A 57,671-nucleotide genomic window follows, 5' to 3' on the forward strand; every position below is an offset into this window, starting at 1 on the left:
ACTGATGCCACGATGCTGCCGAAGATGATGAGTGGTTTAGAGCAGGCTGTTTATCTAAATGATTATACTCAGGCGCAAAATAATTTTCTGGTACAGCCAAATGGAAACTACACAAATCCTACAACCAGTGTAACCACCAAAATAACATCTTACTATACTCCTGATGAACTTGATTATTTCAGTAAAAACAGTCAGGATTATCTTGCTCAGGCCTGGCAGTCATCGTATATTATGCGCCATGCTTTAAATATTACCGGAGGTACCGATAAGGCAACTTATTTTGCCGGAGGAAGTTACACCAGTCAAAATTCAAATTTTAAAGGGGTAAATACAGATCGGTTAACATTCAGAGCAAGCGCAGATGCGAAAGTTGCCAATGGCTTAAAGGTTGGTGTTTCGGTTAGTGGCAATATAAATTACAACAAAAGATATTATTTTAAACAAGGGTCTGAAAGTTTGGATAACGATTTTAAATCGTTACTGGCATCACCACAATTTGTTCCCTTTTATGTAGATGGTTTACCTGTGTTGCAGGCACCCAATACGGGCACGGTTGAAGGAGCAAACTTTTTCGAAGTTCAAAGATTAAACAATTATACGCTTCAAAATACAACAAGCATCAATCTACAGGCTACAGCAGAATATGAAATCCCTGTTGTAAAGGGATTAAAGGCCAGTTTAAATTTTAATAGAAATATCAACAACGATTTTAGCAAACAGTATGGTACCAGGTATAATTTATACCAGTTTGAAGGATTAGGTGATAATAAACATATTGTTGGAGGTAAAGTAACCAATATCATATCGGCAAAAAATGGAGATATCGTTCGCTTTACACCAGGGCGTTTAGATGTTTACCAATTTAATGGATTATTATCTTATGCACGTAAATTCGGAAAGCATGACATTTCTGCAATTGCCTTATTTGAGCAACAACACACGTCAGGAGAGAGCCTTGCCGTATCTCGTGAGGGAACTTTAGTTGGTGGTTTGGATAATATGAATTTTGCAACTGGCCTACAGGCTACAGATCAGGTAGGACGTTTAAACGAATTTGGCAGGCTTGCTTACGCAACTCGTATTAATTATTCTTACGCGGATAAATATTTACTTGAGGTATCCTTACGTACAGATGCGAATAATAATTTCGCACCCGGGCAGCAATATGGCTTTTTCCCTTCAGCCTCGCTAGGCTGGGTAATATCAGAAGAAGGCTTCTTTAAAAATAAGGTGAAGTTTGTTAACTTTTTAAAAATAAGAGGATCGGTTGGTTTATTGGGTAATGATAGCTCGAAACCATATTTATATCAGGAAAATTATAAACTGGAGACAGGCAAATCAGCTGTTTTTGGCGGCAATAATGATAGAGGCTTAAATTATGCGCCAAACATTATCATTGCCAATGCAAATACAACATGGGATAGTAATTTAAGTACAAACTTAGGTGTGGATGCGCAATTTCTTGATAATAGGTTGTCACTAACAGCAGATGGTTTTTTCGCACACCGTTACAACATGCTTTCAGCGCTTACTTCATCTGTGTCGGTACTTATTGGTGCAAACCCACCAACGGAGAATTTTGCAAAAGTTAATACTTTTGGATACGAAATATCAGCAGGATGGCGAGATAAAATTGGCAAAGATTTCAGCTACAATTTTAATCCTTTTTTTACCTGGAGCGATAATAAGTTATTAGTTGCCGATCAACCATTGGGTAATGTGGGTACTTATCTTGATATCCTGGGGCAATCAAGCGATAGAGGAGCATTTGGGTATCATTATTTAGGTATGTTCAGATCTCAGTCAGAAGCTGATGCCTTTGCTGCAGCTAACCCAAAATATACTGTGCTCGGACAAAAGCCAGTGGCAGGTATGTTATATTATGCAGATGTTAGAGGGCCAAAAGTTAACGGTGTATATACCGGACCAGATGGTATTGTTGATGAGAATGATCAGGACTATCTGACAGATAAATCGAGCAACCATTATGGGTTGGGTTTAAACTTTGGAGGTGCTTATAAAGGCATTTCACTTAATGTTACTATGGGTATGTCGTTCGGAGGACAAGATGCTATAGAAGGCGATGCAAGAAAACGTGCAACCAGTACTGTTAACCGTCCGGCTTTCTGGTCTGATCACTGGACTCCTGAAAATCCGAATGCCAAATACCCAAGCCCATACTATAGTGCTACATACGACTTAAATTCGTCATTCTGGTTTGTTAACAGTTACACTTTTAGGGTAAGCAACATCAATTTGGCCTATAGTTTTCCGGCTAAAATTACCCAGAAAATGGGCATAGGAAGTTTAAAAGCTTCAGTAATCGCCACAAATCCTTTTAATTTCTATAATCCTTACACCTATAGAGATAATGCATCATCATACAATGTTTATCCAAATCTTCAGTCTCTGTCTTTCGCACTAAATGTTGGATTTTAATTTTACGAAAATGAAAATACATAAATTATTAATATTCGCTTTACTTGTTGCATCGGGAGCAAGTAGCTGTAAAAAAGTTCTTGATAATGTTGATGAAAATTATGCGGTTGCAGGTCAGATTTTTAATGATTCGACATTAGCAGTTTTAAACCTGAATGTATTGTACGATTCTAATCTGCCATCCTGGGCAGGCGTAAATTCAGGAAGTGCGATTGCCAATCCGAGTGGTCTTTCAGATGAGGCCTATAATGACAATAAGTTTTTTAGGGGCACAATAAGTAACAATGATGTTGGCGATATTGGAACAGCAGTAAATGTTTCCAATAACTATGGCAAAATCCGTTTAATCAATACTTTTATCAGAGATGTTAATGCCGGCACCTTACCTGCAGGCACAAAAAACCGGTTAATAGCACAGGCATTGTTTTTCCGTTCATTTAGATACTTCGATCTTGTGAGGTTATATGGTGGCGTTCCGTTGGTATTAACACCACTTCAAGCTGTGGGCGATGAAGCCAAAGATGCGGCCTTGTTGCCAAGAAATAAGACCTCAGAGTGTATTGCACAAATTACCAGGGATTTAGATACCTGTATTAAATATCTCCCTAAAAAGTGGGCAGGTACTGCAGACTGGGGTAGGATTACCGCAGGAGCTGCCGCTGCATTTAAAGGAAAAGTCTTGTTAACCTATGCCAGTCCGCAATTTGTTACAAATGAAGCGAGCGACCCTAATAATCCGGCAACAATTGTAGAACGTTGGGAGAAAGCATACACTGCGAATCAGGAAGCTGTGTCTTTGCTAACCGCATACGGATGGAAGCTTGCTGCATCTTATGATAATATGTGGTTTACTGAAGTAAATAATCCCGAAGCTGTTTTGGTTACGGGTTACAATAACTTTAATACTGCCACAAGCAAAAATAACGGTTACGACAACAGCGCAAGGCCATCTTATTTAGGAACCGGAGGGGGGAGCTATCAACCAACATGGGAGTTAGTTAAATCTTATCCAATGCTTGATGGTAAGGCACCGGGCACATCAACCAGGTATGTTTACAGCGATCAGAATTTTTATAAAAACAGAGATCCCAGATTCGATAAAACTATTGCTTATAATGGCGCAAACTGGCCAATTGTCGGAAACCAGAATTACAGGTTATGGACATATTTTGTAAGCAATAGAACTGTTGAGCCTGGAACAGCCAGCTCCACTGGTTTTTACTGCCGTAAAGCCATTGATCCTACTGTTTTACAGAATAATGTAATCTATTCTGGTACGGACTGGATGGAGCTAAGATATGCAGAAGTGGTTTTAAATTTGGCAGAATCTGCGGCGGCGACAAATCGTTTGCAGGAAGCTTATGACAATTTAATTCTGATCAGAGCAAGGGCTGGAATTGAAAAAGGAACTGATAATCTCTATGGGCTTAAAGCAGGAATGAGCCAAACCGAGTTGATTAATGCCATAATGTATGAAAGACAAATTGAATTTGCCTTTGAAGGAAAACGTTTCTGGGATTTAAGGAGAAGAAAGCTGTTTTCAACAGTATTAAATGGTAAAATAAGAACAGGCAAACAATTTAACCTCATTACAAGCGGTGCTCCGGCAAGTCTTTCAACTTCACCATATGTAGGCCGTGATGCACTTTCTACAGATCAGGTTTATACTTACATGACTATTCTTCCTAAAACTTTAGATAATGGTTATACGATTAATTGGAAAGATGAATATTATTTCTTTGGTATTCCAACCTCATCGATTGCCAATAATCCGAAAATAGAACAAACAAGAGGCTGGGGAGGAAGTTTCGATCCACAGCTTTAGCAAGCAGCAAAATTTTTAGGGCGGTTTGCTCACCGCCCTGGTTTTTTATATTTGGTTTTTAGAAAAGGGAACATTAATTTGTTTCCTTTTTTCATTTAAGAATGTTACATTTATATATGAATATTATTTCTATCTTGTAACACGGTTGTAGAAATGAATTTTATTTGTTACAGCCATTTTAACCAAATGAAAAGATGGTACAATACCTGGCCAAAATTATACAGTAAACAGCCAATTTTTGCATGCAATTTTGAAATATAATATACTTTCTAACCAAAACTGATAACCAAAGAAATAAACAGAAATGAGCCGATTTTTATAAAATTCCCGATTGACAATTTCATCAATCAAAAAATATCAGCTAAATTTCTTTTACTTCTTTAACGGGCAAAACACAAATGAAAAAGAACTTTTTAAATCTGTTGTTCACAACAGCATTAATGCTCTCCGCAAACTACGCATCTGCGCAATACCCGAATATACCGCCTGAAGTCAAAAAATCTTCCGATTCAATGATGAAAGAAGCTTATCACCAGTCAGACATTGCCTGGGAAAAAGCCAAGCCGATTATAGCGAAGGAAGCTGCAGAGGGTAAGCCATATATTCCGTGGGCTGGCCGACCTACCGATCTTCCTCAATCTAAATTATTGGCCTTTCCTGGTGCAGAAGGGGGAGGTGCATATAGTTTTGGTGGCCACGGCGGCAGGGTAATTGTAGTTAAAAATTTAAACGATAGTGGTTCCGGTTCTTTACGTGATGCCTGTGAACAAGGTGGTGCGAGAATTGTGGTTTTCAATGTTGCAGGAATTATTAGGTTGAAAACACCATTGATTATTCGTGCCCCATATATTACCATTGCTGGCCAAACTGCACCTGGAGATGGTGTTTGTGTAGCTGGCGAATCAGTTTGGTTAAATACCCATGACGTTATTGTTCGCTTTATGCGTTTTAGAAGAGGTGAAACTTTTGTAGGCCGCAGAGATGATGCCATTGGCGGAAATCCGGTTGGCAATATTATGATCGATCACGTTTCTGCCAGTTGGGGATTGGACGAAAACATGTCCATGTACCGCCACATGTATAATGATAGCACAGGTAAAGCCGAAGAAAAATTAGGAACGGTTAACATTACGATCCAAAACTCTATTTTCTCTGAAGCTTTAGATTATTGGAATCACGCTTTTGGGAGTACCTTAGGTGGCGAAAATTGTGCCTTTGTACGTAATCTTTGGGCCGATAATGGTGCCCGTAATCCATCAATTGGTTGGAACGGCATTTTTAACTTCGCCAATAACGTAGTGTTTAACTGGAACAACCGCTCCACAGATGGTGGCGATTATACCGCACAGTACAATATCATCAATAACTTTTACAAACCTGGTCCGGTTACTGAGTTAAAAGACCCGATCAGCTACCGCATTTTGAAACCAGAATCTGGCCGTAGTAAATTACCTTATGTTGTTTTCGGACGTGCTTATGTAGCTGGAAATATTATTGAGGGCAATGAAAAAGTAACCAAAAACAACTGGGATGGAGGCGTTCAGCTGGAAGATAAAAAAGGAAATTTAATGTCTTATGAGCAGGCGAGTAAATATTTCGCAGCGATGAAAGCTAAAGATCCATTCCCGATGCCTAAAATTAGCATTATCCCAACGTTACAGGCAAAAGACTATGTATTGGCAAATGCAGGTGCTACTTTACCAAAGAGAGATCCGGTTGATACCCGCGTAGTTAAACAGGTAGCTACCGGAAAAATTGAAGTTCACCCTAACGCTAAACCATCTGCATTTCAATTCGAACACCGCAGATTACCTGGCGATTCTTACAAACAGGGTATCATTACAGAAGTTTCTCAGGTAGGCGGTTATCCGGAATATAAAGGAACGCCATATAAAGATAGCGACGATGATGGCATGCCAGATGCATACGAAATTAAAAATGGCTTGAATCCTAAAGATGCGAAGGATGCTATAAAGCTATCGAAATCAGGTTATTCGAATATTGAAGTATATTTGAATAGTTTGGTTGATATTGATAAAGTGAGACCGTAGAAAATTTCTAATTATACTGTCATTCTGAACACAGTGAAGAATCTGCAGGCGATGGAAACGTAACTTTAATATAGCATGAGCCATAATTACTTTGTCTACATCTTAACAAACAAGAACAAAACTGTTTTGTATACAGGCGTAACAAATGACTTAGAGGTTAGACTTAAACAACACGTTGGGAATAGAGAAAATAAATTTGCTTTTACTTTTAAATACAACTGTCACTATTTAATTTTTTTCGAAAGACATCAGTTCATTGAACATGCAATTGAGAGAGAAAAAGAAATTAAAGGCTGGACTAGGAAAAAGAAAAATGAATTGATTGAAATTGTTAATCCAAATTGGAGATTTTTGAATGAAGAGATAATTGAAAGATAAACCTCATCAAATAGCATTATGATTCTGAATGTAGTAAAGAATACGCATGCTATGAAAACAAAACATTAATAAATACTGCTAGCAATGGAAGAGAATAGGCAGAGACAGTAGGAAATAAGTTGCAGATGCTTCGTGCCTCAGCATGACAAATACAAAATAATCAATGCCAAAAACTAACCATATATTAAAAACCATACAACTAAAAACCTTAGCCATAATGGCAATCGTACTTTTAGTTGCAAATTTGTCTTTTGCGCAAAAAACAAAGTCTGTTGAGCCACCAAAACCCATTTATAAAGGAAAAGATGGCAAAATGGCTTATACTCCTGATGCCGAAGGAAACCGGATTCCTGATTTTTCTTATGCAGGTTACATGGCTGGCGAAAAAGCCATTCCTAATGCAACAATAAAAGTAGTCGTTCCTGTTTCAAAGGGTGATGCTACCTTAAGGATTCAATCTGCCCTAAATTATGTAGCTAAATTGCCAATCGGAAAAGATGGTTTACGTGGAGCGATTTTACTAGAAAAAGGAACTTACGAAGTCGCAGGAACATTGCGGTTATCAGCATCTGGAGTGGTACTCCGTGGTAGTGGAATAGGCAAAAATGGAACGAAAATTTTTGCAACTGGTTTAGATAGGATTGGTGTAATCAGAATTTTAGGCGAAAAAAACAAAATAGAAAAACAGGCAATCGCCATTACAGATGCTTATGTGCCTGTAAATTCAAATAAAATTACTTTAGCAAGTACCAACGAATTTAAAGTTGGCGATAAAATCATCATCAACCGTCCTTCAACTAAAGAATGGATTGAAACCTTAAAAACCGTAGAATTTGGTGGTGGCGAAAGTGCCTTAGGCTGGAAACCAGGAACCAGGGATATCCATTGGGACCGTAAAATTACGGCAATAAACGGATCAAGCATTACTTTTGATGCGCCAATTACTACTGCATTAGATGCTAAATATGGCGGAGGCACCGTTTCAAAATACCAGTGGGAGGGCAGAATTGCCCAATCGGGTGTAGAAAACCTAAAAATCGAATCCGATTATCATAAAGAAAATAGTAAAGACGAATACCATCGATGGACGGCCATCTGTTTGGAAAATGCACAGGATGCATGGGTTCGTCAGGTTGTTTTTGAGCATTTTGCAGGTTCTGCTGTTAATGTACTCGAAACCGCTAAAAGAATTACCGTTGAAGATTGTAAATCACTTGCCCCGGTTTCTGAAATTGGTGGTGAACGAAGGTTTACATTTTTAACTACCGGTCAGCAAACACTTTTTCAAAGGTTATACTCAGAATATGGTTACCACGATTTTGCTATTGGCTTTTGTGCTCCGGGGCCAAATGTTTTTGTACAATGCCAATCTTATTTACCTTTCAGTTTCAGTGGTGCTATTGATAGCTGGGCATCTGGTGTGTTATTCGATATTGTAAATATTGATGGACAGGCCTTAAGTTATTTAAACCGCGGACAAGACGGACAAGGGGCGGGCTGGAGTGCCGCAAACAGTGTGTTCTGGCAATGTAGCGCTGCAAGGGTAGATAATTTTCAGCCACCAACTGCTCAGAACTGGGCATTCGGAACATGGGCGCAATTTGCCGGAAACGGTTATTGGGACATGTCTAATGAACAGATTCAGCCACGAAGCTTATATTATGCGCAGTTAAAAGATAGATTGGGTAATGAAGCCGATAAACGGAACTTCGTTCTTCCTGTAGAAACTGAAGCATCCAGCAGTCCGCCGATAGATGTAGCTCAAAAACTCACTAAACTGGCTTATAAACCTGCTTTAACGGTTTCAGGATATATTGACGCCGCGCCAGATCGGAATAAAATCCCGACAGATGCTGGTCAGGTAAAAAGCATAGATAAAATTGGCTTGGATAAAGTCGTTAAACCTGTACTTTCAGATGCAATGACGATCAAAAATGGCTGGTTGGTGCGTGGCAACGAAATTGTGGTGGGTAATCGTCAGGATGTGCCCTGGTGGAATGGGAGTGCGCGTCCGTATGGATTAAAAAACACTAAATTTCATGTCACCCGGTTTGTTCCCGGCCGGTCCGGAAATGGCTTAACCGATGATCTTGAGGAGATTACCGATTCGATGAAAAATGGCACTGTTAAAGTGCTTGATCACAATTATGGACTTTGGTACGACAGGAGAAGAGACGATCACGAACGCATCCGCCGCATGGATGGCGAAGTATGGGCTCCTTTTTACGAATTGCCATTTGCCCGTAGCGGGCAGGATAAAGCCTGGGATGGTTTAAGTAAATACGACATCACCAAATATAACCTCTGGTATTGGGATAGGTTAAAGCAATTCGCTAACCTTGCCGATCAAAAAGGCCTGGTTTTAATCCATGAGAACTATTTCCAGCACAATATTATCGAGGCTGGTGCGCATTATGCTGATTTTCCCTGGCGTACCGCAAACAATATCAATAATACTGGTTTTCCGGAACCTGTGCCTTATGCCGGCGATAAGCGCATTTTTATGGCCGAGCAGTTTTACGACATCACCAACCAACACCGCAGGGCAATCCATAAAGCTTATATCAGAAAATGTTTAGAGAATTTTGACGGAAATTCCGGTGTCATTCAATTAATCGGTGCCGAATTTACGGGTCCATTGCATTTTGTTCAGTTCTGGATCGATACCATTAACGAATGGGAGAAAGAAACAGGCAAACACCCGATTATCGGTTTAAGTGTGACCAAAGATGTGCAGGATGCAATTTTAGCCGATCCAAAACGCGCCGGAGTGGTTGACCTGATCGACATACGTTATTGGCATTACCAGGCCGATGGAAGCGCTTATGCACCACAGGGTGGATTAAGTTTGGCACCCCGCCAACATGCCCGTTTGCTAAAACCGAAGAAAACGGCCTTCGAAGAAGTTTACCACGCGGTATCCGAATACAAAAATAAGTTTCCTGAAAAGGCAGTGATTTATTCGGCAGATAGTTTTGATAGCTTCGGATGGGCTATTTTAATGGCTGGAGGTTCGCTATCTAACGTAAGTAGTATAGATGCTTCTATTTTAAATCTTGCGTCCTCTATGAAGCCATTTCTTCCGGCAGGCAAATCAGCAAAGCAGTACGGATTGAAAAATGCGGGCAAAGCTTATATTTTATACAACGCCTCTACTGAAGCCATCAATCTCGATTTAAGTCAATTTTCTGGAAAATTTAATGTTAAAATATTGAATACTAAAACAGGAAAAGCCCTTAAAGAAGAGAAAATAAATGGTGGATCTATAGTGGAATTAAATAAAGCAGCAGCAGGTGACGAAGTGATCATTGTAAATAAAATATAAATTGAGTTTTGTCATTCTGAGCGCAGAGAAGAATCTTCAGGCGATGGAAACAAAACGTTAATAAACCATTATTAAAAATGGATTGAGCAAACATAAGCTGTGTACATAATAGGCAAGAGATGCTTCGTACCTCAGCATGACAACACGTTTTTTATTGGTGGGTATCTACACCCACCAACATAGTAAATATATTAAACTGAATATGAACCTTAAATTAAAAATATTTCTGCTTGCTGTGCTTTCTTGTTTCGCTTTTGGCTGCAAGAAAAAGCCTCATTTTGGCGATAAAAGTCTTTTAGTGTCAGAAAACGGACGGTATTTAACGACTGGTGATGGCAAGCCCTTCTTTTGGCTTGGCGATACAGGCTGGTTGCTGTTCGGTCGTTTAACCCGCGAAGAAGCAAATATTTATCTCGAAGACCGTAAACAAAAAGGTTTTAATGTAATTCAGGTGATGTTATTACATGATGTGCCTTCGAGAAATGTGTATTTAGATTCATCAGTTGTTCATGCCGATGTTTCAAAGCTGATGCTTACACCGGGCAATGATCCGAAAGATTCAATAGCTTACGATTATTGGGATCATGTGGATTATATCCTTGATCAGGCAGCAGAAAAAGGCCTTTATATGGCCCTGGTTCCGGTATGGGGTACCAGTGTGAAAAATAAAAAAGTGAATAAAACGCAGGCAAAGGCTTATTCTGAGTTCCTGGCAAAACGTTATAAAGATAAGTGGAACATCATTTGGCTCAATGGTGGCGATATTAAAGGTACTGATGGTGCAGATGTTTGGAATACCATTGGCGAAACTTTAAGGGCAAACGATCCGAATCATTTAATTACTTTCCATCCCCGGGGCAGAACTGCTTCCTCACAATGGTTTCAAAATGCAAAATGGTGTGATTTTGATATGGTTCAATCTGGTCACCGCCGATATGATCAGGACACCTCTAAAAACGAAAAACTGCATTATGGTGAAGATAACTGGAAATATATCGAAGCTGATTATAAATTAAAACCTACTAAACCTACTATTGATGGGGAGCCTTCATATGAAGATATTCCACAAGGATTGCACGATACGCTCCAACCACGCTGGACAGCTAGCGATGTGAGAAGATACGGTTACTGGTCGGTTTTTGCAGGTGCCTTTGGTTATACTTATGGTCACAATTCGGTGATGCAGATGTACAAGAAAACAGATTTAAAACCTGCTTATGGTCCGAAAGACCATTGGATCACTGCCATTAATGCTCCAGGCGCAAAACAGATGCAATACCTGAAAGATTTAATGCTTTCTCACTCTTATTTCGATCGTGTGCCCGATCAAACTTTAGTGGCTGGAAAGAATGGCGAAAAATACGAACGGGTTATTGCGACAAGAGGGGAAGAATTCGCGCTGCTTTATACTTACACAGGTAAAAATTTCAGTGTACAAATGGGCAAAATCGATGGTGATGAGGTTAAAGCTTCGTGGTTTGATCCAAGAACTGGTAAAATCATGGCAATAGGAGAATTTGAAAATAAAGGAATTAAGGAGTTTAATCCTCCTGGTGAGCCTGCAAATGGCAACGACTGGGTGTTGGTGTTGGAGGAGATATAACTAGTTAAATCGTCATTTCGACTGAAGCGCAGCGAAATGGAGAAATCTATTACAATAATCTAATAGGGATGTCACCCTGAGCGAAGTCGAAGGGTAATCCTTAACAAATTACAAAATAGGTCTTCGCCTGCGCGGGAATGACGATAATTAAAGAATGAAAATAACGAAAGAATAAAAAACAGTGTTTAAACCCAATTCCATAGCATTATTTCGCTTAGCCATTATAGGCCTGCTTCTTTGTGGCTTAACATCCTGCACAAGACAGACTTATTTATTTACCTCTTTCCACGAGCCGGCAAACGAAGGATTAAGGCTTTTATACAGTTATGATGCTTATCACTGGACAGATTTAAATAAAACTTTTTTGAAACCAGCGGTTGGGACCCAGAAAGTTTTGCGCGATCCATCAATTGTTCAAGGGCCGGATGGAACATTTCATTTGGTTTGGACCTGCAGCTGGAAAGGCGACAAAGGTTTTGGTTACGCCAGCTCAAAGGATCTGATCAATTGGAGTGAGCAGAAATTCCTTCCGGTAATGGAAAGCGAACCAAAAACCGTGAATGTTTGGGCACCTGAGATTTTCTATGACGATGAGAAAAAAGAATATATAATTATCTGGGCTTCAACTATTCCGTTTCGCTTTTCTAAAGGAATGGAGGAAGAAGAAAATAACCATCGGATATACAGCATTACCACAAAAGATTTTATAAGCTTCTCTAAACCTAAATTGTTTCTAGATCCTGGTTTTAGTGTAATCGATGCAGTGATTGTGAAAATGGCAAGAAAAGATTATGTATTGGTTTTAAAAGACAATACACGCCCGAATAGAAATTTAAAATTAGCTTTTGCAAAAGATTCACCAGGACCTTACGAAAATGTTTCGGACACTTTCAGTCCGAAATTAACAGAGGGGCCAACTGTGGTAAAAGTAAAAAATGACTGGCTGATTTATTTCGATGCTTATGGACAAAAAAAATATTCAGCCTATAAAACTGCCGATTTTAAGACTTTTAAAGATGTAACAGCAGAGGTTTCAATCCCTGAAGGGCATAAACACGGAACGATTATAAAAGTGAATAAGAAAGTGATTGAGGAATTGAAGAATAATAGGTAGGTTTTTAATACGGTCGTCATGCTGAATTTATTTCAGCATCTATTGGAAAGATCATAAAGACTCTGAAATAAATTCAGAGTGACGAACTAAAAGAAAGAACAGGATAACATGAAAATATTTAAAATACTTTGTTTAAGCTTACCATTTGTATTTGCGATACCAACTTCGCACGCGCAGGATACGGTGCGCTATACAGGTAAAACCCTGGTTAATGCAGATTACCATCACGGTCAGCTTTCGCCGGTAATGGGTGTGCATAATATCCAGACTTTCCGTGCCAACAGGGAACATCCTGAACTGGCCGAAAACTTTGGGTGGACCTATAACCATGCACCAATGCTGGCCTATTGGAACAATAAATTTTACATTGAATATTTAAGCGATAAAGTTGGCGAAAGCATCCCGCCAGGGCAAACCCTGATACAATCTTCGAAAGATGGTTACACCTGGACGAAACCAGAAGTGGTATTTCCGGTCTACCGGATTCCGGACGGTACAACAAAGGAGGGTAGAACTGATGTAGCAAAAGATTTAGATGCTGTGATGCATCAACGCATGGGTTTTTATGTTTCCACTAAAAATGTATTCCTGATTTTGGGTTTTTACGCCATCAGTTTTGACGCGAAAGACGATCCGAACGATGGCCATGGAATTGGCAGGGCAGTAAGAGAAATTCAGCCAGATGGAAAGTATGGCCCCATTTATTTCATTCATTACAATCCTGGTTACTCCGAGAAAAATACCAAATATCCGCTATACACCAAAAGCAAAAGTAAAACTTTCATTGAAGCCTGTAATGAATTGTTATCAAACAAGTTGATGACTCAACAATGGAATGAAGAGGCTGATCGGAAAGATCCTTTGATCACTTTACAGAAACAGTATAAAGCCTTCAGCTACTATCATTTACCCGATGGAAGAGTGGTGGGTTTATGGAAAAATGCCTTAACGGCCATTAGCGATGATAACGGAAAGAGCTGGCCAAAAAATGCGTTGCGTGCACCTGGTTTTGTGAACAGCAATGCGAAAATATGGGGACAAAAAACTTCAGATGGCAATTACGCAACAGTTTATAATCCATCTGAGTACCGGTGGCCTTTAGCCATTTCAACGAGTATAAATGGTTTAAATTATACCAACCTTTTATTGGTGCATGGTGAAATTACGCCAATGCGTTACGGCGGTAACTATAAATCCTACGGGCCGCAGTATGTTCGTGGAATTATCGAAGGTAATGGCAAACATGCGGATGGAAAATTGTGGGTAACGTACAGCATGAATAAAGAAGATATCTGGGTCTCTTCAGTTCCTGTACCGGTTAGCGATAAAGCAACACAACATGTTAACGATGATTTTGGTAAATTACCATCAGATAAAGCGCTCGAAATGTGGAACATGTACAGTCCGCTTTGGGCACCGGTAAAGGTAGAAAACGGCGTTTTAGAGTTAAGAGACAAAGATCCTTTTGATTATGCCAAAGCAGAAAGATTATTTCCTGCATCTAAGAAAATAATAGCTTCGTTTTCAGTTACGCCTAAGCAAAATGATTTCGGCTTGCTCGAAATCGAATTGCAGGATGCAAAAGGAATGGCAACTGTGCGCCTGACTTTTGATACCGCTGGAACTTTAAGCGCAAAGGCGGGAGCACGGTATAAAAATTTTATGAAATACGAGGCGGGTAAAAGTTACGACATCAAATTAAAATTAGATGCCTTTACGCGTTTTTACACCATTACTGTCAACGGAAAAGATGCATTAACAAGTTTGGCTTTTCAGCCTGTTGCTGATGTTTCCAGAATTGTTTTCCGCACCGGCGATGTTCGTCGTTTCCCTGATGTAGATACACCTGCCGATCAAACCTATGATTTGAGAAATGCCGGAGAACCAGATAAAAAAGAAGCTGTTTATTCAATTAAGTATTTAAAAACGGAGGGATTTTGAGACAGTTGGCAGTTTTCAGTTTTAAGTTTTCAGTTTTTCCCACTTTACGTTCTAAAGTGTTCGTCATTCCTCGCATCAGTTCGTCATTGCGAGGAGGCACGAAGTGGCAATCTTTCCTGTGTGTCATTCCGGCCTTAGTGGAGGAATCTTTGAACAAAGCGAAAAAGATTTCTCCGTTCCGCTGCGCTCCATCCGATAGCTATCGGATCGAAATGACGGAAAAGAATCTTAGCACCCGTTGCATTAAGATTCCCGCCTGCGCGGGAATGACGGCACTAATTATCCTTCTTTCTTTATTTTCCTTTTCCGCCAACGCTAAAATTCTTTTGCCTCAGATTCTCTCTAGCAATATGGTTTTGCAGCGCGAAAAACCCATCAACATCTGGGGTTTTGCTTCACCAGGCGAAAAAGTAGAAGTAACGTTTGCAGGCCAGAAAAAAGAAGCCCTTGCCGATAAAAACGGGAACTGGCTTGTGGTTTTGGCGCCATTAAAAACAGCTTCAAAACCTCAAACCATGACCATCAGTGGCTCAAATAAGATCGAACTCACCAATATTCTGGTAGGCGAGGTTTGGGTATGTTCAGGTCAATCGAACATGGAATACGCCATGCGCAAACTGGCCAAAATCCCAAAGCCAAAGAATGAAAAACTAGGTTTCCCATCTGATGAAGTGGCAAAAGCAAAGAATAATCAGATCAGGATTTTCCTGGTTAACCGCAAAACTTTGATCAAACCTGATTCTATCCATAAAAGCTGGAGTGTAGCCCAAGATTCCGCTTTACGTGCTTTTTCTGCTGTGGGTTATTTCTTCGCGAAGGAAGTTCAGGGGAAATTAGGTATTCCTGTCGGGATGATCTCTTCGGCCATTCCGGGTAGTGCCATTGAACCGTGGATCTCAGAAAATGCATTTGCACAAGAGGATTATTTCAGAAATCAAAAAGTGGGTAACGATCCGGGTAAATTTTATTCAACGATGATTGAACCTTTAACACAGTTTAAAATCCGCGGCTTTCTTTGGTATCAGGGCGAAACCAATTGTTTTCTGAACGAGAAAATCAGCTATGCTTATAAAATGAAAGTATTGATCAATAGCTGGCGAAAAGCCTGGAAAGAAAATAATCTGCCATTTTACTATGTCCAGATTGCCCCTTTTAACTATTCCAAAGCCAAAGGAAAAGTGTCTGTTGATGAAAATACAGAACCTGAATTTTGGGAAGCCCAAACACAATTGTTGCGGTTGTCAAATACCGGAATGATATCTACAAATGATTTGACAGATTCAAACGAAGATTTGCATCCAACATACAAGTGGGAAGTGGGCAGACGATTGGCGCTTTGGGCTTTAGCTAAAACTTACCATCAAAAAAATGATTTCTCTGGACCTATTTATAAATCAGTTTCATTTAAAAATGGAAAAGCTTTATTGGATTTTGATTATTTAAAATCAGCTTCTTCTGGCCCGATTACCGGTTTTACCATTGCAGGAAGCGACGGGAAATTTATGAATGCTAATGCTGTAGTGAAAGATGGAAAGCTTATCGTTTCTTCAAAAGAAATTGAAACACCGGTTGCCGTGCGTTATAATTGGACGGAAAACCCTTCAGGGAACTTTTATAGCAATGGTTTACCTGCTTTGCCTTTCCGTACCGATAATCCCTTAACTAAAACTTTTAAAACCAATTAATGAAACGCAGATTTATACTTTTCTGGTGTTTAACAACCCTATTCTGCTCGCTAAAAGCACAGCAAACAGAGAAATTATACCTATCAGGAACTGGAAACGACAATACCGTTAACTGGGATTTTTTCTGTACAGCTGGTGCCAATTCAGGCAAATGGACTACCATTCCGGTGCCATCAAACTGGGAATTACATGGTTTCGGGAAATATAATTATGGCTTTAACAAAGAGGAAAATAAAGGCAAGGAACAAGGTCTTTACAAGTACAAATTTAAGGTTCCCTCTGCCTGGGAAAATAAGGAAATCAATATCGTTTTTGAAGGCTCAATGACCGATACCGAAGTCAAAATTAATGGTCAGTTGGCGGGAGAGATTCACCAGGGTTCATTTTATGTTTTTAAATATGACATTTCCAAACTGATTAAATTTGGCGCCGATAATTTACTTGAAGTAAAAGTATCCAAGAATTCAGGTAATGAATCAGTTAACAACGCCGAACGCAAGGCCGATTTCTGGATCTTTGGTGGTATTTTCAGACCTGTTTATCTCGAATCGTTGCCACAAACTCATATCGATCGGATTCAGATTGATGCCAGAGCTGATGGCAGTTTAAATGCGCAATTAAATTATACTGGTGATGCAGATAAGGTTGAGGTGGAGCTTTTAGGGAAAGATGGAAAAAGATTCGGTAATAGATTTACCACTCCAATAAAAAAGGGAAGTAAAAATGTAAAGTTGAATCATCAGTTTTCGAATCCGGCATTATGGTCGTCAGAGTTTCCAAACTTGTACACTGCAAACTTTACCCTGAGTAAAAATGGTAAAGCGGTTCACCAGGTTTCAAAAAAGATTGGTTTTAGAACAATTGAAGTAAAAGAACGGGATGGCGTATATGTAAACGGAGTGAAGATGAAATTCAAAGGCGTAAACCGTCACTCATTTTACCCGTCATCCGGTAGAACAACCAGTAAAAAAATCAGCATTGCCGATGTTTTACTAATGAAAGAGATGAATATGAATGCCGTTCGGATGTCGCATTATCCGCCTGATGTTCATTTTTTGGATGTTTGCGATTCGCTGGGTTTGTTTGTGATGGACGAACTGGCTGGCTGGCACGGCACTTATGATACGCCAACCGGAACAAAATTAATGAAAGAAATGGTGTTGAATGATGAAAATCATCCATCAATTATATTTTGGGCAAATGGAAATGAGGGTGGGCATAATCGCAAACTCGATCACCTTTTTGCTGAAGAAGATCTTCAAAAAAGACCTTTAATTCATCCTTGGGAAGTTTTTAACGGGTTTGAAACCACACATTACCGTGAGTTTAATTACGGAATCGGCAATTACGATCACGGGCACAACATTTTAATGCCTACTGAGTTTCTGCATGGTATGTGGGATGGCGGTCATGGCTCAGGCATCGAAGATTACTGGAATGCCATGTGGAATAATCCACTTTCTGCTGGTGGTTTCCTTTGGGATTTTGCCGACCAGGCGGTGGTGCGTACCGATAAAAACGGCGAGCTGGATACCGACGGTAATCATGGCCCTGACGGAATTGTTGGACCTTACCACGAAAAAGAAGGTAGTTTCTTTACGATTAAAGAAGTTTGGAACCCGGTTTTTGTAGAGAAAAGAGAAATGACAGCTGGATTTGACGGTTCCTTCCTGCTCGAAAACCGTTATGCATTTACCAACCTCAATCAATGTACATTCGACTGGAAATTAAAGAAATTAAAAGCAGGAACGGATGCAGCATTCAAATCTGGCAAAGCCGATGCACCGAACATTAAACCTTTTGAAAAAGGAAAATTACAAGTTAATCTTCCCACAGATTGGAGAAGTTTTGATGCACTTTATCTCATTGCTAATGCACCCGATGGAAAAGAATTATTTACCTGGAGTTTTCCCATTGCATTGCCTAAAGATGAAGCAGAGAAAATTGTTGTAAAAACAGGTTCTTCTAAAGTAAGTTTAAAAGAAGATGCTAAATTTTATCATGTTTCAGCCAATGGTATTGATTTAACTTTCGAAAAAACAACAGGTTTTTTGCAACAGGCCAGGAATGCCAAAGGTGTAATTCCGTTTTCGAACGGTCCGATTTTGCAGGAAGGTGTAAATAACTTTAAAGGTTTTACTCAGAAGATGGATGGCGATAATTTGGTGATTTCTTCCAGGTTCGATAAAAAAGAAAGCTGGAATACTTTACAATGGACCACTTACCCATCAGGATGGTTAAAAATGGAAGTGAAATATTTCCCGTCAGATTACTTTACCACTTTTGTTGGCGTTAACTTTTCTTATCCTGAAACAGAAATCAGGGCGGTTGAGTACAAAGGTAACGGACCATACCGCGTTTGGAAAAACAGGATGAAAGGCACAGCTTTTGGTATTTGGAAAAAGGACTATAACAATTCGGCAACCGGCGAGGCACCCTGGCAATATCCCGAGTTTAAGGGGTATTATTCAAATATGTACTGGTGCGAATTTATTGGCAAGCAACAATCATTCAAAGTTGTAACCGATCAGGAAGATATTTTCTTAAGATTATTCACGCCAAAGAAATCAAAAGATACAGAATACAATAACATGAGTCCGACATTTCCTGATGGTGATATTTCATTTATGAACGCAATTTCAGCAATTGGTACAAAAACCCAAAAACCGGAAACAACAGGGCCAATGGGAATGAAGAATATTTATTATGATTTTGATAAAGATCCGGGTAGAGCATTGAATATGACCTTGTATTTTGATTTTTCAGGCAGATAGTTTAACCGCAAAGAACGCTAAGTTTTTAGCAAAGTAAAGAAAAAAAATAGCCCGCAGATAACTCGGATTACGCAGATTAGAAAATTATTGGTCTGCGTAAATCTTCGAAAATCAGCGGGAACAAATAAATAATAACTGAGTCAGTGTAATCAATTAATCAGTGTAATCCAATAATCGGTGTAATCAACCGCGAAGCGTAATGAACATTAAAATATACATAGCCATCATCAGCATTTGGTTCCTATCTTTTACAAGAGTGATGGCGCAAGTTTCGTTGCAAAACACCACCTGCGAAATGCTCGGGAATCCGTTGGGCATTGATCTTGTAAAACCTCGCTTCGCCTGGCATATCATTTCCAATGAACGTAATGTACTGCAAACCGCTTATCAAATTTTAGTTTCATCATCAGCAGAAAAATTAAAGGCGAATGAGGGCGATTTATGGGACTCAGGAAAGGTTAACGAACAAGAATCTATCCATGTAAGCTATAACGGTATGGCACTAAGAAGCCGGATGAAAGCCTACTGGAAGGTTAAAGTATGGACAACCGCTGGTCAAAGTGATTGGTCGGCTAACAACTCTTTTTCCATGGGTTTGCTTTATTACAAAGATTGGCCAAAAGGTTGGATTGGTTTCGATCGGGCTTTCTCATGGGATAACATTAAAACTGATTCTCGTTTATCAGCCAGGTATTTCAGAAAGGAGTTTCAGTGTACAAAACAGATCAAATCGGCTACCGCGTCTATCATAGGTTTGGGTTTGTATGAACTCTACATCAACGGAAAGAAAGTTGGTGAAGATGTACTGTCTCCATCGCCCACAGATTACACTAAAAACGTAAAATACAACACTTACGATGTAACGAGTTACCTTCAGAATGGAAAAAATGCGGTGGGTACAATTTTGGGTAATGGCCGTTTCTTCGCGATGCGCCAAAATGAGAAACCTTATAAAATTAAAACATTTGGTTTTCCGAAAATGCTCATGAACATCAACATTATTTATACTGACGGAACAACTGCAAATATTGATACCGATGACAGCTGGAAAGGTACAGCGGATGGGCCAATCAGAGCCAATAACGAATATGATGGAGAAGAATATGATGCTACAAAAGAAACTTCAGACTGGAACAGGATAGGATTTGATGATAGCAAGTGGGCAAAAGCAGAATTTGTACAGGAACCAACAGGCGCCATTGAGGCCCAGATGAATGAAAACATGAAAGTGATGAATACCATTAAGCCTGTTTCAATCACCAAACTTTCTTGTGACCGGTATATTTTGGATATGGGTCAAAACATGGTGGGTTGGTTGCAGATCAAGGTAAAAGGCGTGAAGGGCAAACAAATCAAAATGCGTTTTGCAGAATCATTACAAGAAAATGGCGAACTCTTTACCGCTAATCTTCGCAACGCAAAATGTACCGATTTATACACCTTAAAAGGAAGTGAATTAGAAACCTGGGAGCCTACGTTTGCTTACCGCGGGTTTAGATATGTAGAGCTTTCAGGATATCCTTACCAACCATCAGTGAACGATTTCGTTGGCAAAATGATTTACGATAACATTAAAACGGTCGGAACGTTCGAGACTTCGGATGCGCTGACCAACCAGATTTTCAAAAATGCCTGGTGGGGAATTGCCGGAAGTTACAAGGGGATTCCGGTTGATTGTCCGCAACGTAACGAACGCATGCCTTGGTTAGGCGACAGAGGCGCTGTGGCTTATGGCGAAAGTTTTCTTTTTGATAACGGACGCTTCTATACTAAATGGTTACAGGACATCAGAAACTCGCAAAAGGAAGATGGCGCTATTCCTGATGTAGCACCTGCTTTTTGGCGGTATTATAGCGATAACATGACCTGGCCCGGAGCCATGCTTTTAGTTACCGAAATGTTATACAAGCAAACTGGTGATGTTTCTGCAGTTCGGGATAATTATCCGGCCATGAAAAAGTGGCTTGCTTACATGCAGGACCGTTACATGAAAGATTACATTCTAACGAAAGATAGTTACGGCGATTGGTGTATGCCACCCGTTACCATCGAATTTGGTCGTGGTAAAAGCGCAGATAAAAAGTATCCGTCAGAATTGATTTCGACAGCTTATTATTATCATTTCACCCAGTTGATGATACAATTCGCTAAAGTAAGCAGTAACGATGAAGATGTAAAAGCATATGAGCTTCTGGGGAATAAAATCAAAGACGCTTTCAACCAGAAATATTATAACGATCAAGGCTATTATGCTACGAATGCGCTAACTGATAACATCATTCCGCTTTACTTCGGGATGGTTCCGCAAAATAAAGTAGATCAGGTTTTTAAGAACATTACTTATACGGTTGAAGTGACAAACAAAGGGCATTTGAGCAATGGTTTAGTGGGGATTCAGTGGTTAATGCGCTGTTTAAACGATTACGACCGTCCGGATTTGGCTTATACCATAGCGACACAAAAAACTTATCCAGGTTGGGGTTACATGGTAGATAATGGCGCAACCACCATTTGGGAACTCTGGAATGGAAATACTGCCGATCCGAAAATGAATTCGCAGAACCACGTGATGATGCTTGGTGATCTTCTGATCTGGTATTATGAAAATCTGGCTGGTATAAAATCAGAAAGTGCGGCTTTTAAAAAGATCATCATGAAGCCAGAGATGATTAATGGCTTAAATTCAGTTAATGCCAGTTACAATTCGGTTTATGGACTGATCAAAAGCAATTACAATAAAACAGGAAAACAATTTAAATGGAATATCACCATTCCGCCAAATACAACCGCAATGGTTTATATTCCTGCAAATAATAAAACTGAGGTTTCAGAAAAATTGAAATCCATAAAAGATTTAAAATTTATAAAAATGGAGAATAACAGGGCCGTTTATGAGCTTGGTTCTGGCGATTATGTTTTTGTGGTAGAGCGGAAATAAAAATGAAATAAGTCGTCATTGCTGATGACCTTTTTTTAATAAATAAACATGATGTTAAAAAGAAAAATACACATTACACTGGCCTTTATTTTTGCAGTATTGATGAGCGCTAATGCCCAGGTAGAGAAATGGCAAAAAGGAATCGTAAAACAAGAGTTTTTGTTCGACAAAGCACCATTTCCCTCGTGCCACTCAGCTACAATAGCAGAAACACAGACAGGTTTAGTTGCTTCATTTTTTGGTGGCACAAAAGAACGAAACCCCGATGTAGAGATCTACATCAGCCGCTTTGTAGATGGTAAATGGTTAGCACCGTTCTCGGTTGCAAATGGTATTCAGCCTGATGGTAAAAGATTACCGACATGGAATCCGGTTCTTTATCAGGTTCCTGGAGGAGATTTGTTATTGTTTTACAAAATCGGACCAAAACCATCTGAGTGGTGGGGAATGATGAGAACTTCGAAAGATGGCGGAAAAACCTGGTCTAAAGCCACCAAATTACCTGATGGCTATATTGGTCCTGTAAAAAACAAACCTGTTTTATTAAGCAACGGAAATCTCTTTGCGCCATCAAGTAAAGAGGGCAATGGCTGGAAAATCCATTTCGAAGTAACAAAAGACAGCGGTAAAACCTGGAGAAAAGTTGGCCCGCTTCCTGAAAATGGTATTAAAGCCATTCAACCGAGTATATTACAATATGGAAACGGAAAGTTGCAGCTACTGGCAAGAACCGCCAATCGTGCAATTGTAGAAGCATGGTCTAACGATAATGGCGAAACCTGGTCGGCATTAACCAAAACCACCTTGCCAAATAACAATTCAGGTACAGATGCAGTAACCATGAAAGATGGTCGCCAGGTATTAGTGTACAACCATGTTTTACCTCTAGGCGATCTGGCTAAAGGTCCAAGAACACCATTAAATGTTTCCGTTTCCAAAGACGGCAAAGAATGGTCTGCCGCATTGATTTTGGAAGATTCACCCATTAGCCAGTATTCTTATCCCGCAGTGATTCAAACTGCTGATGGTATGTTGCACTTCATTTACACCTGGAGAAGAGAAAAAATTAAACATGTAGTGGTAGATCCATCAAAGTTGAAATTGAAGAAAATTAAAAACGGTATCTGGCCGAAACTGAAAGGTTATACTGCGCCAGTGATTACTGAAACTAAAAGCGAAGAACCATGAGAAAAATAACAAAATCGTCATTGCGGGAGTTTGCTCCGATTTCTCAGAGAGGAACTACGCGGCAATCTATCCTGTCAAGAAAGATTGCTTCGGCTGATGAACTCTTTATTCGTCATAAATTTTGTGGTCGTCATGCTGATCCGATAGCTATCGGATTTATTTCAGCATCTTTCATGCCAGGTGGCCTCGCTATTAAAGCCCTGAAACAAGTTCAGGGTGACGACCGTTCATGCATGGTTTCTGACTCAGTGAATATTGCCACTATTAGGAAAGCAGTACCAATAAAAAAACTTAAGCTTTTAATTGGGCTTCTATTTTTATTCACATTCAACAACCTTTCCGCCCAAACCCAAAACACCGATAACCACTATAAAAAACCGCTTCTTGATGTTTTGAACGAGATTCAAACGCGTTTTAAAGTACAAATCAAATACTCCGAACCACAGGTAAAAGATAAATGGGTAAACTATGCCGATTGGCGTTTCCGGACTGATGTAGACGAAACACTGAATAATGTGCTTACACCTTTGGATATGAAGGTAAACAAAGAAAAGCCTGGTGTTTACAAATTAAAGGAATACGAATATTACCGTTGGGAAGTTCAGGATGGTTGGGCGTACTTAGACCAATTGGCTACAAAATATCATGATCAGGCAAGTTGGGAAAAACGTAAAGCAGAAATTAAGCCCGAACTGTACAAAGCCTTACTGCTATCGCCATTACCTGCAAAACCAAATTCAAAACCGATTGTAACGACAAAAAGAATTTTCGATGGCTATTCGGTAGAGAACATTGCATTAGAAATTTTACCCGGCGTATGGATTAACGGTTCACTATACAAACCATTAAACTTTAAAGGAAAAATTCCTGTTGTACTTAGTCCGGACGGACATTGGGAAAAACAACGTTACCGGCCCGATTGCCAGATCCGTTGCGCCATGATTGCCAAAATGGGGGCAATGGCCTTTAGTTACGATTTGTTTGCATGGGGCGAATCGATGTTGCAGTTTAAATACGAAGATCACCGTAAAAGCCTGGCCCAAACCGTTCAAACTTTAGGCGGTATCAGACTTTTGGATTATTTCAGTGCGCTAAAAGAAACAGATATCAACCGGATCGGAATCAGCGGTGGATCGGGTGCCGGAAGTCATTCTATTTTAATGACCGCCATGGACGACCGCATTAAATTAAGTGCTCCAGTGGTTGCCATGTCATCATACTTTTATGGCGGCTGCCCATGCGAAAGTGGGATGCCTATTCATCAATGTGGTGGCGGAACAGATAATGTTGAACTGGCCGCAATGGCTGCCCCACGTCCGCAGTTATTGGTGTCAGATGGTAGCGATTGGACAGCACATACACCTGAACACGATTTTCCTTACCTGCAAAAGATGTACAGTTATTATGGTGCTAAAGATAAAGTCGAGAATGTTCATCTTCCTGATGAAAAGCACGATTTTGGGATTAACAAACGTATTGCATTATACGATTTTCTAATCAAAAACTTCAAATTAAATGCTGTTGCCGTTAAAGATAAAACCGGCAAATACGATGAAAGTAAAGTAACCATCGAAAAAGAAAATGCCTTATATGTTTTTGGTGATAAGGGCGAAAAACTACCTGAAAATGCAGTAATGGGCTTCGAAAACCTGGAGAAGTTATTCCCATTAAGTACAAGCAAATAATTGGATATGCAACATCAAAATAGAAGATCTTTTATTGGTAGCATGGCCTTGTTAACAGGTGGTTTAATGATTCCCGGTCAATTGCTTTTAGCTGCAGAGAAAAAGAATCGTTTTAAAGTTGCCGTCATTGATCTAATGATTCTGAAGCGTCAGAAAATCAGTGCTTTGCCGCTTGCTAAAGAAATCGGTGCCGATGGACTGGAAATTGACATGGGTGGCTTGGGCAATCGTGAAACCTTCGACAATAAACTGGCGGATCCAAAAATCAGACAGGAGTACCTGGATAAGGCAAAAGAATTAAATCTCGAAATCTGTTCCTTAGCGATGACTGGTTTTTATGCGCAATCATTTGCCAAACGACCAACTTATCAGAAAATGATTCAGGACTGTTTAGATACTGCTAAAGCAATGAATATTAAAGTAGTCTTTCTTCCATTGGGTATTCAAGGTGATTTAACTAAAAATCCAGACCTGCGCGAACCTATTGTAGAGCGGTTAAAAGTTGCTGGAAAAATGGCTGCCAAAGCCGGAATTACAATTGGAATTGAAAGTGCTTTAGATGCAAAAGGAGAATTACAACTGTTAAAAGATATTGATTGCAAACATGTTAAAAGTTATTTCAATTTCTCTAATGCGATAAAGAATGGAAGAGATTTACACGATGAACTCAGGATTTTAGGAAAGAAAAACATCATTCAAATTCATGCGACCAATGAAGATGGACTTTGGTTACAAAATGATCCGAAAATCGATCTTCATAAAGTAAAAGAGACACTTGATGATTTGGGCTGGAGTGGTTGGCTGGTGGTAGAACGAAGCCGCGATGCCAAACAACCTACAAACGTAAAATATAATTTCACCGGCAATACCAGCTACCTGAAATCAATTTTTCAACCGAAATAGTATAAATATAATGAAATGCTTTTTGAGAAAAATTTATAGTTTTTATAGCCCGTCGGTACGTGGAGACACGTAACCGTGGCGGTGTAGCTATGCCTTGGTTCTTGCCTCTACGAACCAACCATTCAAGCCGTTTTTTGGCCTCTTGATTCTTTCGTCGTTATTGTGTTTTATGCAAGTGCAACAGATATTTACGTATCAATAAATGGATCTGATACCAGTTTGGGCACTAAAGAAAAACCTCTGGCAACGCTTCACGCAGCCATACGTAAAGTACGCGAATTAAGACGCTTAAACGATGCATCAATCAAAGGTGGTATTCGAATTATAATGGGCAAAGGTTTTTACCAATTGCACGAACCAATAGTACTTAGACCAGAAGGGGTTCAACCAACCAGCACAGGTTACGAGAACTATACCATCGATCCCAATTTAGGTGGTTTAGCATGGATGGAAGGTAAAGTGCTAACGGCTAATGGTGATATTTCTGTGTTTTGCAGCAAGAAAGAAATTAAAGTTTCTTCTCCAACAGGAACAGGCAAATTGAAGATAAAAAGTAAAACAAAACCAGTTGTAAAAGTAAAAGAGGTTTCTAAAGGTTTGTATGAAGTTACGATAGAAAAAGGTAAAGATTATAGTGTGAAGTATTCTGATTAGTTTATCGCCTGTATCCTAATTTGTCTAAATAACAGGTATCTATGTTGGTTTTTGATGTTTTATAACTTAATTTGGCAAAACTTTCCCTAAGGCCATGAGTAGCTATGAATCTTTTACGGATACCCAGCTAATTTCCCATTTACAAAATGGTGATCAAGGCGCATTTACCGAGGTGTACCGTAGGTTTTGGGATAAAGTATTCTCTGTAGCGTATCATCGCCTGGCTAACCAGGCTGAAGCGGAAGAAGTGGTGCAGGAAGTGTTTTTAAGTCTTTGGAAACGGCGTTCCAATCTGCAGATCAGGTATAGCCTTCATACCTACCTCAGTGCAGCAACAAAATATCAGGTGATTAACAAACAAAGCAGGGGATATTTTAATGCGGAGAAAAGAAATTCGCTTGAGGACATTCCGGAACAGGGGATCGACACTACGGAACTATGGTTTTCTGAACGTGAACTGAGGCAGGAATTAGATAAACATATTAATGAGCTTCCGGTTAAATGCCGCCTGATTTTCAAAATGAGCAGGGAAGGCTACAAATCAAATACAGCAATAGCCGAAGAATTGGATATATCAGAAAAAACAGTTGAAGCCCACATTACCAGGGCGCTTAAAATTTTGAAGGATAAATTAGGCGCGGGATTGCCATTAATTTTGTATCTGCTATCAAAATAAAAGCCTGTTTAAATTTTTACAACAAATGTTAAATGGCCTTTTGTTGTTACCGTGAGGAATAATTGATTTCATAAAAATCAATATAAAAGACAGATTTTTTTGGATAATGCATGCGCTTTAAGATTAGCTTCGCTGAGCAAGTGTGGTTCCCGCCTGCGCCTATCGTGTGGACACAATTAATCATCACATTCTTCTATCGCTCTATGCCGCGGGGCATGGTACTTTGGAGCGCCAAAGTACCCAAAGCGCTTTGTCAATCCAGCAATGAGCCTTTTGCACAATCTCACGCGCATCAAAAAAACAGTGACACTTCGTTTTGTGTTCAATATTTTTTAAAATTGAATCATTGGTTATGAACACAAAACCACTGCGTTTCAGGTTTGTTAGTGCCATTTTTACTGTTGTGTACCTGTTTTTTTGATTTCCCCGGCTCTTGGGATTGACAGCGTCCTTGGTTAAAATCCGTGCTTTATTAAAGTTGGTTAGCAAAACGCCTAAAAATACTTAAAAAAGAAATGTCCACACGATAGGCCTGAGCGGGAATGACGACCGTACTAATGGATTCTGTTTATGGTAGCGTATTCGATTGCTTTATTAATGCGTTTAAATGGTTTTCGACTATGCTCAGACTGACATACAAAATGATTTTATTTAAAATTTAAACACACGCTAAAATTTATTTTAAATTCAATGTAGGGTAAGGCCTTATTGGTGTGACTATATGCTAAACCAGCACACATTGAATCAATGCGACAAAACCTACTTGATATCCGAAATTGCCTATAAGTGGCAAAAAGGAACAGCTACGCAAGAAGAAAAGGTCTTCTACGAGCAATGGTATTCTTCTTTTAATGATGAAGAGCTCGATCTTCGGGAAACCGGGTATACCGGCTTTGATGAGCTGGAAAAAAGTCTTTATTCCAAAATAAGCGCTGGGCTTCGAGATGAAAAAATAAAACCTTTAAAATCTAAACTTTTTCCCATCTGGTTTACAAGTGCAGCAGCCATCCTTATGGTCGTTTTTGGCTACCTGGCCTACCAGTCTGGTTGGTTCAGCTTGCTCATTGCGCCTGGAAAAACTAAGACCGAGATTTTGCCGGGAACGAATATGGCCACTTTGAAGCTATCAAACGGTAAAATTTTGCAGTTAAGTAGCAGTAAGCTCGGTTTAAAAATTGATTCTGCTGACCTGGAATATATCGATGGAAGTGGCATTGCTTTAGACAAAACCAGTGCGGTAACTAAAGAAATGGAGATTAGAACACCAAACGGAGGTACTTACCAGGTAGAACTGCCAGATGGTACTAAGGTTTGGCTTAATGCATCAAGTAGTATTTTGCTGGCTGCAAACTTTTCATCAAACCCGGAGCGGCGTTTGAAGCTACAGGGCGAGGCTTACTTTGAGGTTGCAAAGGTAAACACATCTGTTCATGGTGTTAAACAACGGAAGCCTTTTATCATTACCGTTAACAATAAATCTATCGAGGTGCTGGGCACCCATTTTAATGTAAGGGCTTACACCAACGAAGCATCACTTAAAACAACATTGCTTGAGGGCAGTGTAAGGGTTGTTGATGGCAATACTACCAGAAAATTAGTTCCCGGCGAGCAGGCAACTGCCCTAAATGGCCTTATAAACGTGAATAAGGTTGACGTAGAAGAGGCCATTGCCTGGAAGAACGGAAATTTTCAGTTTACCAATGAGGGGATAGAACCGATTATGCAGGATATTGCCAGGTGGTATAATGTAGAAGTAGTTTACAATGGGCCGGTTACCAAAGAAAGTTTCGGTGGGGCCTTCTCCAGAAATAAACCCTTGCATGATGTACTTTCATCGCTTGAAGAAACCGGTGGAGTACATTTCAAAATTGAAGGAAGGAGGGTAATCGTAATGCCATAAATTGTACCCAAACACGTTCTGAAAAGAACCGGAGGTGTTACGAAGCACCCCCGGAAGTAAATTTGGAGCGGTAAAAATGAAGATTGATATTCAACTAAACCAAACAACCAAACCAACCAGGATACCATTGCGCCCGCAAATGGTATTCCATTCAAATGTATGAAAAAATCCATTTCAATGGACGATAAGCCACGTGCTTGTCGTTCCAGGCAAAATATGGGCTTTATAATGAAAGCAGCAATGCTTTTGTTTGCCATTTTTGTCTTTCAGTTAGGTAGCAGTAAAGCACAAACTGTTACTATTTCAAAAAGTAATGCCAAAATAGTTGATGTTTTCAAGGAAATCAGAAAACAAACGGGATACGATTTCGTATACACCTCCAGGCATATCAGTGAAGCAAAACCTGTAACCATCAATTTAAAAAATGCACCATTAGAAAATGCCCTGGCAGCTTGTTTTAAAGATCAGCCCTTGAGTTATTCTATTCAAAATAAAACCATTATTGTGAAGCAGAAGGAAGCTTTGGAAAATCTCCAGAGTTCATCAGTTTCAGTGTCCATGAAAACCCGTTCAATAGCCGGGCAGGTAACCAGCCCGGATGGTCGGCCGATGCCAGGCGTAACCGTATTATCTAAGGAAACAAGTGGAAGGGCAGTAACTGACAAAGAGGGGCGTTACTGGATTGAAGTATTGGACGAAAAAGGAGCCATGCTGATTTTTTCTTACATCGGTATGCAGTCCAGACAGATCGCTGTAAACAACCTCAAGAACTTAAATGTAACCCTTACAGAAGCCGTGAAAGAAATGGAAGAAATGGTGGTAACAGGATATCAGACGCTGAAAAAATCTGACGTGGTAGGGTCTACAGCAACAATAAACGCTAAAGATTTATATTTAAACGGCGTAAATACCATTGAGCAGGCGCTACAGGGCAAAATTGCAGGTTTGGTAGTGACCAATACCAGTGGCCTTACCGGAACCAAACAGACGGTACGTGTGCGTGGAACTTCTACCTTATCCGGTTCGCAGGAGCCAATATGGGTGGTTGATGGGGTGATTCAGGAAGAACCACTGCCATTTAAGGCGCAAAGTCTGAATGTTAATGGTGAAATAAATTCTGATAATATAGATTATATCAGAAACTTTGTAGGTAATTCAATCCGTTGGTTAAATCCAATGGACATTGAAAATGTTACGGTATTAAAAGATGCCTCTGCCACAGCAATATACGGTATAAGGGCCGGAAATGGCGTAATTGTGATTACGACTAAAAAAGGCCGGGTTGGTCCGCCGGTAATCAGCTATTCAACAAATTTCAGTACCACCGAAAAAGTGACTGCGGACAAATTGAATCTGATGAATTCTAAAGAACGGGTAGCCGTATCCAGGGAAATATTTACCAATGGCCTTACTGCAACCTATGTTAACAGTACAGTGGGCTATGCGGGTGCTTTGAATGATTACTTATTTAAGAAATCAATATCTGCAGATGAATTTAACGCGAGAGTGAATGATCTGGAAACAGTTAATACTGATTGGTTCGATTTACTTTATCGCGTACCATTTAGCCATGGGCATAACGTCAGTATTTCAGGAGGCAGTCCCAATACACGCTATTATTCCTCTTTTGGATATAACAACTCATCCGGTACGGCGAGAGGAAATGATGCTACCGGGATAACCGGAAAAATTTCTGTTAATACTCAGCTTTCCAGTAAAATAACAATTGATGCCAGCCTTTCGGCTTCAAGGAACCAGGTCAACGCTTTTTACCAGGTAGATCCATATGGCTATGCTAAAGGTACAAACCGGGCGATAAGGGCCACCAATCCAGACGGAAGTCTGGTCTATTATCCGAATGCTTCTGGTTTCGCTTATAATATTCTCAATGAAAGCAGTCAGACAGGTAATAGCAATAAGGTATTGACCGTAAATACATTTATTAATACCAATTATAAGATTATCAATGGTTTGAATTTCCAATCCCTGTTTAGCTACAGTTCAAGTTCTACAGTAGGCGAATCTTATGCAACGGAGCAATCAGAATATGTGGCCCGCGTACATAGAAATTATAACTATGGTGCTTTTAAACCTACAGATGCGGGTTATAAGCAAAGTAAATTGCCGGTTGGGGGCGAATATAATATTGACCAGGGAACTAGTAATGTATGGAATTGGAGAAATAGCTTATCCTATAGTAAGGTATTTAACCAGAAACACGTAGTTAACTTTATGTTTGGCCATGAGCTAAGCAGCACAAAATATCTTGGCTATACTAACACCACTTTAGGGTACCTGAGAGACCGGGGGAAGTCATTCGCAACTTTGCCAACTACTTTTTCAGTAGGTACAATCACTACGATCAGCGATTTTCCGACCAAATTTTCTCCGAGAGTGACGGACCGACTGGTGAATACCATGGGACTTTACCTGACCTCGAGCTATACATTTGATAGCCGTTACGTAGTAAATGCCAGCATAAGGAATGATCGCTCAAACCGATTCGGACAGTTTACAGGTGAAAAATTTAATCCGGTTTGGGCTGGAGGTTTGAAATGGAACGTTGCCAATGAAAAATGGTTTAAAAAATCATATTGGCTATCTGACCTGAGCGTTAGCGGTACCTTTGGCTATCAAAGAAACATTGCAGCTAATGTAAGTCCCGATCTGATTATTAAAACACCTACAGGTGCAACCTCCAGCGGTACCGATACCTATACGGGGGAAAGTTTATTAACCATCAGCTCTTTACCGTATGGAGATCTGAGATGGGAGCAAAATTCAAGCATGAATTTAGGCCTTAATTTTAGTTTTTTTAACAATAAGGTATCCGGATCATTCGAGTATTACAATAAACGTGGTCGCGAATTGATTACCAGTTTGAGCGTGCCTTTAGAATATGGGGTTACCAATACGCTTGTTAATGGTGGGGCCATCAACAATAAAGGTTATGAAGTTGCGGCTAGCTTTGTTCCGGTACGCACTAAAAATTTTAGCTGGAATGTTACACTGAATACTTCAAAGAATATAAACAGTGTTGTAAAAGTGAGTCCTCAGCTTGTTAGCTGGAGAACGGCGGTTACCGGGTCGTTAACTGCGCTTGGTAGACCAGTATCTGCACTTTATGCTTTCAAAAATACAGGAATAGATCCGACGAACGGGTATCCAACTTTTGACCTTTCTGTGAACCCAAATGCTGACCCTAAAGATCCAACATCTTACATGGAGTATGTAGGTAAGCTAGACCCTGACTTTATATCTGGTTTGGGTATGAATTTTCGTTATAAGATGTTAACAATAAGCTCGAGTTTTTATCTGCAGGTTGGTGGCAAGAAATTCCTGTCTCCACTGTACACGCTCGTGAATAACCTTCCTACAGAATATCAGAACTTATCACGTCAGTTGTTAGACCGCTGGTCTATATCTAATCCAAATGGTAGCGTACCGCGATTACCCGATAGTTCAGTTCCTTCAGTGACTTTACCGGGAAGAACAAGTAGTTCTGGCGGGGTTTCGCCAACACCATTTGAAATGTACAATTATAGTACCGCCCGTGTGGTAAGTGCCACTGCATTACGTTGCAATAATATCAATTTGAGTTATACGCTTCCCGCTTCTATCGTCCAAAGATTGAAAACCAAGAACATTAATATCGGTGCGGGTGTATCGAATGTTTTTGCCATTAATAGTAAGGATTTTAATGGCCTTGATGCAGAAGTGGCTACCGGACAGCAACCAAGAACCAGAACATTTACCTTTAATTTGAACTTAAGTTTATAACATACATATGAAAAAGCTTATGATATATTCCCTGATATTGTTGAGTTCAGTATTAGGTTCATGCAAAAAATTTTTAACAGAATATAGTCAGGACGAGATGCGTCCCAGTACAACTGATGATCTTACAGCGTTAATGTATAGCGATGCCTATCCCTATCTCTCGAGAATTGATAATCTGGATTTGTTGACCGATGATGTACAAAGTAACGGACTTGCGAATGTTAATGGAGTGCCTGTTTCCAATTATGTTACGCCTTTTAACAATGGTACAGCCATGTTCACATTTAATCCGACAATGTTTGATGCCGGCAGTATAATACCAACCGGGGCGAATTTTTATGAGATCTGTTATAGTAAAATTAAAGGATGTAATGTTGTACTCGATCAGCTGGCTAATGTTTCGGGAACAGAGCAAGCAAAGAATTTTATCAAAGGACAATGCTTATTTTTAAGATCATATTACCTCTTTAAATTGGTTACCACATACAGTTTGCCGTTTAGTGGTAATGGTGTCAATCCGGAAACAGCGTTAGGCGTTCCGCTGATTTTAAGCAGTCAAATCAGGGATGGTGGACTTTCACGTCCGACACTGAAACAAACTTATGACCAGATTGAAAAGGATCTGCTGGAAGCTGCTGATCTTTTGAAGGCTAATGCTATAGTAACCACACCATACCGGATAGGAGCTCCGGCAGCGAACGCATTTTTATCAAGATTCTATCTGTTAAAAGGTAGGAGTGAAGATTTGGATAAAGTAATTCGTTATGCGGAGCTGGTGTTGGCAGAAAAGAGCACGCTAACATCACTTACTTCATTTTTCACGGGCACTAATGTGATTTCAGGCACGGGTATTTTCGATCCCGGGAACATAGAAGTTTTATGGGTGCATGGAGGGAATTCCAGATTAGATGGGACGTATTTTGCACCTTTAACTACAGGAGCTTTACCGCCATTTAGTGCATCGCCGGCTTTAACTTCACTTTATGAACAAGGACCGAACAGTTCAAATTACGGAGATTTACGCTATCAGATGTATTTTACAAAGAATGGTTCTGTACCGTATGCATCGGCGAAATCTTCTGCGAATTCGGTTGGTGGAAGTACTGGGTTTCGGGTGTCGGAGGTATACCTCAACAGAGCAGAAGCATTAATTAGGCGATTTATCCAAACAGGGAATGATGCAGATCGTACGAAGGCCCTTTCTGACCTTAACTACTTAAGAAGTAATCGCTATGATACCAGAAATACGGCATATATCCCGGTATCAATTACGGACGGACAGGCTCTTTTAAATTTTTATCAGCTTGAACGCAGAAGGGAGATGGCTTTAGAGAATAGCTCCAGATGGCAAGATATCAGAAGATGGGCCATTCCGGTGACGCATAACTTCACCGGCGCTGACGGTGTATCTACTGTTTATACCCTGCCTGCAAACAGTTCGCTTTATGCGCTCCCGATTCCGTTTAACGCTTTGAATAATAACCCGGATCTTTCTCAAAACCCGTAATAACAATCATTTACGAAAATCAAAAAATGATGAAACAAAACTTGTTAATCTTATTTGCCCTAATGGTGGCAATTATGATCGCCTCTTGCAAAAAAGCCGAAGAGCAACTCACACCCTCTGGTATAGATGATACTTATAAAGTTCCTCAAGGAAATAATGCATTTGATCAGACAATAGTAAGCTATTATAATGCTTACGGCACATATATGTTATACAAATTCTCTGAAAAGGATGTGTATTGGACACCAACCGGCTTTAAAAAACCGGTGGCAACGAACGGCACGTGGTCTTCCGGGGCAGAAGTGGAACAGTCAGACCCGGCATACGTGGCAACTCAACTGGCACTGATCAAAAGTAAGTGGTTTGATTTTTACACAGATAAATTTCTCAAACAGTTTCTCCCGGTAAAGATCATGCTTTGCAAAAAGGTTGATTCTGTTTTTACCACCTATGTTTTTACGCCAGTATATACTGCTTCGAAAGGAACAAAAAAAGTAGCGGCTTTTTACAATTACGATAACATTCAGGTAAATTATGGGGATGCAACTGTAAGCTCCATGACTACCGCTGAGCAGCGGGCCTTTATTTATAAGGTGAATCTAATCTTCATGCAAAGCATTTTTGCCAGGGGATTATGTGCACCAACTTCAGACTTCGCCAGTAGTGCTGATTACATGAGCAACGTAGCGACCCTTGCCCAAGCGTATAGCAGGGGAATAATTATGGGTACCTCAAACATTTCAGCCCAGTCAGACTGGAATGCCTATATCACTGCGATGGTTACTTATTCTACTCCGCAGTTAAACGCTTCGGTAGCAAATACAGACAGCACCCCAGCCGGAATACTTAATACTACAAAAGATACTGCAGGCCATATAAAAAGGCGGTATAATATCGTTAGAAACTATTTTATCAGTGAATATGGTGTTGATCTTCAGTTGATCGGCAACGCTACCAGAGGCCTCTAAAAGATTTAAAAAACACACGAATGAAATCTATGATAAGAAAATTGTTCCTTGGCCTCGCGCTATTGCTTACTACTGTAGTATGTACACATGCGCAATCAGAAATAAAGGTGCCGGATATCGGTACCTTTATTAAACCCGCTGCCAAGGCCTATAAAGGGATGTTCAATGTTTACGCACAGGACGATAAATATTACATCGAAATTCCCGATCAACTGCTGGGCAGAGACATCCTTACCAGTATCACCATTATCCGTGGTTCAGCACAACGTAAAAGAAACCCGGCGATGCGTTTTGGCTTCGCAGGCGATGCCGTAAACGACCGGGTGATCCGGTTTACCAAAGGAACTAATGGCAAGTTAAATCTGATCATTCCTGAATTTGTACAGGCCAATGATACTGTTGGTTTATATTTTAATGTCGTTAAATCAAGATTGGTACCCAGTCTGCTCGCCTTTGATGTAGTGGCTGCGGGAAAGTCGAGTTCCGTGATCGATATCACTTCTATGTTTGCCGGCGACAATGATTTTTTCTCCTTAAAAGGAGCCGCTACAGACCTAAAACTTGGTGGTTTCGAAGCGCAGAAGTCCAAAATCCTCGGTGTAAGCGCATTTGAAAACAACATTGTTTTCCGTTCTATCAAAAGTTATTCGGAAGGTGCGGCAGCGCCGGAAGCAGCAGGCGCCCCGGGTACTGCACCAAAAAAGCAAGAGTCAAATCCCACCATGTGGGAAGTTGGCGCCTCCTGGTTTTTACTGCCAGAAGTTCCGATGGCACACCGGTATGGTGATAAACGGATAGGGTATTTTTTAACCGGATTAAGAAACTATGACCTTAACCCGGAAAGAGATGAATTTCTAACAGTTGCCAACAGATGGCGTATAGAGCCAAAACCAGAGGACCTGCAAAAATTCAAAAATGGCGAACTGGTAGAACCTGCAAAACCGATCGTGTTTTACATTGATCGAAATACGCCTGCCTACCTCGTTCCTTACTTTATTGAAGGCGTAAATGCCTGGCGTAAAAGCTTTGAAAAAATTGGTTTCAAAAATGCAATTACCGGGAAGCTGGCGCCTACACCTGAAGAAGATAAGGATTACAGCATGGAAGATGCAAGGTATTCCTATATTTCTTATAAGCCTTCAGAAATGGCCAATGCCTACGGTCCGCAGGTGGTAGATCCGCGTTCCGGAGAGATTTTGTCTTCACATGTGGCTGTTTTTCACAACATCATGGACCTCCTGCAGCGCTGGTATTTCTCTATGTGCGCTGCAACTGATGCCAGGGCAACTAAGATTCCGATGAGCCAGGAGCTGATGGGCTCGTTAATGAAAAATGTGATCGCTCATGAAGTGGGGCATACCTTAGGCCTGAGGCACAATTTTGCCGGTAGTTCTTCCTATTCGGTAGACAGCATCCGCAAAAGGGATTTTGTGCGTAAAAATAGTTTTGGCCCATCCATAATGGACTATATGCGCTACAATTATGCGGCACAACCTCAGGATCATATGACGCCTAAAGACCTGCTACCGTTTATTGGCGTATATGATGATTATGCCATTGAATGGGGTTATAAATACACGCCAGAAAAAACACCCGTACAAGTAGCAGATTACCTTAGTGCCTGGGTGTCGGAAAAGAGAAAAGATCCACGTTTCTTCTATTATGATGAAGAGGAAAAAAATGACCCAAGGGTACAAAGTGAAGACATCGGCGACAACAGCATGAAAGCAAGCGCACTGGGTGTCGAAAATCTGAAGAGGATCATGGCCGGTTTAAATACTTCCGTGCAGGGCGACGATGATGACTATGCTACCCTAAGGTCGATGTACCGCGCAGTAAAAGGCCGCTATTACCAATACCTGCAACATGTAGTGAGAAACATAGGTGGGGTTTCAGTTGATAATCCACTACGTGCCGAAAATAAAGACAGTTATGTTCCTGTTAGCCGCGCGCGACAAAAAGAGGCCATGGCCTATCTGAATGATTATATGTTTACCGAGCCAAAGTGGTTGTATCCTGAAGATATAATGGCTAAAACGAATGCAAGCTTTGAAACAGAAGTAGAGCTTGGCTATACCGATCTGCTCAACCGCTTATTGGCAAAGTATTTCCAACTGGGAAATGCAGCCAACATATCCACCAACCCGGCGTATCCGCCTACTGAGTTTCTTACCGATTTGCAGCGTTACATCTTTAAAGATCTGGAAACTGGTAAACCCATTTCCCGCTACACCAGGATGCTGCAGCGCTCCTTTTTAAATGCCATTATGGGGCATGTAGACAAGCCTGCAACCTTTCCTAATAATGTAGATTTTACGATGACAAAGCTCATGTACCTCACGGCAAAACAGGCAGAAGCTGGTGCTGCAAAACAAACGGACTTTATTTCTAAAAGCCATCTTGTTTCAATAGCCAATATAATTAAGATCTGGAACACCGGAAAAAATGATGCCTACCTCACTAAATAATCACCACAATGAAATATATATATTCAATTCTGCTTGGTCTTTGCGCATTTTTAGCGGCCGGCACTTCACAAGCACAAATAAAAGATACTGCTCCTGCGGGCGATCCGAAACCATTTGACAAGTTTTTTAAAAATACCATGAAGATCACACCCGGTGCATTTCCGGTTTATCAGGATGGTACCAAATACTACCTGGAAATTTCGCCTGCGAACTTAAATAAAGATATCCTGATCATCGGAGATGTGGCCCGTGGTTATGCAAATAATATTTCTCAATCTTCAGGTGTTATCCGCTTTAGCGAAGGCACAGGCAATAACCTGAACGTAACAAGAGAGGTTTATAAAGAGGCGGTATCGCCAGATTTTAATCAGGGGATTGAAGAGCTTGTACAGAAATCAAGTCTGGTTCCTGTGAGTTTTGTGATGCCCATTGCTGCCCTTGGAAAGGCAAAAGGGAGTTACCTCATCGACATCAGCAGGCAGCTGATGGAGGGCGGTGATTTTTTCTCGTTCAAGGATGTAAATGGCTTAACCAGTCCTGACGCCGCACGCTCAGGTGTACAGGATGTGAAAACCACGAACGATGCAGTTGTATTTAGTGTATTGCGAACACAAACCATACCGGGTACAAGCTATAATGGTAGTAAAGCAATAGATAAAGCTACGGCTTTTGTACTTACCCTGGTTATTCAGCGCCTGCCTGACGCCGTTGTGAAAGTAAGGGAAGCAGATCCACGGATTGGCTTTAAAACGATTAATTACAACGATTTTGGTAAGAGCCCTTATGGTGTTAAAAATGTAAAAGTAATTACCAAATGGAACCTGGAGGCAAAAAAAATTATGGTCATTATTGACCCTACAACCCCTTCGCTGTTTGTTCCTTACTTAAAAAAAGCGGTTGAACAATGGAATGGTGCCTTTCGTGCGGCAGGATTAAAAAATCCATTGGTCGTATCCACAGATGATAAAGACAATTGGTTATCTGCAGGTAAAATACTGTTACGTTGGGGAAATGCTGTAAAAGGATTGGTTACAAACACGGTTACAGATCCACGAACAGGAGAAATTCTTGCCGGAAAAATGAATATCGATGTAAATGTCAGCAATGATTTGCTCCCTTCTTATTTTGCGAAATGTGGCTTTAAAGATCCACGGATCATGAAGGACCTCTACAATCCTGAAGTACGTGGCGAGATGATGGAGTGGAAAGCCGCCCAGGGATTGGGCGAACTGCTGGGTATGCTGCCTAACCTACATGGCAGTGCGGCCTACACCACTACGCAACTTCGGTCTGGTGCATGGCTTAAGGAACATGGTTTTACCTCATCTGTTACAGACGATACGCAGTTTAACTTTGTGGTGCAACCGGAAGATCAGGTGAGCGTTGCCGACTTGATGCCCCGGGTGTCGGCGTACGACAAACTGGCGATTGGCTGGGCATACAGGAATTTCAAAAATACCGCTGAAGAGAAAAAGGTGCTATCGTCTTTGAAGATTTCTGATCCGGAATTGTTGTTTCTTGAAGAAAATAAAAGTGACCCGTACACCCGCAGGGGTGATGTTTCTTCTGATCAGCTCGAAGCCGCCATCCTAGGAATGAAAAACGTGCAGACCTTTTACCCACAGGTAGAAAAACTCACATCGGCGATGAAAGATAAGGACGAGGACTGGAAGAACTTTAAACTGTTGTCTAAAGCTTTCCAGATCAGTTATCAATTGTATACCGACAATGTAGTTAGCTACATCGGTGGGAAGTCTGTGCGTCCGGTGCTTAAAAACTACAATGAAATAGGCATAGTGTATCCGTCCAAAAAAGACCAGCAACGGGCAATGGCGCTGTTGGATTCCTGGTTTTTTAATGGCCCGCCAGCCTGGATGCAAAGCAAACGCATGAACCAGATCAGCGAAGAGTCTGAAACCATTAAGATGGGTAAAAGCACACAAGATGCATTGAGGAAATTTATTACGCCCGAAGTGCTCAACAACCTGATTCAGGCGGAGTACGATTTGGGTAAGGAGGCGTATACAGTGAGTGATTTGTTCAACGACCTGGACCACTATGTTTTTAAAGATTTTAACCCTGCAGCACCGGTAGATGATTACAGGATGCTGATGCAGACAAACTTCGTGTACGATCTTTCTGCAGCGGTCGCAAAAAATAACATTACAAGTGGCTTGAGTGATTCCAGCGAAGTGTTGCATCTGTATTTTATCAGAACCCTGCAGCACCTGGGCGAGCTATCAGAAAAACACCAGGATGCTGCTACACGTGAGCGCTATAAAATGATCAAACAAAAAATTGAACGTAACATCAACCAGAAAGCAAGCTAGTACATGAAAAGGATAATATTAGGCGTGATGCTCCTTTTGGGAACCTCAACATACGGGCAGAACAGGGCGATTGATTTTAAAACTGCTTCGTTAAAGGAAGCCTTTAATATAGCAAAAGAACAGCATAGAATGATTTTTGTGGATTGTTATACCGTATGGTGCGGGCCGTGTAAGGGCATGGATCAGCAAGTATTTACAGTAGATAGTGTAGCCGACTTTTTCAACAGTCATTTCATCAGCGTAAAAATGGATATGGAAAAAGGAGAGGGGCCTGCGGCAATCAAAACCTATGAAGTAGGCGCATTTCCGACCTACCTGTTGTTTGATGAGAATGGAAAGCAGATTTACAAATTTGTTGGGGGCATGTCTGCGACCGAGTTTATGGCCAAGATTCGTGTGGGCATCAATCCTAAAAATGAAATTGCCACAAGAGAGGCCAGGTATGCAGCGGGCGACCGCGATCATGCCATGTTACAGGAGCTCATCAAACAGAAATTTAAGCAAAAAGAAGCAGCGGCGGGCACTGCCATTGCCGCAGAATATTTTAAATTAATGACTCCTCAGGAGCGCTTACGTCCTGAAAACTGGTTTTTGTTTGGCGAAAGCTACGATGCAAGGTATATGTCGGATATTGGAAGCCTGAATTTTAATTACCTGCTTGCCAATTACCGGGAATTTGTAGCTGCTAACGGAAAAGAACTCGTTGACGATAAGATCAACGCCGTTTTTAAAGGACTAGCGAGCAATTGTTTGGCTGGCTACTATTTTAAAAACCATCCTTACCGTAAAGAAGAATTTGAAGGTTATAAAACACTGGTGAGCAAAAGCAGGTATCCTGATAAAGTGCAATTGCTTATTTTAACAGATATCGCAATAGCTGCAGGCGAACAGAATGTTAAGGCAGCAGGCAAATTGCTTGCAGATTATGTAGGCAAGTTTACCGAGAAAAATAAAAAAGTGGTATTCGATTACACCAACTTTTGTGCAACTAAAGATCGCAGTTATCCTTACATAAAAGAGATTTCCATTGAAGTGGCTAAGACTTCTACAAACCCATTTTTGATCAAACATTGCGCAGATTATGCTTCCCGTTATACACAGACTTCTTCTCAACATGAATAGGTCAGTCTTTTTTTTAGTTTTACTTTTTCCACTGGCTACACTGGCCCAGGTGCCAGACTATGCTGCGGCAGAACGGTTTAATGCACCCAATCTGCAAAAGCAGATCGGGTCGATGCAGATTGTTCCCTTTTTTCTGAAAAAAAGCAATAAATTCTGGTTCATAGCTAACGGACCGTTAGCACCAGCTAATACTCCTTATCGTGCGGCAACAGTCCAAAAAAACAACTTGTTAAACAATGAAGAAGAAAAAGTGGAAACGATTTATGGAGAAGGTAAGACTACACCCTCGGTAAATAGTTTTGACTTGACAAAAGACAACTATTTCCTGGTTGATCCAGATCATAAGACAAAGATCGAACTGTTTGATAAAGTGTCTATAGCGAATCAGCTACAGGTATTAACAAAAGGAGAAGCCAGCAAAACCTCCGTAAGCTACAGGCTTACTTTTTCTGAAGACGAACAAACGGTAGAAGTAGGTTATAATGGTGCGGTTTACGATTACAATTACAGCAACAAAAAGTTGGTTAAACGTGAACCAAAAGCAGCTCAGAAACCGCGGGTTTATGTTCAAGGTAATTTATCTCCGGATAGCCAATGGCTCCTCTATGCTAAAAACCATAATTTGTACCTTAAAAAATCTGCAGATACGGTAGCGCAAGCTTTGTCGACAGATGGTGCGGAACACTATTCTTTTTCCATCAACGATAAAGACGAGTTTTCCAAGGTAAATTCAACAACAGACGCGGTTTGGACACCTGATTCTAAGGCGTTCTACGTGTTGAGAAAAGATACCAGGAAGGTACAAACCTTAACGGTGGTTAATTCGATAAGTAGCGCAGTGAGACCTTATTTAAATACCTATAGCTATGAATTGCCTGGCGACAAGTACGTTACTCAATTTGAGTTCTTCATTGGCAATGCTGCTACAGCTTCTTTGAAAAAAGTAAATATAGACCGCTGGCCGGATCAGGAAGTGGAAGTGCTGCGGAACCAGAATAGCAATGACGAGGTGCTTTTACTAAGGAAGAAGAGAACCCGTGATGAAATGGAACTTTTTGCGGTGAATGTAAAAACCGGAGCATTGCGTATAGTGATTCATGAGGTGAGTAAACCTTTTATCAATACGGACTTGTTCAATGTATCCATCCTTAATCAGGGAAAGGATATTATATGGTGGAGTGACCGGAGCGGATGGGGCCAGTATTACCATTATAACCGTAAAGGAGATTTGCTGAATGCCATTACGCAGGGAAACTGGACGGCGGGTAAAATTGCCAGCATAGATACGGCCAAACGGATGCTTTATTTTTATGGATATGGAAAAGAAAAAGCACGTAACCCCAATTATGCTTTTTTATATAAAGTTGGTTTTAATGGCGGAAAACAGCAACTGTTAACACCTGAAGACGCCACCCATGCAGTCTTCATGTCGCCAAATAAGAACTATTTTGTAGATTACTATTCCAGGATAGATCTGGAGCCGCTTACCATTGTAAGAAACACGGAAGGTAAATACGTTCAGGAGGCATTTAAGCCTGATTTCAGTAAACTTTATGCATACGGTTGGAAACATCCTGAAATGTTTACTGTTAAGGCCAAAGACGGGATTACTGATCTTTATGGCCTGATGTGGAAACCTTTTAATTTCGATCCCAATAAAAAATATCCCATTATCTCACAGGTTTATCCCGGCCCTTTTACCGAAACCGTATGGAATGAATTTACCGTAACAGACCGCTACAACAATACCTCGCTGGCGCAGGTCGGATTTATTGTTGTAGTAATGGGACATCGCGGAAGTTCGCCTTACCGGAATGCTCAATATTATAAATTCGGGCATGGTAACTTGCGTGATTATGCGCTGGAAGATGATAAATTTGGATTGGAGCAGCTTGCGGCACGTTATTCATTTATAGATTCGAATAAAGTGGGCATTTTTGGCCATTCCGGTGGAGGAATGATGTCTACTGCAGCAATCTGTACTTTTCCTGACTTTTATAAGGTTGCGGTTTCTTCTTCAGGGAATCATGACAATAACATTTACAACCGCACCTGGGGCGAAACTTACCAGGGTTTTGACAAACCTGTTGCCCTGAACCAGAGTCTGGCTAAAAATCTGAAGGGGCATTTGTTGCTGGTTACAGGAGAGTCTGACCAGAATGTAAACCCTGCAAATACATACCGAATGGTTGATGCTTTAATCAAAGCCAATAAAGATTTTGATCTCCTGGTTTTACCAGGACAAAGCCACACTTACGAAGAACCTTATAAAACCTATTTTCAACGACGGTTGAGAAAGTATTTTGCAAAATATTTTATCGAACAAGACAGTTCGGATAATAAAAAGTAAACGGTAGCATTTGCTATTTGTTTAGGATGACGACAGACGGAGTTGGTTGGATGACCGCTCCGTTTCTATTGCTATGTTCCGACGAGGAATCGTCATTGCGAGAAGGCTTTTTCAGCCGACGAAGCAATCTTTATAGCAAGCTTTATTAATGCGTTGAAATGGTATTCGACTACGCTCAAACTGATATATGAAATAAATTTTATTTAATTTTAGACAGTCTCTTAATTTATTCTGATTTACTAACATTATGATAGATATCCCATCGTTATCAATCAGGCAAATACCTGTGAAAAAAGTTTCATGTGCTATTGCCGCTCCAGCGCTTGATACGCTTTCGGTTGAAGAACCCTTGGAAATCAGGATCATATATGGTGCGGAAAATAACCGGGTGCAAAAAAATATTTCAGTAACCATGCGTACCCCTGGTGAGGATTTAGAGCTCGCACTTGGTTTTTTATTTACTGAAGGCATTATCTCCGCTAAGGATCAAGTAAAAAATATAAGCCATTTGGCCATGCCATGCGAACTTAATAAAGAAAATATCGTTGGCGTGGAATTAAGCGAAGGTTTTATTCCTGATCTTTTACAATCTGACCGTAACTTTTACACCACCTCCAGCTGCGGGGTTTGTGGCAAAGGGTCTATAGCAGCTATCAGAACAGTAAGCTCTTATTCGAATTCCGCTGATCAGGAGGAAATGACCTTGTTGCCAGAGGTATTGTATTCACTGCCCGACCAACTCAGGGCTGCACAACAGAATTTTGCAGTAACGGGAGGCATTCATGCGTCAGGCCTTTTTACAATGGAAGGCGAGCTGTTATTGCTCCGGGAGGATGTTGGTCGGCATAATGCTTTAGATAAATTGATCGGTGCAGCACTGGCTGGTGATCTGCTCCCTTTAAACCAACGTATATTACTTTTAAGCGGAAGGGCTAGTTTTGAACTGATTCAAAAAGCAGCAATGGCAGGTATTTCCATTGTGGCCGCCATTGGTGCACCCTCCAGCCTCGCTGTAGAGCTGGCTTCGGAATTTGGAATAACCCTTCTGGGCTTTCTTCGCGAAGACAGGTTTAATATTTACACCACAAATGAGCGCATATTAATCCCTATATCACATGAAAATTAGAATCAAAGGCAATTCAATCCGGTACCGTTTAACCAAATCAGACGTTAGCACATTGGGTACAGTGGGTTTTCTTTCTGAGTTTACACAATTTGCAAGCCATTCGCTGGAATACGCCATCAGAAGAACAAACGAGGAGAAACTCACCGCCGATTTTGCCAACCATAAAATTATGCTGAATATGCCTGTGAAAATGATAGATGAACTGGTAAATACCGAAAAAGTTGGGTTTAGTGATGCCTCTGGTACCGTTAGCATACTCATAGAAAAAGACTTTGCCTGCCTGGACAACGTGGCAGAAGACCAGAGCGACAATTTTCCGAATCCCAACCTCAATTGCTAAGTCATGGAAAATAATGAAAATAAGCCTTCAGCAGAAAACCCATACCAACTGCTAAACCTTAAACTTACCACGGTAGCACAATCGACAGCAGGTATACATGCGGTAATGGCGGCGATGGGAAATCTGGTTGAAGAAAAAACATTTTTTAGGGGGAATCTGGCCCTGCTGAGTATGAACCAGTTTAAAGGATTCGATTGTCCGAGTTGCGCCTGGCCAGATCCTGATGATGAACGGTCGCCGGTTGGCGAATATTGCGAAAATGGCGCCAAGGCCCTGGCAGAAGAAGCGACGACAAAAAGGGTTACAGCAGATTTTTTTAAACAACATTCCGTATATGAGCTGGCTAAACTGGATGATTACCAGATTGGGAAATTTGGCAGGCTTACCGAACCCATGTACATGCCAAAGGGCGGAACCCATTACGAACCGATTAGCTGGGATCATGCTTTTAATAAAATTGCCGGGCACCTCAATGCGCTTAAATCTCCGCATGAGGCTGCCTTTTATACTTCCGGTAGAACAAGTAATGAAGCTTCTTTTGTATACCAGCTTTTTGCCAAAGAATTTGGAACGAACAATATGCCTGATTGCTCCAATATGTGCCATGAAACTTCAGGTTCGGCGCTTCGGCCTACTATTGGTATAGGGAAAGGAACGGTGACCCTTGAGGATTTTTATGAAACGGATCTGATTATTGAAATTGGCCATAATCCCGGAACCAACGCCCCGAGGATGATGAGTGCCCTGGCCAAGGCGAAGAAAAACGGTGCAAAAATTATTGCCATTAATCCGCTGCCCGAAGCTGGCCTGATGGGCTTTGAGGATCCTCAGTCTATTAAGGGAATGATAGGCGGAGGCGTTAAGCTGGCTGATTTGTATCTTCCGGTAAAGATTAATGGAGATATGGCTCTGTTAAAGGCACTGGAAATTCTTTTAATTGAATTTGAAAAACAACACCCTGGGAAAGTTTTTGACCAGGCGTTTATAAAGGACAAGACCACCGGTTATGAAGCTTTTTTGGAACAATTTAAACAGGAAGGTTACAACCTGGATCATTTAGCCGGTTTATCAGGCGTATCGACGGAGGACTTGCATAAAGCCGCCGAAATGATTGCATTTAAAAACAGAATTATTTTCTGTTGGGGAATGGGCTTAACACAACAACCCAACGGCGTGGCCATGATTAGGGAAATTGTGAATATTCTGCTGCTTAAAGGCAGCATCGGGAAACCTGGTGCAGGTGTTTGCCCGGTGCGGGGGCACAGTAATGTACAGGGAAACAGGACCATGCTGATTGATGAGAAACCTACTGACGAGCAATTAGACCGTTTGGAGGATCTCTATGGATTTAAAATGCCGCGAGCGCATGGTTATGATGTGGTAGGTACAATAAAAGCAATGCAAGAGGGCAAGGTAAAATTTTTGTTCTGCATGGGAGGTAATTTTTTATCTGCAACTCCTGATACCACTTTTACCGCCAATGCCGTAAGAAAACTTGATTTGCTGGTATGTGTATCTACCAAGCTAAACCGTAGCCATTTAATTCATGGAAATGAAGCATTGATTTTACCCACTTATGGCCGCAGTGATAAGGATATCGTGAATGGTGAAGTACAGATCATATCTACTGAAAATTCGATGGGTGTTGTACAGGCTTCTAAGGGAATGCTGGATGCCGTATCTAAAAACCTGATAAATGAAACCCAGATTGTATGCCGGATGGCGATGGCAACACTGGGCGAAAAATCGGTTGTGAACTGGTCCCTTTACCATGATAGTTACGATGCGGTTCGCGATGCGATAGCACAATGCATTCCCGGCTTTGAAAATTATAATATTAAAGTAAGGCAAAAAGGAGGCTTTTATTTGCCAAACGCTGCCAGGGAAGGAAAATTCATAACCAAAGAATTTGGCGACAGGGCTCCATTTACACTAACCGAAATTCCAACAAATCGGCTTGAGGAAGACGAGTATATGATGGCCACCACCAGGACGCATGATCAGTTCAACACGACTATTTATGGGTTAGATGACCGCTACAGGGGAATCAAAAATGAGCGGCGGGTAATTTTTATGAATCAAAAGGATATTGAAAAACTCGGAATGAAAGCGGGGGATAAGGTTGATCTGTTTAATTTTGACGATGGAATAACACGAATTGCACCATTGTTTGTAATTGTTGCCTACGAAATCCCGGAGAAGAATACCGTTACTTATTTCCCCGAAACCAATGTGTTGGTTTCAGTAAATAATGTGGTAGCGGAAAGTAATATGCCCGCATCCAAATATGTGAAAATTAAAATTAAAAAACACGACCCCACAATTTATGACCAGGTAAAAAAAACTGAAGAAGATTACAGGCTAATGCAATAATTGCGCTCTGCTTTTTAATATGGATTATAAGGGATCGTCATTGCGAAAAGGCTTTTTCAGCCGACGAAGCAATCTTTATAGCAACGATTACTGGTATGATAGATTGCTTCGTCGTTCCTCCTCGCAATGACGACCTTTTTTTGGAGGCTGTCAATGATAGCTCGGTGATGTTTTTAATAATTTAAATAGCCTGTATCTTTAAAACCACGCTGGTTCTGTTAGCATTTGCTTCCGGATTAAAGCCTACTTTCATTAAAAAGTCGCCAGAGTAAACTTTGGTGCTGTCAATCGGCGATTTAACGCCAGGGTATAGATTAATTTCTTCTATTTTATATCTTTTAGCGGAATCCAATCCTTTTAGTTTAACCGGTAATATCACACCGTTTGTAAACAGGGTGGCCACATAATAATTAAAAACAATGGCCTGATCTTTTGACTCATTAACATAAGCAATTGAAGCTATTTTATTTTCATATGGATCCTGCAGACGGTATTGCTGGCCATGCCAGATAATATCTTTAAAGCTATTATAGGTTTTAACGGCATTCTGGCTAAAAAGCAAATCATCTTTACTTAACTCATTTACACGTACATCATAACCGAGTTTTCCCATCATGGCCACATCTGTTTTAAATTTAATAGGCTGTTTACCCATATCGGTAATGTGGTTATCTATTGCAATAGCAGGGAAATAATACGAATATTCCCACTGAATAAAAATCCGGTCGTATGGATTGGTATTATCGCTGGGCCAAAATTCGGTGAAATATTGTAGTGCAGCATAATCAACTCTCGAACCACCTCCGGCACAAAGCATCATCGGTGTTTTAGGGTATTTTTTTCTAATCCTATCCAGTACGCTGTTTAATCCCCTGATATATTCAAGATAAAAATGATCCTGGTTTTTTAACGTAGGGGAGTTGGCGTTGTATATCAGAGAATTACAATCCCATTTAATGAACGCAACTTCCGGTACTTCCTTAAAAATATCATCAACTGTTTTGTAAATAAAATCCTGAACCCTGGGGTTGGTTAAATCCAGTACCAACTGGTTGCGCATGTAATATTCTTTTCTTTCAGGCTGTCTGATTATCCAATCGGGATGGTTTTCGTACAGCTCACTTTTAGGGTTTACCATTTCAGGTTCTATCCAGATGCCAAATTTTACTCCGCTAGCGGTGGCCTCTTTACCCAAAGCACTGATGCCGTTCTTCAATTTTTGCCTGTTATATTGCCAATCGCCCAAACCAGCAGTAGAGCCATTACGTGGATATTTATTGCCAAACCAGCCATCATCCAATAAAAAAACATCAACACCTAATTTTTTGGTATCCTTTGTCAATTCATTTAGTTTCTCATCATTAAAATCGAAATAAGTGGTTTCCCAGTTGTTTAAGATGGTAGACCTTTCGCCTTTGCCATCCAATAGCTGGTAGTTTCTGGCCCAATCGTGCAAATTCCTGCTGGCTAAACCCTTTCCTGCAGATGAGTAAGTATAAATAAAGCGGGGGGTGACGAAATTTTCGCCAGCCTTTAAAGTATAATTCGACGAAAAATTGTTGATCCCGGCAGTAACCCTGAGGTAGTACTCGTCAAAAGTTTCAAAATCCAGCTTAAAGTTTCCGGTCCATGCCAGCGATCCGGCAATTACCTCACCCATGTCTTCGGTTGCAGGCTGATCTATCGAAACCATAAAAGAAGAAGAATGAAGCAGGTTTGTTCTGGTTCCCAGTTTCGAATCGATGGTTTTTATACCATGCAGTAATTGCTGCTCTTCCGATCGCATTTCGCGTGTAGCACCGCTATATTGGTTTTTAAGGAAGAATTTTTTTCCACTCAGGGTAAGATTTGCTGAAGCATATTTGTTGAGCACTACTGTGCCTTTCTCCTGATGCCTGATTTCAGTCCACTGCTCAATTACGTTTTCATTAAAATAAGCCAGGTATTTTAAGGTCACCTGAAAATTGTATTTTAGATCTTTAAGGATAATGCTGGTCAATTTTCTGTTCTGATCCAGCTGTTCGGTTTTTACATCAAAAAATGTTAATACCGTCGATTTGTTTCCATCGTTATGGGTGACGGTTAATGCCGGTTCTAATAAATTAAGCGAGCCGGAGGCAATGTAAGCTTCACGTTTGTTTAAAAGATCATCAGAGCCAGGCTTATATTTATCTAATGCCTGTATGCCCGGGTATTCGCCCGCATTGTCTAGTTTTTTGCCAAGGTAGATTGATAATAAAGTGTTGTCACGATCTGTTTCTAAAATCAGTACATTGTTTTTTGTTGCAATTTCTATCGTTTTTTGTGCAAAGCCGTTCAGCGCTATTGCCATTGACAGTAAAAAAAAGCAGGTGTTTTTTCTTTTCATTATTTATTATGGAAAAAAGTTCAGGTCATATTTGCTGCAGCTTAAAGCAGGAATGCTGATCGTAAAATGTGCCGCATATGCACCTGTTTTTATCATTCAATTTGGTGATATTAGCATTACATTAAAATTCTACTGATGATCGACCATAAAGTTAAATTGAAATTAGTGCTTTCCAGTGCTAATGAATTCGCTATTTATATCAAATTGTAATCTTTTTTTAACAAGAATAAACCTGATTTCAAGAGGTTATAGTGCCAAACCCTCACATTTCTAAATCTAATTGTAAAATAAACAAGGCATTATTATTGTTGAGCGGAGATCAGTGTTGTTTTTAAAAAAATAGCGTAATTTTATCACTATAAAAATAAACCGATTTTTCAGCTTTAAAGATTTTTAAGAAAATGCATTTCCTTCATCATATCAAATTATCGCAACACCAATAAGCTCATGAACTATAAACAATTGCAGGAAGATGTAGAAAAGCATGTTGGCGATTACTTCCATACCCATAACGATCCACGCCTGGTTTATCATAACCTGGAACACACGCAAGAAGTGGTAAATGCTGCGCAGCAAATTGCCAATCATTACCAGTTAAACGAACAGGATTTTTTTACTGTAACCGTTGCAGCCTGGTTTCACGATACAGGGTATTTTGAAGATGCATTAAACCACGAAGCAAAAGGAGCAGCGTTGGCTGATGATTTTTTAGCCGGGCATAAGGTGAATCAGGAAATCCGTGATCAGGTTAAAAGTGCAATATTGGCGACTAAAATTCCTCAGAAACCTAAAAATGAAATTGATAAAATCCTTTGCGATGCAGATCTGTTCCATTTAGGGCTGGCCGATTTCCGTGCAAAAGGGAAATTAATGCATAAGGAAAATGAACTGATCTATAAAAGAGATATCAGTAAATCAGAATGGCGCAAAAAGGATATCCAGTTTATGGAGTCGCATGATTACCATACCGATTACGCCAATTTGCTGTTAAGCGATCAGAAACAAAAAAATATCGAAAAACTGAAAAGTAAACTCACTGCACAGGAAGTAATCAGTACCGAACTCGAAGAACCTAAAAGCTTTGCACCGGTTATTGTTAAAGATAAAAAGAAGAAGGATAAAGACGATAGGCCAGATAAAGGGATCGAAACCATGTTTAGGATTACCTCAGCCAATAACCAGCGGCTGAGTGATATGGCCGATAATAAGGCGCACATCCTCATCACCGTAAATTCGATTATGCTTTCCCTGATCGTGAGTTTATTGTTGAGGCGGCTGGAAGATCATGGCAACCTGATTATTCCCACATTTATTTTACTATTGGTGAGTTTAACCTGCGTAGTTGTTTCTATTTTATCAACCCGGCCATCTATTCCGAAAGGAGAATTTACTCAGGAAGATATGGATAAGAAAAAGGTAAACCTGTTGTTTTTCGGTAACTTTTATAAAATGAGTTTGCCCAGTTATACCGATGGGATGATTAAGGTGATGAACGATAAGGACTTTTTATATGGAACCTTAATTACCGATGTGTACTCGCAGGGCGTAGTTTTGGGCAGAAAGTATAAACTGATCCGCCTGGCTTATAATATTTTTATGTTCGGTTTAATTGCAGCAGTATTTGCATTTGTAATTGCTTACGCAGCTTACGGTAAACTTTAATGGAACAGATTGTAGAAAGCTCTTTTTTTAACAGAGATTTAAGCTGGTTAAAGTTTAACGAACGTATTTTAATGGAAGCAGAGCGAAGTACCGTTCCGCTTTTAGAACGCATTAAATTTCTGTCGATATTTTCCTCTAACCTTGATGAGTTTTATCGTGTAAGGATGCCCGTGTTGCTCGCTTTAGAGAAACTGAGTAGTAAGGAAGATAATGATATCAGGATCGACGATAATTTATTGGATACAGCCAATCAGCTCATTTCCGGTCAGCAGGAACGATATGGTAAGGTACTTAAATCAGATCTCATCCCCTTGCTCAAAGAAAATAAGATCAACTTAATTTACGGAGCGCCATTCCCTGCAGAAATTGAGAAAAGCATAACCCGGTATTTTTTAAGCCAGGTAATGGCCTTTTTGCAGCCTGTTTACCTGAATGCAGATTCCGATTTTTTTCCTTCCAATAATGAGTTGTATTTTCTGATTACACTAAAAAAGAAAGAAGATGCAGAAGTGGTTATTTTAAATATCCCTTCCAGCCAGTTACCCCGTTTTTATAAGATCGAATCAGGTGATGAAACTTTTGTTGTATTTCTGGATGATATTGTGCGTTTTCATTTAGACCGTGTTTTTCCGCAAGGTGAAGTGACCGGATGTTATAGTTTCAAAATCACCAGAGATGCTGAAATAGACCTGAAAGATGAATATTCCGGCAGTTTATCAGAACAGTTGGAGAAACAATTGTTAAAACGCGATTCGGGTTTGGCTACCCGTTTTCTCCACCAGCCCGGCATACCAGCCAATGTATTTGAACTGCTTAAAAAACTTTTCAATTTAAAAAAGGCCAATAGAATAGAAGGCGGACAGTACCATAACCTGAAAGATTTTATGGCTTTTCCGGTAAATTCGTCAAAGTTATCCAACCAAAACTGGCCAAAACTTTGTAATACCGATTTAATAGATGGATCGTTAACTGAGGCCATTTACAAAAACGATATCATTGTACATACACCTTACCAGAGTTACGATAGTGTGTTGCGCTTTTTTAACGAAGCCGCTATTGATGCGGAAGTTAGGGAAATCTACGTTACGTTATATCGCGTAGCCAGCGATTCGAAGATTGTAAATGCTTTAATCAGCGCGGCAAAAAATGGCAAAAAAGTTACCGTTTTGGTTGAGCTTAAAGCCCGTTTTGACGAGGCCAATAACATTAAGTGGGCAAAAAAAATGAAGGAGGTTGGCGTTGATATTATTTACAGTGTTACCGCTTTAAAAGTTCATGCCAAGGTAGCCTTAGTGAAACGCCAGGTTGGTAATAGAATGCGTTATTCTGGTTTGTTTGCTACCGGAAACTTTAATGAAAGCACAGCTGCTTTTTATACCGATCATATTTTAATGACGGCCAATAAAGAAATGCTGCGTGAGGTAGAGCTACTGTTTATTTTTCTGGCCAAAAGGGTTAAACCTACCTCTTCAGACCAGGTTAAATTTAATCACTTATTGGTGGCTCAGTTTAATTTACAGCAAGTTTTTCTCAACCTGATCGATAGGGAAATTGAACACGCCAAACAAGGTAAACCATCAGGTATTACCATTAAAATGAACAACCTCGAAGAAAAGGTTTTGATCAATAAACTGTACGAGGCTTCAGCAGCAGGTGTAAAGATCGAAATGATTGTGCGGAGCATTTGCCGCCTGATTCCAGGTGTAGCAGGGATGAGCGAAAACATTAAGGTTACCCGTATTGTAGATCGTTATTTAGAGCATGGACGTGTTTTTATTTTTAACAACTTAGATAAGTATGACGTTTATCTGGGCTCCGCCGATTGGATGAACCGGAATATCTATCGAAGAATTGAAGTTTGCTTTCCGATTTATAACGAGCAGATTAAGCAGGAAATAAGAGCTATTATCGAAATCCAGAAACAAGATAACGTGCAGGCGGTTTGCATAGATGAAAACATGAATAATATTCCTGTTAAAACTGGCGGGGTTCTTGTTTCCTCTCAGCATGATATTTATGAATTATTGAAAAAAGATTAAATACAGCTTAGTACGGTCTTCATTCCCAACTTGATTGGGAATCTTAAACCTATTGCATTACGATTCCCGCCTGCGCGGGAATGACGGTCGATAAATAAAAACTGTTATTAAACATTAAATTTTTACCCTTATGAAATACAATAAAACTTTTCTGGCTTCAGGTCTTTTAGTCGCTTCAGCTTTTTTTAGCGTATCGTGCGTTAATGGCAACCGAGATGATAAAAAAAATGATTCAACCAGTACAACAGCTTCAACAAACGAAGCAGCAAAATCAGATTTTCCTTATGATCTTGCTAATCCGGTAAAATACAACATGCCACATAATCTTTTCGAAATTTCAGGCATTGTATTTCATAATGGCGATCCAAAAGAAGTATTTGCCATTCAGGATGAAGATGGCGACCTCTTTCATTTAGGTTTGGGTGATAAAGAGTCAAAATTTACGAAATTTGGTGGCAAAGGCGATTATGAAGATGTAACCATCATCAAAAATTATTTCATTGTGTTAAAAAGCAATGGAGAACTGCACACTTTCCCCATTGCTGAATTAAGCAAGCCAGAAGCCGATAATGTAACCAAAACCAAAGATCTTGTACCCAAAGCAGAGTATGAAGGATTGGCGGCAGATGAAAAAAACAACATGATTTATGTGCTGACAAAAGATAGCAAACCGGATTCTAAAGCAAAAGCTTCCAGTATTTATGGATTTAAAGTTGCTGATGATGCTTCGTTAACAGCAGCAGGAGAATTCAGTCTTTCGCATAAAGCGATCGAAAAAGCATCCGGAAGCTCAAAATCAAGGTTCCGTCCATCTGCACTAGCTAAAAATCCAAAAACCAACGAGTGGTATATTCTTTCTTCAGTAAACAAGGTGCTTGTTATTACTGATGCTGATTTCAAGGTTAAAACAACACATCCCTTAGATCCGAATTTATTTAACCAACCAGAAGGCATCGCGTTCGACCGCGATAATAACCTTTATATCTCTAATGAGGGTGGAACCCTGGCCGCTGGTAATATTTTACTGTTTAAATTGAAGAAGTAAATTTGGTAGTGGTATCCTAACGCGATCATCATCCTGATCCGATAGCTATCGGATTTGTTTCAGGATCTATAAAGAGGCTGTCTCATTAATATAAATTGTCATTCTGATGGGTAATTTATATTATAAAATCGATATTAATGGACAGATGGATAAAGAACGTGATTGGTCTCGAAAATATCGTCATTTCGACCGTAGTGGAGAACCCGAAGGCTCTGCGAAGCAAAATCTTTTAACATAGTTTAAGGATTTATCCACTCCGCTGTGCTCTAATCAAAATGACAACTTATTATAATAATAACTTAATGTCCTTAATTTCTTAATGGTGAGATTTTAACTTATATTTTTTCACCATTAAGGAGTTAAGATAAATTAAGGGTGTACTTTTAACGACGATAAAGAGATTCTTAACATAAAAAACCTCAAAAAAATTAAAATAACTATCTTTATACAAATGTTGCTCTATGATTAAAAGATTTACCCTTTTTACCATCTTATTTTTAATAAACTACATTGCCTTTGCGCAGGATGATGTAAAATACCGTGTAATTCTTTTTGGCGATGCAGGCGAAATGAACCCTGCCCAAATGCAGGATTTAAAAAACGCGGCAAAGCAAATCCTTCCTAAAAAAACAACTGTTGTATATCTGGGCGATAATATTTATCCAACCGGAATGGGTTTGCCCGGAAGTATAGAAGAAGAGGAAACTAAAAAGATTCTGCGCTCGCAGTTCGAACCGATGCGAAAAATGGGCGCTGCGGTTTATTTTATTCCCGGCAACCACGATTGGGATAAATCGGGGCCTAAAGGACTGGCCAAAATAAAAGCCCAGGGCGATTACCTTAGGGAACAGAATGATCCTTTGCTGAAACTAATTCCCGATAATGGTTGTCCTGATCCCGTAGCGATTAAATTAACCGATAAACTTACCATCATTGCCTACGATAGTGAATGGTGGCTGTTCCCTTACAATAAATCTAATCCTAATGGCGAGTGCGACTGCCGTACCAAAGATGAGGTGCTGGTAAAAATGGAGCAGTTATTGGAAGAAAATAAGGATAAAGTAATTCTTCTGGCATCGCACCATCCCTTTCAAAGTTACGGGCCACATGGTGGTTATTTTAACTTAAGGAACCATCTGTTTCCGTTAACATCTTTAAACAAAAATCTATACATCCCTTTGCCTGGTTTAGGTTCTGTTTATCCTTTATTGCGTTCTACCTTACTGAGCCCTGAAGATTTAAACCATCCGGCTTATAAGGATATGATTAAATCAGTAACCGGTGTATTTGGCGATTATCCAAATGTAACTTATGTGGCCGGGCATGAACATGGTTTACAGTTAATTAAAGGAAAACAATTGCAGATTATCAGTGGATCGGGTTCAAAAGTATCACCAAATAAAGAAGGTAAAACCTCATTGTTTCACGAAATGCAGCAGGGTTACGTAGTGGCCGATCAGCTGAAAAACAATGATATGCGTTATGAATATTATATCTATTCAGATACGAGCGTTAAAAAGGTTTACAGTTACCTAAAAAAGTTCGAAACCATTTCTCAAAAAGTAAGAAACAGAGATAAACCAATAACTGCCGATAGTATTTTTGTGCGCGTTAAGCCAGAATATGATAGTGTAGGCCGTTTCCACCGTGTTATTTTTGGCGAAAACTACCGTAAAGAATATGCTGGAAAAACCAAAGTACCTGTACTACGTGTTTCGCAAATGATGGGTGGCTTAAAATCAACACAACGTGGTGGAGGTAACCAATCGAGGTCTTTGCGCTTAGAAGATAAAAATGGTAAAGAATATGTGCTGCGGAGTGTAGAGAAATACCCCGAAGTGTTGTTGCCTGCCGCATTACGCGAAACTTTTGCGAAAGATATTATAAAGGATAATATGTCTGCACAGCATCCGTTTTCAGCACTCGTAGTTCCTGAACTTGCTAAAGCTGGTGGCATTGCACATAGCAACCCGATTATTGGCTGGGTTTCTCCTGATGATAATTTGGGCGAATTTGAATCGGCATTTGCCAATACTTTGTGTTTGTTCGAAGAAAGAGAACCAACCGGAGAATCAGACAGTTCGCCGAAAATGGATAAAAAACTAACCGAAGATAATGACAATAAATTAGACGGACCAGCTTGGGTAAAAGCAAGGGCATTTGATGTGTTATTGGGCGATTGGGACAGACATGAAGACCAGTGGCGCTGGAAAGAAACGAAGACTAAAGATGGTTCGCTTTATTCGCCGGTGCCGAGAGATCGCGATCAGGTATTTTTCAGATCAGATGGCCTGTTGCAACGTTATACCCAATCTTCGTCATTATTACCGATGATGCAGGGCTATGAGCGTGGTATAAAAGATATCAATTGGTTTTTATGGGAAGGAAGGGAAATCAGCAGCCGCTGGACAGCCAATATCGGCGAGGAGGAGTTTGATAAAATTGTGAAGGATTTCTGCGCAAATTATAACGATGCGGTTTTCGAAAAAGCATTGAAAAAACTCCCTGAGCCAAGTTATTCCCTTCATCATGATGCTTTTCTGGCGCAGATGCGCAACCGGATAGCCACTTTGCCAAAATTAATGAACCAGTATTATCATTTCTTTAACCGCATTGTGGATATCGAAGTGACCAATAAGAATGAACTCATTCAGATTAGCGATGCTAAAAACGATGGATTACGGGTGAAAATCAATAAAATTTCTAAAGAGGGTAATATTAAAGATGAGCTTTTTGACCGGAAATTTGACCCTAAAGTAACCAAAGAGATCAGGGTGTACATGCACAACGGTAACGATAGCTTGATCCTGGACAATAAAAATTCTAACATTAAACTGCGGATTATTGGTGGCAAGGGCACTAAAGTTTACGATTTTGCAAATAGCAACGGACCTGTTAAATTATACGGCAGAACTGATAAGGCAACTTATAATGGAGAGGATGCCAATAAAATCAGAAAAATAATCTCTAACGATACTTCAAATTTTAGCTATATCCCAAAAGATATGTACCGCCGGAATTCATGGTTATTAAATGCTGGTTATAATCAGGATGACGGGGTTTTATTGGGTTTGATCTATAAACAAACCAATCCAGGTTTCAGAAAGCAACCTT

The 57,671-nt window shown here is 40.2% G+C and carries 32 protein-coding genes (2 of these 32 running past the window's edge); 31 read left to right on the forward strand and 1 reads right to left on the reverse strand.

Features of this window, described 5'->3' with window-relative positions; all coding sequences use genetic code 11:
* The 27 genes from IM793_RS06370 to IM793_RS06500 all read left to right on the forward strand — a co-directional run.
* Nucleotides 1–2,439: the 3' portion of a TonB-dependent receptor gene (locus IM793_RS06370; RefSeq protein WP_193420249.1), read on the forward strand. The gene continues 756 nt to the left of window position 1, outside the view; only the last 2,439 of its 3,195 coding nucleotides appear in the window; the start codon falls outside the window, past its left edge; it ends in the stop codon at nt 2,437–2,439.
* A 10-nt stretch (nt 2,440–2,449) separates the two neighbouring features.
* Nucleotides 2,450–4,264 carry a RagB/SusD family nutrient uptake outer membrane protein gene (locus IM793_RS06375; protein ID WP_193420250.1) on the forward strand — a complete coding sequence of 605 codons (1,815 nt, stop codon included), beginning with the start codon at nt 2,450–2,452 and terminating at the stop codon, nt 4,262–4,264.
* 398 nt (nt 4,265–4,662) lie between these two features.
* Entirely contained in the window at nt 4,663–6,315 is a 1,653-nt protein-coding gene (locus IM793_RS06380; protein WP_193420251.1) for a polysaccharide lyase family 1 protein, read from the forward strand.
* Nucleotides 6,316–6,390: 75 nt separating this feature from the next.
* Nucleotides 6,391–6,693 (forward strand): GIY-YIG nuclease family protein, encoded by a 303-nt coding sequence (locus IM793_RS06385; protein ID WP_193420252.1) that lies wholly within the window; start codon nt 6,391–6,393, stop codon nt 6,691–6,693.
* A gap of 217 nt (nt 6,694–6,910) precedes the next feature.
* A complete protein-coding gene (locus IM793_RS06390; protein ID WP_227256155.1) occupies nt 6,911–10,018 on the forward strand; it encodes a DUF6298 domain-containing protein in 3,108 nt (1,035 codons plus the stop codon).
* Nucleotides 10,019–10,220: 202 nt separating this feature from the next.
* On the forward strand, nt 10,221–11,621 hold the full coding sequence (locus IM793_RS06395) for a glycoside hydrolase family 140 protein (protein WP_193420254.1): 1,401 nt from the start codon (nt 10,221–10,223) through the stop codon (nt 11,619–11,621).
* Nucleotides 11,622–11,802: 181 nt separating this feature from the next.
* On the forward strand, nt 11,803–12,735 hold the full coding sequence (locus tag IM793_RS06400) for a glycoside hydrolase family 43 protein (protein ID WP_370629762.1): 933 nt from the start codon (nt 11,803–11,805) through the stop codon (nt 12,733–12,735).
* A gap of 108 nt (nt 12,736–12,843) precedes the next feature.
* Nucleotides 12,844–14,676 (forward strand): six-hairpin glycosidase, encoded by a 1,833-nt coding sequence (locus IM793_RS06405; protein ID WP_193420255.1) that lies wholly within the window; start codon nt 12,844–12,846, stop codon nt 14,674–14,676.
* Nucleotides 14,677–15,002: 326 nt separating this feature from the next.
* On the forward strand, nt 15,003–16,361 hold the full coding sequence (locus tag IM793_RS06410) for a sialate O-acetylesterase (protein WP_227256156.1): 1,359 nt from the start codon (nt 15,003–15,005) through the stop codon (nt 16,359–16,361).
* Nucleotides 16,361–19,135, forward strand: a complete 2,775-nt coding sequence (locus IM793_RS06415) for a glycoside hydrolase family 2 TIM barrel-domain containing protein (protein WP_193420256.1) — start codon at nt 16,361–16,363, stop codon at nt 19,133–19,135. Before IM793_RS06410 ends, IM793_RS06415 begins: the two co-directional genes overlap by 1 nt.
* A 199-nt stretch (nt 19,136–19,334) precedes the next feature.
* Nucleotides 19,335–22,073 (forward strand): alpha-L-rhamnosidase, encoded by a 2,739-nt coding sequence (locus IM793_RS06420; protein WP_193420257.1) that lies wholly within the window; start codon nt 19,335–19,337, stop codon nt 22,071–22,073.
* Nucleotides 22,074–22,121: 48 nt separating this feature from the next.
* Complete coding sequence (locus IM793_RS06425; protein ID WP_227256157.1) at nt 22,122–23,261, forward strand: exo-alpha-sialidase; 1,140 nt, start codon at nt 22,122–22,124, stop codon at nt 23,259–23,261.
* Nucleotides 23,258–24,946 (forward strand): acetylxylan esterase, encoded by a 1,689-nt coding sequence (locus IM793_RS06430; protein ID WP_227256158.1) that lies wholly within the window; start codon nt 23,258–23,260, stop codon nt 24,944–24,946. Before IM793_RS06425 ends, IM793_RS06430 begins: the two co-directional genes overlap by 4 nt.
* Before the next feature lie 6 nt (nt 24,947–24,952).
* Nucleotides 24,953–25,849 (forward strand): sugar phosphate isomerase/epimerase, encoded by an 897-nt coding sequence (locus tag IM793_RS06435; protein ID WP_193420258.1) that lies wholly within the window; start codon nt 24,953–24,955, stop codon nt 25,847–25,849.
* A gap of 162 nt (nt 25,850–26,011) precedes the next feature.
* Nucleotides 26,012–26,503: a hypothetical protein gene (locus tag IM793_RS06440; RefSeq protein ID WP_193420259.1), complete on the forward strand. Its 492-nt coding sequence runs from the start codon at nt 26,012–26,014 to the stop codon at nt 26,501–26,503.
* 94 nt (nt 26,504–26,597) lie between these two features.
* Entirely contained in the window at nt 26,598–27,179 is a 582-nt protein-coding gene (locus IM793_RS06445) for an RNA polymerase sigma factor (RefSeq protein ID WP_193420260.1), read from the forward strand.
* Nucleotides 27,180–27,918: 739 nt separating this feature from the next.
* A complete protein-coding gene (locus IM793_RS06450) occupies nt 27,919–29,079 on the forward strand; it encodes a FecR family protein (protein WP_193420261.1) in 1,161 nt (386 codons plus the stop codon).
* Nucleotides 29,080–29,238: 159 nt separating this feature from the next.
* Nucleotides 29,239–32,859: a SusC/RagA family TonB-linked outer membrane protein gene (locus IM793_RS06455; RefSeq protein WP_227256159.1), complete on the forward strand. Its 3,621-nt coding sequence runs from the start codon at nt 29,239–29,241 to the stop codon at nt 32,857–32,859.
* 7 nt (nt 32,860–32,866) lie between these two features.
* A complete protein-coding gene (locus IM793_RS06460) occupies nt 32,867–34,366 on the forward strand; it encodes a RagB/SusD family nutrient uptake outer membrane protein (RefSeq protein ID WP_193420262.1) in 1,500 nt (499 codons plus the stop codon).
* 26 nt (nt 34,367–34,392) lie between these two features.
* Nucleotides 34,393–35,334, forward strand: a complete 942-nt coding sequence (locus tag IM793_RS06465) for a putative zinc-binding metallopeptidase (RefSeq protein ID WP_193420263.1) — start codon at nt 34,393–34,395, stop codon at nt 35,332–35,334.
* Between the two features lie 20 nt (nt 35,335–35,354).
* Nucleotides 35,355–37,802, forward strand: a complete 2,448-nt coding sequence (locus IM793_RS06470; protein ID WP_193420264.1) for a zinc-dependent metalloprotease — start codon at nt 35,355–35,357, stop codon at nt 37,800–37,802.
* 8 nt (nt 37,803–37,810) lie between these two features.
* Complete coding sequence (locus IM793_RS06475) at nt 37,811–40,132, forward strand: zinc-dependent metalloprotease (RefSeq protein WP_193420265.1); 2,322 nt, start codon at nt 37,811–37,813, stop codon at nt 40,130–40,132.
* 3 nt (nt 40,133–40,135) lie between these two features.
* Nucleotides 40,136–41,254 (forward strand): thioredoxin family protein, encoded by a 1,119-nt coding sequence (locus IM793_RS06480; protein WP_193420266.1) that lies wholly within the window; start codon nt 40,136–40,138, stop codon nt 41,252–41,254.
* The gene (locus IM793_RS06485) at nt 41,247–43,604 is read left to right on the forward strand and encodes a DPP IV N-terminal domain-containing protein (protein WP_193420267.1); all 2,358 of its coding nucleotides are present in this window, start codon (nt 41,247–41,249) and stop codon (nt 43,602–43,604) included. The genes IM793_RS06480 and IM793_RS06485 overlap by 8 nt, the downstream gene beginning before the upstream one ends.
* A gap of 247 nt (nt 43,605–43,851) precedes the next feature.
* Nucleotides 43,852–44,730, forward strand: coding sequence for a formate dehydrogenase accessory sulfurtransferase FdhD (gene fdhD, locus IM793_RS06490; RefSeq protein ID WP_193420268.1), 879 nt, complete (start codon nt 43,852–43,854; stop codon nt 44,728–44,730).
* Nucleotides 44,720–45,070, forward strand: coding sequence for a hypothetical protein (locus IM793_RS06495; RefSeq protein WP_193420269.1), 351 nt, complete (start codon nt 44,720–44,722; stop codon nt 45,068–45,070). The genes fdhD and IM793_RS06495 overlap by 11 nt, the downstream gene beginning before the upstream one ends.
* 3 nt (nt 45,071–45,073) lie before the next feature.
* A complete protein-coding gene (locus IM793_RS06500; RefSeq protein WP_193420270.1) occupies nt 45,074–47,443 on the forward strand; it encodes an FdhF/YdeP family oxidoreductase in 2,370 nt (789 codons plus the stop codon).
* Between the two features lie 181 nt (nt 47,444–47,624).
* Here the strand turns inward: IM793_RS06500 and IM793_RS06505 are convergent, their stop codons facing one another.
* Nucleotides 47,625–49,811 carry an alpha-galactosidase gene (locus IM793_RS06505; protein WP_193420271.1) on the reverse strand — a complete coding sequence of 729 codons (2,187 nt, stop codon included), beginning with the start codon at nt 49,809–49,811 and terminating at the stop codon, nt 47,625–47,627.
* A 447-nt stretch (nt 49,812–50,258) separates the two neighbouring features.
* Here IM793_RS06505 and IM793_RS06510 point away from each other — a divergent pair, with 447 nt between their 5' ends.
* The 4 genes from IM793_RS06510 to IM793_RS06525 form a co-directional block, all read left to right on the forward strand.
* Entirely contained in the window at nt 50,259–51,473 is a 1,215-nt protein-coding gene (locus IM793_RS06510; protein WP_193420272.1) for a Pycsar system effector family protein, read from the forward strand.
* Nucleotides 51,473–53,512: a polyphosphate kinase 1 gene (ppk1, locus tag IM793_RS06515; protein ID WP_193420273.1), complete on the forward strand. Its 2,040-nt coding sequence runs from the start codon at nt 51,473–51,475 to the stop codon at nt 53,510–53,512. Before IM793_RS06510 ends, ppk1 begins: the two co-directional genes overlap by 1 nt.
* A 130-nt stretch (nt 53,513–53,642) precedes the next feature.
* On the forward strand, nt 53,643–54,557 hold the full coding sequence (locus IM793_RS06520) for an SdiA-regulated domain-containing protein (protein ID WP_193420274.1): 915 nt from the start codon (nt 53,643–53,645) through the stop codon (nt 54,555–54,557).
* A 461-nt stretch (nt 54,558–55,018) separates the two neighbouring features.
* Nucleotides 55,019–57,671, forward strand: the 5' portion of a protein-coding gene (locus IM793_RS06525; RefSeq protein WP_193420275.1) for a BamA/TamA family outer membrane protein. Its footprint extends 962 nt past the window's final position; only the first 2,653 of its 3,615 coding nucleotides appear in the window; its start codon is at nt 55,019–55,021; the stop codon falls past the right edge of the window.

Source organism: Pedobacter sp. MR2016-19 (assembly GCF_014947265.1).
Taxonomy (GTDB): domain Bacteria; phylum Bacteroidota; class Bacteroidia; order Sphingobacteriales; family Sphingobacteriaceae; genus Pedobacter.

Bases quoted from the DNA above. Each gene is read 5' to 3' on its own strand.
- IM793_RS06430 (WP_227256158.1), top strand. From the start codon at position 23,258: ATGAGAAAAATAACAAAATCGTCATTGCGGGAGTTTGCTCCGATTTCT.
- IM793_RS06445 (WP_193420260.1), top strand. From the start codon at position 26,598: ATGAGTAGCTATGAATCTTTTACGGATACCCAGCTAATTTCCCATTTA.
- IM793_RS06375 (WP_193420250.1), top strand. From the start codon at position 2,450: ATGAAAATACATAAATTATTAATATTCGCTTTACTTGTTGCATCGGGA.
- IM793_RS06465 (WP_193420263.1), top strand. From the start codon at position 34,393: ATGATGAAACAAAACTTGTTAATCTTATTTGCCCTAATGGTGGCAATT.
- IM793_RS06385 (WP_193420252.1), top strand. From the start codon at position 6,391: ATGAGCCATAATTACTTTGTCTACATCTTAACAAACAAGAACAAAACT.
- IM793_RS06470 (WP_193420264.1), top strand. From the start codon at position 35,355: ATGAAATCTATGATAAGAAAATTGTTCCTTGGCCTCGCGCTATTGCTT.
- IM793_RS06460 (WP_193420262.1), top strand. From the start codon at position 32,867: ATGAAAAAGCTTATGATATATTCCCTGATATTGTTGAGTTCAGTATTA.
- IM793_RS06495 (WP_193420269.1), top strand. From the start codon at position 44,720: ATGAAAATTAGAATCAAAGGCAATTCAATCCGGTACCGTTTAACCAAA.
- IM793_RS06435 (WP_193420258.1), top strand. From the start codon at position 24,953: ATGCAACATCAAAATAGAAGATCTTTTATTGGTAGCATGGCCTTGTTA.
- IM793_RS06390 (WP_227256155.1), top strand. From the start codon at position 6,911: ATGGCAATCGTACTTTTAGTTGCAAATTTGTCTTTTGCGCAAAAAACA.
- ppk1 (WP_193420273.1), top strand. From the start codon at position 51,473: ATGGAACAGATTGTAGAAAGCTCTTTTTTTAACAGAGATTTAAGCTGG.
- IM793_RS06420 (WP_193420257.1), top strand. From the start codon at position 19,335: ATGAACATTAAAATATACATAGCCATCATCAGCATTTGGTTCCTATCT.
- IM793_RS06485 (WP_193420267.1), top strand. From the start codon at position 41,247: ATGAATAGGTCAGTCTTTTTTTTAGTTTTACTTTTTCCACTGGCTACA.
- IM793_RS06505 (WP_193420271.1), bottom strand. From the start codon at position 49,811: ATGAAAAGAAAAAACACCTGCTTTTTTTTACTGTCAATGGCAATAGCG.
- IM793_RS06425 (WP_227256157.1), top strand. From the start codon at position 22,122: ATGATGTTAAAAAGAAAAATACACATTACACTGGCCTTTATTTTTGCA.
- fdhD (WP_193420268.1), top strand. From the start codon at position 43,852: ATGATAGATATCCCATCGTTATCAATCAGGCAAATACCTGTGAAAAAA.
- IM793_RS06395 (WP_193420254.1), top strand. From the start codon at position 10,221: ATGAACCTTAAATTAAAAATATTTCTGCTTGCTGTGCTTTCTTGTTTC.
- IM793_RS06475 (WP_193420265.1), top strand. From the start codon at position 37,811: ATGAAATATATATATTCAATTCTGCTTGGTCTTTGCGCATTTTTAGCG.
- IM793_RS06520 (WP_193420274.1), top strand. From the start codon at position 53,643: ATGAAATACAATAAAACTTTTCTGGCTTCAGGTCTTTTAGTCGCTTCA.
- IM793_RS06455 (WP_227256159.1), top strand. From the start codon at position 29,239: ATGAAAAAATCCATTTCAATGGACGATAAGCCACGTGCTTGTCGTTCC.
- IM793_RS06415 (WP_193420256.1), top strand. From the start codon at position 16,361: ATGAAACGCAGATTTATACTTTTCTGGTGTTTAACAACCCTATTCTGC.
- IM793_RS06405 (WP_193420255.1), top strand. From the start codon at position 12,844: ATGAAAATATTTAAAATACTTTGTTTAAGCTTACCATTTGTATTTGCG.
- IM793_RS06510 (WP_193420272.1), top strand. From the start codon at position 50,259: ATGAACTATAAACAATTGCAGGAAGATGTAGAAAAGCATGTTGGCGAT.
- IM793_RS06380 (WP_193420251.1), top strand. From the start codon at position 4,663: ATGAAAAAGAACTTTTTAAATCTGTTGTTCACAACAGCATTAATGCTC.
- IM793_RS06480 (WP_193420266.1), top strand. From the start codon at position 40,136: ATGAAAAGGATAATATTAGGCGTGATGCTCCTTTTGGGAACCTCAACA.
- IM793_RS06500 (WP_193420270.1), top strand. From the start codon at position 45,074: ATGGAAAATAATGAAAATAAGCCTTCAGCAGAAAACCCATACCAACTG.